Here is a 57,671-nt window from a genome sequence, read left to right on the forward strand (position 1 = left end):
ATTTTCAGAAGCTTTCGAAGATTTCTTCAACAACTTCAACCACTTGCGCCTAAGATCTCTCCGAAGCGGGAGGCGAATTCTACAGCGTTACACGCCGCTGTCAACACCTCTTTTTCAACTTCCTTTTGACTTCGATGAACTGAAGGAACTTGCTGCCGAAAACTGCATAACTCATTGTTTACCAAGGAGTTTTCCGTTTCGACTGCGCCGGAAGTGGGGCGAATTATAGACAGATATAATTCGCCGTCAACATCTATTTTCAGACTTATTCGGATTTGAGCGTAATTCGCGCGAACGCCTTCTTGCCCGCCTGACAAACGTGAGTGGCGTCCAGCTCATACATAAATGTGCGATCAACCACTTCACCATCTATACGTACACCACCCGACCCCAAGAGATCACGAGCGACCGCCGAGTTCTTCACCAAGCCCGCCTTATTAAGGACAGCCGCAATCGGCATAGCCTCGGCAGCGATCAGTTCAATCTCCGGCAGATCGTCCGGCAGCTCACCATCCTTCATACGGTTACCAGCTGCACGATGCGCACTGGCAGCAGCCTCTTCGCCATGGAAGCGCGCGACAATCTCCTCAGCCAGCTTGATCTTCACATCACGCGGATTGGCGCCTGCCTCTACGTCCGCACGCAACGCATTGATTTCGTCCATCGAGCGGAAACTCAACAGTTCGAAGTAACGCCACATCAACGCATCAGGAATGGAAACCAGCTTGCCGTACATTACGCCCGGCGCTTCCTGGATACCGACATAGTTACCCAGGGACTTGGACATTTTCTTGACGCCATCCAACCCTTCCAGCAACGGCATAGTCAGAATGCACTGAGCCTCCTGACCGTATGCGCGCTGCAACTCACGCCCCATCAGCAGGTTGAACTTCTGATCGGTACCGCCCAACTCAACATCCGCACGCAGCGCCACCGAGTCATACCCCTGGACCAATGGGTAGAGGAACTCATGAATCGCGATCGGCTGATTGGTGGAGTAGCGCTTGTCGAAATCATCGCGCTCGAGCATACGTGCCACGGTGTACTGGGAGGTCAGGCGAATAAAGTCTGCCGGCCCCATCTTGTCCATCCAGGTGGAGTTGAATGCCACCTCAGTCTTGGCCGGATCAAGGATCTTGAACACTTGGGTCTTGTAGGTCTCGGCATTATCGAGAACCTGCTCACGAGTCAGCGGCGGGCGCGTAGCACTCTTACCGCTGGGATCACCGATCATTCCCGTGAAGTCACCGATAAGAAAGATGACTTGATGGCCCAGCTCCTGGAACTGACGCAGCTTATTAATAAGCACGGTATGACCCAGGTGCAGATCCGGCGCAGTCGGATCAAAGCCAGCCTTGATACGCAGGGGCTGGCCACGCTTAAGCTTTTCGATCAGCTCAGCTTCAACCAACAGTTCTTCCGCACCACGTTTTATCAGCGCTAGCTGCTCTTCAACCGACTTCATAACAGACCCGCAAGGCTCAGATTCAAAAGGGAACCAACCATACAAGATCAGGGACTAATTACAAGTTTTGCCCTGCGCACGGACACCGTTCAGCGAGCCCAGCATTCGCGAGCTTGCGCCACAGATGATTTGGTTATATTTTATACAGTTATTTCATCTTCATCATGTCATTCATCTTTTCCATTTCATCTTCAAAGTCAAATTACCTATGACCACTGAACCGTCTAAAGCGCCGCCGCTTTACCCGAAGACCCACCTGCTTGCCGCAAGTGGTATCGCCGCCCTTCTCAGCCTGGCACTGCTGGTATTCCCTTCCAGTGACGTAGAAGCCAAACGAACATCCCTGAGCCTTGATCTGGAAAGCCCAGTTGAACAACTGACACAAGATCAAGACGCTTCCGACGCCCAACAAGCCACAAACACTGCAACTGAATCACCTTTCGCACAGATCGAAAGCGCTCCCGAAGACACCCAGCAAGCCGCCCAGGAAGCACCTGCGGCAGCTGCCGCAAAGAATCCCCAGCATCGCGAAGTCATCGTGGGCAAAGGCGACACGCTATCCACCCTGTTCGAAAAGGTTGGGCTGCCTGCCGCCGCTGTGACTGAAGTGCTGGCCAGTGATAAGCAAGCCAAGCAATTCACCCAGCTCAAACGCGGCCAGAAGCTTGAATTTGAACTGACGCCAGACGGCCAGTTGAACAACCTGCACACCAGCCTCAGCGACCTGGAAAGCATCAGCCTGAGCAAAGGTGCCAAAGGCTTCGCCTTCAACCGCATCACCACCAAGCCGGTTATGCGTTCCGCCTACGTACACGGGGTGATCAACAGCTCCTTGTCACAATCGGCTGCCCGCGCCGGCCTGTCCCACAGTATGACCATGGACATGGCCAGCGTATTTGGCTATGACATCGACTTCGCTCAGGACATCCGCCAGGGCGACGAATTCGATGTGATCTACGAACAGAAAGTGGCCAACGGCAAAGTGGTGGGCACTGGCAATATTCTTTCTGCGCGCTTCACCAACCGCGGCAAAACCTACACAGCCGTTCGCTACACAAACAAACAAGGCAATAGCAGCTATTACACGGCCGACGGCAATAGCATGCGCAAGGCCTTCATCCGTACGCCCGTGGACTTCGCCCGTATTAGCTCGCGTTTCTCCATGGGCCGCAAGCATCCAATTCTGAACAAAATTCGCGCACACAAGGGTGTGGACTATGCCGCTCCGCGTGGCACGCCCATCAAGGCGGCGGGCGACGGCAAGGTACTGCTGGCGGGGCGCCGGGGTGGTTACGGCAATACGGTGATCATCCAGCACGGCAACACTTACCGTACGCTATACGGCCACATGCAAGGGTTCGCCAAGGGCGTCAAAACCGGCGGCAACGTGAAGCAAGGTCAAGTGATCGGCTACATCGGCACCACCGGCCTGTCCACCGGACCGCACTTGCATTATGAGTTCCAGGTCAACGGCGTACACGTCGACCCCCTGGGTCAAAAACTGCCAATGGCCGATCCGATCGCCAAGGCCGAACGCGCACGCTTCATGCAACAGAGCCAGCCGTTGATGGCACGGATGGATCAAGAGCGCTCCACCTTGCTGGCTTCGGCGAAGCGTTAAGGTATGCCGCTCTATATCGGTGTGATGTCCGGAACCAGCCTTGATGGACTGGATATCGCCCTTATCGAACAAGGTGCGGCGATCAAGCTGATCGCCACGCACTACATCCCGATGCCAGACACCTTGCGGGCTGAACTGCTGAGCCTGTGCGCCAGCGGCCCGGATGAAATCGCCCGCTCGGCAATCGCCCAGCAACAGTGGGTAACACTCGCCGCGCAAGGCATCCGGGCCTTGCTGGAGCAAAACCGCTTCAAGCCTCAGGACATCCGCGCAATTGGCAGCCATGGGCAAACGATCCGCCATGAACCCGCTCGAAGCTTTACCGTGCAGATCGGCAACCCTGCCCTGCTCACCGAGCTGACAGGGATCAGCGTAGTCAGCGACTTCCGCAGCCGTGATGTTGCCGCCGGAGGCCAGGGAGCCCCTCTGGTTCCAGCGTTTCATGAAGCTCTGTTTGGCGAGCACACTGGCAATCGCGCAGTGTTGAATATCGGCGGGTTCAGCAACCTCAGCCTCATCGAGGCGAACAAGCCTGTAGCGGGTTTCGACTGCGGTCCCGGGAATGTTCTTCTGGATGCGTGGATTCACCACCAGCGCGGTGAACACTTCGACCGCGACGGGCAATGGGCCGCCAGCGGCAAGGTTCAGCCTCAACTACTCAACGCATTGCTCAGCGACCCGTTCTTCTTGACCAAAGGCCCCAAAAGCACAGGTCGCGAAGTGTTCAATCTGGCCTGGCTGCAACAGCACCTGAGCCCGTCGCCCGTCTTTGAGCCCGAAGACGTGCAGGCCACTCTGCTGGAGCTGACGGCCCTCACCATCGTCGAATCTCTGCAAAGCGCACAGACGAGCACTGAGACGTTGCTCATCTGCGGCGGCGGCGCGCACAACACGATGCTGATGAATCGGCTGACCGCGCTATTGCCTTCTACTCACGTCAGTAGCACAGCCACTTACGGGGTAGACCCGGACTGGGTCGAAGCCATGGCCTTCGCCTGGCTGGCGCACTGCTGCCTGGAAGGCATCGCCGCCAACCGCCCTAGCGTAACCGGCGCCCGTGGGTTACGGGTGCTCGGCGCCATCTACCCGGCCTAAACTGGCTTCAGACAGCAAAACGCCGCTTGGCCCATAAAAGCCAAGCGGCGTTTCTGTATCCGCTACCGATCAGATCGAGAACGAAGATCCGCAGCCACAGGTAGTGGTGGCATTAGGATTCTTGATCACGAAACGCGAACCTTCCAGACCTTCCTGATAATCCACCTCGGCACCAGCCAGGTATTGGAAGCTCATCGGATCCACGACCAGGCTGACGCCCTCGCGCTCGACGATGGTGTCGTCATCGGCCACATCTTCATCGAAGGTAAAACCGTACTGAAACCCTGAACAACCGCCGCCCGTAACAAATACGCGCAGCTTCAAGCGATCATTACCCTCTTCATCGACCAGGCTCTTCACCTTGTGCGCAGCACCGTGGGTGAATTGCAAAGCCGTGGGGGTGAAGGATTCAACGCTCATGCTGATAATCTCCCGGCGTAGCGCCGCCATATGCGTAATGACCGGCATTATCCGCTTCTCCTAGAAAAGCGGTCAACTATTGTTACGGTATATCAATCTGTGCAGCCGCCATAAAAACACGAAAGGCCCGATCACCGGGCCTTTTGCGTAACCACCAAACTGCGTTAAGGCAACATCCCCGCGTGGGCCAGGCCCAACTTCTCATCCAGGCCGAACAGGATGTTCATGTTCTGCACCGCCTGGCCCGACGCGCCTTTGACCAGGTTGTCGATCACCGACAGCACCACAACCAGGTCGCCATCCTGCGGACGATGCACGGCGATACGGCACACATTGGCACCACGCACACTACGAGTCTCCGGGTGGCTGCCCGCCGGCATCACGTCGACGAACGGCTCATTGGCATAACGCTTTTCAAACAGCGCCTGCAAGTCGACCGAGCGATCAGTGACGGTTGCATAAAGCGTGGAGTGAATCCCACGGATCATTGGCGTCAGGTGCGGCACAAAGGTCAGCCCCACATCCTTGCCCGCGGCGCGACGCAACCCCTGGCGGATTTCAGGCAAGTGGCGATGGCCTTTTACCGCATAGGCTTTCATGCTTTCCGACGTTTCGGAGTACAAAGACCCCACCGCCGCACCACGACCAGCGCCGCTGACGCCCGATTTGCAGTCGGCGATCAGGCGCGACGCATCCGCCAAGCCAGCTTCCAGCAATGGCAGGAACCCCAACTGTGTCGCCGTCGGATAGCAACCTGGTACCGCAATCAGGCGTGCTTGCTTGATCTGCTCACGATTGACTTCCGGCAAGCCGTACACCGCCTCCTCCAACAACTGCGGCGCTCCATGAGGCTGACCGTACCACTTGGCCCACTCATCGGCGTCCTGCAGGCGGAAGTCGGCCGACAAGTCGATAACCTTGGTGCCGGCCGCCAGCAACTCACCGGCCAGTGCATGGGCGACACCGTGAGGCGTGGCGAAGAACACCACGTCGCACGCGCCCAGGGTCTTGATGTCCGGCACGCTGAACGCCAGGCCGTCATAGTGGCCTCGCAGGTTCGGGTACATATCGGCCACGGCCAGCCCAGCTTCGGATCGGGAAGTGATGACCACCACCTCAGCTTGCGGATGCTGAGCCAACAGACGCAGCAATTCGACACCGGTGTAACCCGTGCCGCCGACGATACCGACCTTGACCATAAACCTGCCCTCAACGAACCCACTGGAAAGCCGTCGATAATAGGGGCCGTATCGTCCTGCGACAACCGTCAACGTGACGTACGGGCGCATGAGCCACTACTATCTTCGCTACCGTGAACCTGGGAATAACCAAAATGCTCTATCTATGGGTCAAAGCCTTCCACATCGTCAGCATCGTCTGCTGGTTTGCCGGGCTGTTCTACCTGCCGCGCCTGTTCGTCTACCACGCCCAAAGCGAAGACAGCGTCAGCAAGGAGCGCTTCAGCGTTATGGAGCGCAAACTGTACCGCGGCATCATGGGACCGGCGATGATTGCCACACTGGTCTTCGGTATCTGGATGCTGACGCTCAACCCCGGCATTTTCCAGTCAGGCGCGTGGATGCACGCCAAACTGACCCTGGTCGTTCTGCTGATCGGCTACCACCATATGTGTGGAGCGCAGGTAAAACGCTTCGCCCGTGGCGAAAACACCCGCAGCCATGTCTTTTATCGCTGGTTCAATGAAGTACCGGTTCTGATATTGCTGGCTATCGTAATTTTGGTCGTGGTCAAACCGTTCTAGTTTCAATTACTCGGGGGAACTTCCAATGTCGCTGCCCGCTTTACTGGAACAACATCTGCGCCTACCCGTCGTGGTGGCGCCGATGTTTCTGATTTCCAATCCGCAACTGGTCCTGGCCTGCTGTCGTAATGGCGTGGTTGGCAGCTTCCCGGCGCTCAACCAGCGTGAAAGCAGTGGTTTCAGGGCCTGGCTGGAAGAAATCGAAGCGGGCTCGGCCCAGTTGGACAACCCTGCTCCCTATGCTGTGAACCTGATCGTGCACAACAGCAACCCACGGTTGGAAGCAGACCTGGCAATCTGCGTAGAGCACAAGGTACCCATCGTCATCACCAGCCTCGGCGCGGTAAAGGAACTGGTCGATGCCGTCCACAGCTACGGCGGCCTGGTGTTTCATGACGTCACCACCCGGCGACATGCCGAGAAAGCCGCTGAGGCGGGCGTCGATGGCCTGATTGCCGTAGCCGCTGGTGCCGGCGGCCATGCTGGCACCTGGAGTCCCTTCTCGCTGATTGCCGAAATTCGCCAATTCTTCGACAAAACCCTGCTGCTGGCCGGTTGCCTCAACCACGGCCACGAAATTCTCGCCGCCCAGTTGCTGGGAGCCGACTTGGCGTATTTCGGCACGCGCTTTATCGGTACTACCGAAAGCCACGCGCCAGATGCTTATAAAGAGATGCTGCTCACATCGCGCGCCGCCGACATCGTGCACACTCCGGCAGTCTCCGGCGTACCTGCGAGCTTTATGCGCCAGAGCCTGGAAAATGCCGGTTTCGACCTCGCCGCGCTGCAAGGCAAAGGTGAAGTCAATTTCGGTTCCAAACTCAAACCATTGAGTGATGAGGCCAAAGCGTGGAAAACTGTATGGTCCGCCGGTCAGGGCGTCGGTGAAATCGATGATTTACCCAGCGTCGATGAACTCGTCGCCCGCCTGGATGCCGAATACCGCAAAGCACGCGAGCATGCCGCGCAACTGCGCTGGCCACGCTGACCCACTGCACGGCCCGCCGATTGGACGGGCCTGCACACCCTCCCTGATTAAGTGACAAGGATGCCCGCATGAGCGACAACCGTTTCAAGATTGTGTTTGACGGAGCCTTGCTTCCGGGTGTCGAAAGCACCACCGCCAAGCTGAACCTCGCCGAGCTGTTCAAGAGCGATGTCGAGGCGATCGAAAAACTCTTTACCGGCCGCCCGGTCGCGCTCAAACGCGATCTTTCCCGCCCCGATGCCGAAACCTACCTGACGGCATTGAAAAACGCCGGGGTCGACGCACGCATCGAAGCCGAACAGCCCGTGGCGTTCAGCCTCGCTGAAACCCACGAGACGAGCTCCCCTGGCTCCGACTTTTCCCGCTCCGAAGCTTCGCCTTATGCCCCGCCACGCGCAGCGGTTGGCGATGACTTGCCGGAGTTCGCCACACTCAAGGTCTTCACCATCCACGGGCGCATCGGGCGCCTGCGTTATCTGGCCTGGACACTGGCGCTGACCGTCGCGTTGCTGGTAGCCGCAGGCATCATCAGTACCGTCGGCTTCGCAGTGGCGACAGCCTCGCCAACCATAGCCATCATCCTCGGCTCGCTACTGGGTTTCGCACTGTTTGTTGCTCTGGTAGTCGTGAGCGTGCAAATAGGTGTGCAACGCTTGCACGATATGGGCTGGTCTGGCTGGCTGTACTTGCTGAACCTGGTTCCAGTGGTCAATAGCGTGTTCCCTATCCTGTTGCTGGTATTGCCGGGGAACGCGGGTGCCAACCAATACGGCGCACCGCCACCACCGAACTCTACTGCGGTGAAAATCCTGGCCTCGCTGTGGCTGGCGTTTATTCCATTGATGCTCATCATCGGCCTGACCCTGGGCATGAACGGCTACCTGGATCAACTTGAAGCCAACATGGACAGCAGCTACGAAAGCAGCTCAATGACCTCCGATGAAGGCGCCGATCAAAGCGTCATCACTGATGAGGCCGCAGAGCAAAGTGCTGACGACGCAGCCGAACCTGTAGACTCTACGCAACAGTGAAGAAACGCCCGCCTGCCTGTGACGCCACTGTCACAGGCAGGCGACGTTGCGATGGAGAAAGGCATGACCCGTTACGCTCTGATCACCGGCGCCTCCAGCGGCATCGGCCTGGCTTTGGCCGAAGCGCTGGCTCGACGCGGCCGCAGCCTGATTCTCGTGGCCCGTCAACGTGATCAGTTGGAAAGCATTGCCATCGAACTGACCCAACGCTTCGGTGTCGAGGTGTTGTTTCGTGCCTGCGACTTGGGCGAGCCGCTGCGTTTGTCCGGTTTTTTGCTGGAACTCGAAGAAGGCGAGCGGCAGATCGACCTGCTGGTCAACTGCGCAGGCATCGGCACCAGCGGGCCATTTTTGGCCCAGGACTGGATGACCGAGCAAGACCTGATCGAAGTCAACATCCTGGCGCTAACCCGTATGTGCCATGCCCTCGGCAACTCCATGGCGCTGCAAGGCGGCGGGCAGATACTCAATGTCGCTTCGATCGCCGCCTTTCAGCCAGGCCCGTGGATGAGCAGCTACTACGCCAGCAAAGCTTATGTATTGCACTTCTCTGAGGGCTTGCGCGAAGAACTGAAGACCTGCGGCATCAAGGTTTCAGTGCTGTGCCCCGGCCCTACGCGCACCGCGTTCTTCGGCACTGCGCAGATGGACACCGCAAAACTCGACCGCAGCCAGCAGCTAATGAGCCCGGAGGAAGTCGCGCTCTACACCGTACGCGCGCTGGAAAAGAACAAAGCCATCATCATTCCCGGGCGCCGCAACCGCTGGCTGGCATTCAGCCCACGTTTCAGTCCACGCTGGCTGACCCGCAAGATTGCCGGCGCCATCAATAAAGCCTATTGCCCACGCTAACCGCCTGATTACACTTACCTAGACTTTCACCCTGGAGAAACAGCTGTGGATACTCTGTTCACCAAGATCATCAACCGAGAAATACCCGCCAAGATTATCTATGAAGATGATCAAGTCCTCGCCTTCCACGATATCGCCCCACAGGCGCCGGTGCATTTTCTGGTTATTCCGAAAAAGCCGATTCGTACCCTCAATGACTTGACCGAGGAAGACAAAGCCCTGGCCGGCCATATTTTGTTCACCGCCCAGCGCCTGGCAGTGGAACAGGGCTGCGAAAAAGGCTTTCGTGTGGTGATGAACTGCAATGAAGACGGTGGGCAGACTGTCTACCACATCCATATGCACGTGCTGGGTCAACGTCAGATGAACTGGCCGCCGGGTTGAGTGCCCAGGGTCAAATTGACTCAGCGCAAACGCTTCGTCCTCTCTTGCGGTAAACTGGCCGCCGAGATTCTTCCCGGAGGTCAGCATGACTACCCAACGTCACTACTCGCCGATTGACCGTCTGCTGCTGCAAGCCGATATGGCCATGCGCACGCTGTTGCCATTCAGTGGCCAACCGTACCGCCCGTCACCGGCCATCGTACAGCCCGATGCCCAGATGAGCGAAACGGACACCCGCCATGTCGCCGGCCTGATGCGCATCAACCACACCGGCGAAGTGTGTGCCCAGGCGCTGTATCAAGGCCAGGCATTGACCGCCAAATTGCCGCAGGTACGTGCAGCGATGGAGCATGCGGCCGAGGAAGAGATCGACCACCTGGCCTGGTGCGAACAACGTATCCGCCAATTGGGCAGCCACCCCAGCGTGCTGAACCCACTGTTTTACGGTTTGTCATTTGGTATCGGTGCCGCCGCTGGTTTGATCAGCGACAAAGTCAGCCTCGGATTTGTCGCCGCGACAGAACATCAGGTGTGCAAGCATCTGGATGAGCATCTTGAGCAACTGCCGGCCGAAGATGAAAAATCCCGCGCCATCCTTGAGCAGATGCGCATCGATGAAGAACACCATGCAGATAGCGCGCTGGACGCAGGCGGTTTCCGCTTTCCAGCACCGGTGCGCTTCGGCATGAGCGTTTTAGCCAAGGTCATGACCAAAAGCACCTACAGGATCTAAACCCAAAAAAGGGCGCTCGAAGCGCCCTTTCTTTTGCCAATTACCGCAATCAGCCCAACTCGATGATTTCATAATCGTGAGTGATGGCCACACCCGCGGCCCCCAGCATGATCGACGCCGAGCAATACTTCTCGGCCGACAGCTCGATGGCACGCTTGACCTGGGCGTCCTTCAACGCCCGGCCCTTGACCACGAAATGCATATGGATCCTGGTAAATACCTTGGGGTCTTCAGTGGCGCGCTCGGCTTCCAGGAAGGCTTCGCAGCTTTCCACTGCCTGGCGGGACTTCTTCAAGATGCTGACCACATCAAAATTGCTGCAACCGCCAACACCCAGCAGCAACATTTCCATCGGGCGTACACCCAGGTTACGGCCACCGGCTTCCGGCGGACCGTCCATGACCACCACATGGCCACTGCCCGACTCACCGAGGAACATGGCTTCGCCCGCCCATTGGATGCGTGCCTTCATCGCCCAGACTCCACTGCTAAAAAAGGGTCGCCAGCTTAGCACAGGCCCTTGAAACAGCAGCGCCCCGGATAAAATCGATAAATGACTGCGTTTGCCGCTAAATTGGCTAATCGAGGCAGAATGTGTCTGGTAAGCTGGCGCCAAATCAATGGCGCATTGCCATGATTCTTACAACCGGCATCAATGCCAATGCCGCTGGATAAAAACAACGCCACTTACACCGTGCAGTCTTTTCGGGATACAACCATGGTTGCTCTTACTCCCACACCCAAGATCAAGAACCTCGACAAGCTATTGATGCATTGTCAGCGTCGGCGTCATCCGGCCAAACACAACATCATCTGCGCCGGCGAGCGCTCGGAAACCCTGTTCTTCATTATCAAGGGCTCAGTCACCATCCTGATCGAAGATGAAGACGGTCGCGAAATGATCATTGCCTACCTCAACACCGGCGATTTCTTCGGAGAGCTGGGGTTGTTTGAACAAGCAGGCAAAGAACAGGAGCGTAGCGCCTGGGTACGGACCAAAGTCGAGTGCGAGGTGGCCGAGATCAGCTATGCGAAATTTCGCGAATTGGCCCAACATGATCCGGATATCTTGTACGCCCTGAGCGGCCAGATCGCCCAGCGCCTGCGCGACACTACGCGCAAGGTCGGCGACCTGGCGTTCTTCGATGTGACCGGTCGTGTGGCGCGTTGCCTGTTGGAGTTGTGCAAGCAACCCGATGCCATGACCCATCCCGACGGCATGCAAATCAAGGTCACCCGCCAGGAGATCGGGCGCATTGTCGGTTGTTCGAGGGAGATGGTCGGCCGCGTGCTCAAGGACTTGGAAGAGCGCAACCTGGTACACGTCAAAGGCAAGACGATGGTGGTATTCGGCACCCGTTAAACCGGCAGGAAGCTGGCCAGCATCTGACGGTACAAGGTATCGAGCCGATTGATCGCATCCGGTGCGGGAAAGGCTTCGTGCAGCGCAATATGGCTCTCGGCGCGAACCCGCTGCTCCAAGCCACAGGCTTGATTGAAGCGGTTGACCGCCGCAATCAACTCCTCACGATCGTTCTCCAGCAACATCGCCCCATGCACCAACCCGACCGGGCGGCCACCGCTTTGTCGCCAACGCTGGGCCGTGCCCACCATTTTGCGGCCATTGAGATTGACGTTGTAACGACCGTCGCAAAAGGCACCGTCAATTTCGCCGACGGATGCATCGCCGCCCAATTCAATCAACAGCTCACAGATCGGCTGGCACAAGCGCTGATAACCCGCCTCGATGCGCCCTTGGTCGCCTTCGCTACGGGGCGGGGCATAGACCAGGGCGATATTGACCGTGGCGCCGGACTGCGGCACCGGCTCACCGCCGGTTTCACGCAGCAATACCGGCCAACCCGCATCGGCCGAGACTTGGCTCGCCACCGCGAAGGCAGGCAGCCGGCTCAAACGGCGCGGCATAACGAGCGCTTGGTCGCTGGGCTGCCAGAACAGCAGCCCGAATTCCTGCTCTTGCGCGCAAACGGCTGCCAATAGGGCTTGCTCGGCGGCAAGGCCTGCTTCGACAGTCATGATCACGGGCTGGAGCATCGAGCACCTACCTATCTGAATAAACACAAAACCCAATGTGGGAGCAGGCTTGCCTGCGATAGCGGTGTGTCAGCAACACAGAGGTTGGCTGACCCGCCGCTATCGCAGGCAAGCCAGCTCCCACAGTTTCGAGCGTATTTCACATCAATCCAATGTCGAACTGCTGATCGTCGTACCGCGCTCCGGAAAGAACAGGCGCTGCAGTTCTGCTCCCGGGTTCTCGGCGCGCATGAATGTCTCGCCCACCAGGAATGAATAAACGCCGCTGATTTCCATCAGTTCCACATCGGCACGGTTGACGATGCCACTCTCGGTAATCACCAGGCGGTCGCGAGGAATACGCGGCAACAGATCCAGGGTATTTTCCAGGCTGACTTCAAAGGTATGCAGGTTACGGTTATTGACCCCCACCAGCGGGGTGTCGAGGGTTTTCAATGCGCGCTCCAGCTCATCGCCGTCATGCACCTCAACCAACACATCCAGGCCGACACTTTTGGCCACGGCCGCCAACTCCGCCATCTTCACGTCATCCAGCGCCGAGACGATCAGCAATACGCAGTCGGCGCCCAGAGCACGGGCTTCGACGATCTGGTACGGGTCAACCATGAAATCCTTGCGGATCACCGGCAACTTGCACGCCGCGCGAGCTTGTTGCAGGAATAGGTCGCAACCCTGGAAGTAGTCGATATCGGTCAACACAGACAGACAAGTCGCCCCGCCCTTCTCATAGCTGACGGCGATTTCAGCTGGTACGAAGTTTTCGCGGATCACGCCTTTGCTCGGCGAGGCTTTCTTGACCTCGGCGATCACTGCCGGTTGCTTGAGCTTGGCCTGGGCGATCAGAGCATTGGCAAAGCCACGCGGCGCATCAGCGGTTTTAGCCTGCGCCTCAAGCTCAGCCAGGCTCACACGGGCGCGGCGTTCGGCCACTTCCTCGGCCTTGCGGGCCAGGATCTTTTCCAGAACGGTTGGCACACTCATCCCTCATTCTCCATCTTGAATACGGCAGTGAATGCACCCAGCTCTTCGAGCTTCTCTCGAGCCAGACCGGTGTGCAGCGCATCGTGGGCCAACGCGACACCTTCCTTAAGACTATAGGCATGGTCGGCTGCGTAAAGTGCCGCGCCAGCATTCAGAACGATCATTTCCGCAGCTTTCTGACCGTTTTCGGTTTTGCGACGCCCCAGGGCATCGCGAATCAGTTCCAGCGAAGCTGCCGGGCTCTCCACTGCCAGACCGTGCAAACTCTGGCTTTTCATGCCCAAGTCTTCAGGCTCGACCCAGTATTCGGTGACCTCGTCGTTTTTCAGCTCTGCAACAAAGGTCGGCGCCGCCAGGCTGAACTCGTCCAGGCCGTCTTTGGAATGCACTACCAGCACATGCTTGCTGCCCAAGCGCTGCAAGACTTCGGCCAGCGGCCGGCACAACGCCTGGCTGAACACTCCCACCACCTGATGCTTCACACCGGCCGGATTCGTAAGCGGGCCAAGCATGTTGAACAGGGTACGCAGGCCAAGGTCCTTGCGCGGGCCGGCCGCGTGTTTCATGGCGCCGTGATGAGATTGGGCAAACATGAAGCCGATGCCAACGCTGTCGATACAGCGCGCGACTTGCACAGGCGTGAGGTTCAGATAGATGCCGGCCGCTTCCAGCAAGTCGGCACTGCCGCTCTTGCCGGACACCGCGCGGTTACCGTGCTTGGCAACGGTGCAACCAGCGGCGGCCACCACGAAGGATGACGCTGTCGATACGTTGAAAATATTCGCACCGTCACCGCCGGTGCCGACCACATCGACGACGCCGTCGAGGGTCTTGAGCTCAACCTTGTCCGCCAGCTCGCGCATCACCGAGACCGCGCCGACGATTTCGTCGATGCTCTCGCTCTTCATGCGCATTGCCATCATAAAGGCGCCGATCTGCGCGTCGGTGCATTGACCGGTCATGATTTCGCGCATCACATCGCTCATTTCAGCGGTGCTCAGGTCCAGATGGCCGACGATACGGCTCAGGGCAGTCTTGATATCCATGAAAAGTCCTTAGCGCGTGCCGCCGCTCTGCTTGAGAAAGTTGGCGAACAGCTCGTAGCCCTGCTCGGTCAGGATTGATTCAGGGTGAAACTGCACCCCTTCGATGTTCAGTGTCTTGTGACGCAGGCCCATGATCTCGTCGACCGAACCGTCTTCCAACTGGGTCCAGGCGGTCAGTTCCAGGCATTCAGGCAAGGTGTCACGCTTGACCACCAGCGAGTGGTAACGGGTCACCGTCACCGGCATGTTCAGGCCTTGGAATACACCAAGGTCCTTATGAAACACCGGGCTGGTCTTGCCATGCATCACCTGACGCGCACGCACCACATCGCCGCCAAACGCCTGACCAATGGACTGGTGACCCAGGCACACGCCCAGGATCGGCAGCTTGCCGGCGAAATACTGGATGGCTTCCAGCGAGATACCCGCCTCGGTCGGCGTGCAAGGGCCAGGCGAAACCACAATGCGCTCAGGGTTCAGGGCGGCGATTTGCGCAACGGTGAGTTCATCATTGCGCACCACCTTGACATCCGCGCCCAGCTCGCCCAGGTACTGCACAACGTTGTAGGTAAAGGAATCGTAGTTATCAATCATCAGCAACATGTGGGTTCAAACCTCTTGAATTCACTGATTTCAAATGACCGCCTTCCAGAAGGGTAACCCGCTGCCAAACGCACGTTCCGGTTGCCGGGGTTGGCCGGCAAGGGGCGTCAGACACAGGGTGAAGAAGGCAAATCGGTACAGGTCCGGCCAGGCCGGCAGAGAAAAATGTCAGGCGCGCCAACGCCAACGGGCGTGTGCCTTGACTACTCGCATCAAGAGTTTGCTGATGATCAACACGGGGAGGGTCTCATTCATACATTCAGGCACAGTAACGTAGCCTCGCCAGCGGTGCAATATGGAGCAGCAAATACGGGGGCCTGCGTAGACGCATTCCGCATATCTCTAAAGAAAATGCCGGAAGTTTTGCTAGTGTTTCGTTTCCTGCATAAAAACAACCAAATGGAATTCTCATGCTCAAACCAGCGTTTTTCACACCCCTTGCCGGCTGCCTCTTGGCACTGGCCTGCACCCAAACCTTTGCCGCCCCGTCACCTTATTCAGCCATGGTGGTTTTCGGCGACAGCCTGGCCGATGCAGGCCAGTTCCCCGATGGTTCGAATGGCTCGACACTACGTTTTACCAACCGGACAGGTCCAAACTTCCAGGGTGAGTACGGCCTGGTTTCATCAACCCTGTTGGGCACCAAACTGGGTGTGGCCCCCAACGACTTGAATGCCTCCACCTCACCGGTTCGGGCGGCCCAAGGCTTGCCAGATGGAAGCAACTGGGCGGTCGGTGGCTACCGCACCGATAACATCCTGGACTCTATTACCTCGGTCTCCAACGCCGCGATCCCACCCGGAAATCCTGGCGGTGGCACAGTGTTGCGCAGTCGCCAGGGCTATCTACCGGCTAACGGCGGACGAGCCGACCCGAACGCGCTCTACTTCCTTTCCGGTGGTGGCAATGACTTCCTTCAGGGCCGCGTGCTCAGCCCCGCGCAAGCAGTCGCCGCCGGCGGGAGACTGGCCGACAGTGCCCAAGTGCTGCAGCAAGCCGGTGCGCGTTACATCATGGTGTGGATGCTGCCCGACCTGGGGCTGACGCCCGCCATCAACGGCACCCCACAGCAGGCCGCGACCTCTGCCCTGAGCAATATTTTCAACCAATCGCTGGTACAGCGCCTGTCGCAAATCGATGCCCAGGTTATTCCACTGAACATCCCGCTGCTATTGAACGAAGCCTTCGCCGATCCTGCGCGCTTCGGCCTCGCAACCGGGCAAAACCTGACCGCCACCTGCTTCAGCGGCAACAGCTGCACCGCCAACCCGGTCTATGGCATCGGCGGTACCAACCCGGACCCGACCAAGCTGGTCTATAACGACTCGGTCCACCCCACCGTAGCCGGGCAACAGCTGATCGCCGACTATGCTTACTCGCTGCTCGCAGCGCCCTGGGAGCTGACCTTGCTGCCGGAAATGGCCCAAGGCACGTTGCGCGCCCATCAGGACGAACTACGCAACCAATGGCAAGCAGACAACGGCCACTGGCAAGCCGTCGGCCAATGGCGCGCAATCGTGGCCGGCGGCGGTCAGCGCCTGGACTTCGATGATCAGAGCAGTTCAGCCAGTGGTGACGGCAGCGGCTATAACCTGAATATCGGTGGCAGCTACCGGCTTGATGACAATTGGCGTGTGGGCGTTGCAGCCGGCCTGTACCGGCAGACACTCGAAGCCGAGGCCAGCGACTCGGACTACAAGCTCAACAGCTACATGGGCACGGCATTCGCGCAATATCAGCACAATCAATGGTGGGCCGACGCCGCGTTAACGGGTGGCAAGCTGGACTTCGACAGCCTCAAACGCAAGTTCGCCCTGGGCGTCAACGAAGCGTCCGAGAAAGGCGACACCGACGGTTGGCTCTGGGCCTTGAGCGCTCGCTTGGGTTACGACCTTGCTGCACCGGGTAGCGATTGGCACCTGTCACCCTTCGTCAGCGCCGATTACGCACGCGTCGAAGTGAATGGCTACTCGGAGAAAAACAGTCGCTCCACCGCACTGACCTTTGATGACCAACAACGCGACTCCAGGCGCCTGGGCGTCGGCCTGCAAGGTAGCTACCGCATCACCCCGCAAACCCAGGTATTTGGCGAAGTGGCCCACGAGCATGAGTTCGAAAATGACACCCAGAAGGTGAACATTTCGCTCAACAGTGTTCAGGGGATCGACTTCAAGCTGGACGGCTACACGCCTCGCAGCAACTCTGACCGTTTGAGCCTTGGGGTCAGCCACAAACTGACTCAGGAGCTGGCGTTGCGGGCGGCATATAACGTGAGGAAGGATGACAACCTGACCCAGCAAGGGGTCAATGTGGGGGTGAGTCTGGATTTCTAAATACCACGCAAAACAAATGTGGGAGCTGGCTTGCCTGCGATGGCGGTGGATCAGTCACTGAATATCTCGACTGATACACCGCCATCGCGGGCAAGCCCGCTCCCACACTTTTTATTCCAGCTTTAGTCTTGTGGGGTTTGCTCTGCCAGCGCCACAGCACGAAACATCGCCCGGCGCTTGTTCAAGGTTTCTTCCCACTCAAGGGCCGGCACCGAGTCCGCCACAATCCCGCCACCGGCCTGTACATGCAGTTCGCCATCCTTGATCACCGCGGTGCGGATCGCGATCGCAGTGTCCATATTGCCGTTCCAGGCGAAGTAACCGACGGCACCGCCATACACGCCACGCTTGACCGGCTCCAGTTCGTCGATGATTTCCATCGCACGGATTTTCGGTGCGCCCGACAAGGTGCCCGCCGGCAAAATCGCGCGCAGTGCATCCATCGCCGTCAGCCCGGCCTTCAGTTCGCCAGTCACGTTGGACACGATGTGCATCACGTTGGAGTAGCGCTCAATGACCATCTTCTCGGTCAACTTCACCGAACCGATTTCTGAAACACGCCCGGTGTCATTGCGCCCCAGGTCGATCAGCATCAGGTGCTCGGCGATTTCCTTGTCATCGCTGAGCAGGTCTTCTTCCAGCGCCAGGTCTGCCTCTTCGGTTGCGCCACGTGGGCGTGTGCCGGCAATCGGGCGTACGGTGATCAGGTTATCTTCGACACGCACCAGCACTTCCGGCGAGCTGCCCACCACGTGGAAGTCGCCAAAGTTGAAGAAGTACATATACGGCGTCGGGTTGAAGCACCGCAGCGCACGGTACAGGTCGATCGGCGCGGCCTTGAAGTCGATGGACATGCGTTGTGACGGCACCACTTGCATGCAGTCACCGGCGAGGATGTATTGCTTGATGGTATCGACTGCGCGCTCGTAGTCATCCTGCGTAAAGCTGGAGCGAAACACCGGGTCGGCCGCGGGTGGGCGACTCAGGTCGAGGCCGCGACGCGGGGTGATCGGCTGGCGGAGTTTTTCCAGCAGCTCCTGCAGACTGGCCTGGCCTTGCTCGAAGGCATCCGCTTGAGCAGGGTCGGCAAGGACAATCGCATGCATCTTGCCGGCAAGGTTGTCGAACACCACTACTGCGTCGGAGACCATCAGCAAAATGTCCGGCACACCCAATGGGTCTGGGTTCGGACATTTCCCAAGACGCTTTTCGACATAGCGCACGCAGTCATAGCCGAAATACCCCACCAGGCCACCATTGAAACGCGGCAGGCCGGCAATGGTCGGTACGTTGTAGCGCGCCTTGAAAGCTTCGACGAAGGCCAGCGGGTCTTCAACGTCATGGCTTTCGATCTCTACGCCATCGTGGGTGATGCTGACATGATGGTCGTGCACGCGCAGCACTGTGCGGCATGGCAGGCCGATGATCGAGTAACGGCCCCATTTCTCGCCGCCCTGTACCGATTCGAGCAGGTAAGAGTTGGGCGCATCGGCAAGCTTCAGATAAATCGACAACGGCGTGTCGAAGTCGGCCAGGGTTTCGCAGGCCAGGGGAATACGGTTATAGCCGGCAGCGGCCAAACGCAGGAATTCTTCACGGATCATGGGGGAGCCTCGTGGCTTGAGGGTCAAACGGTCAGGTAGGCAAACGTGCCGCAGCGCGGCGAGAATCAGTCAGGCGCGCCAACGCCAGCGGGCCAGGGCCTTGATGACTTTCATCCAGAGTTTGCGAGTGACCACCACGATGGCGTTTCCAGAAGGGGACGGATCAATGTCGGGCAACGTTATCTCAGCGCCCGCTCCCAGGCAACCGGGGATTAGCAGGCGCAGATCATCAATCACCAGCGCCGGCGACTCTTCGGCAATCGGGCGCCCGTGGTTGTAGCCGTAGCTCAAGGCTACGCACTGTACGCCTGCAGCTTTTGCCGCCAGTACATCACTGCGCGAATCGCCGACAAACAATGACTGGGACGCCGGGATATTCGCCATTTTCATCACAAAGAACAGTGCGGCCGGGTCAGGCTTCTTCTGCGGCAAGGTATCACCACCGATGATCCAGCGAAAATAACGGCCGATTTTCATCTGGTCCAACAGCGGCGCGACAAAGCGCTCCGGCTTGTTGGTGATCAAGGCCATTTCCACACCCTGCTTGCTCAGCCATTTGAGAGTGTCACGCACGCCGGGGTAGACCACGGTGAGTTCGTGGCCGTTTTCGTACGCGACATTGAACAGCTCCAGAGCGTGCTCGGCTTCCACCTCATCGACACCCGAAGCGTCGATATTGTTGGCCAGGGCCCGGCGCACCAGCATCGGCGCGCCGTTGCCGACCCACTCACGCACCGACTCGATCCCCGCCGGCTTGCGCCCCAGTTTGAGCAGCATCTGGTCCACCGCCGCTGCCAGGTCAGGCACCGAGTCGATCAGCGTACCGTCCAGATCGAACATCACCAGCCGTGGCAGCTTGCCGGGGAACAGCTGCTCGAAGCCGCTCATGGACGCGTCAGCGCCAGTTCGGCACGCATCGTGTCGATGACGGCCTGGTAGTCCGGTGCGTTGAAGATCGCCGAGCCTGCCACGAAGGTATCGGCGCCGGCGGCAGCGATTTCACGAATATTGTTGACGTTGACCCCGCCGTCGATCTCCAGGCGGATATCGCGCCCTGAGGCGTCGATCAGCGCTCGCGCTTCACGCAGCTTGTTCAGGGTGCCCGGGATGAATTTCTGCCCGCCGAAACCTGGGTTGACGCTCATCAGCAGCACCATGTCGACCTTGTCCATCACGTACTCAAGTACGTTCAGCGCAGTGGCCGGGTTGAACACCAGGCCCGCCTTGCAGCCGCCTTCGCGGATCAGTTGCAGGGTGCGGTCGACGTGCAGCGTGGCTTCCGGGTGGAAGGTAATGTAGGTCGCGCCGGCCTCGATGAAGTCACCGATGATGCGGTCCACGGGGCTGACCATCAGGTGGGCGTCGATCGGCGCGGTGATGCCGTATTTGCGCAGCGCTGCGCAGACCATCGGGCCTATGGTCAGGTTGGGTACGTAGTGGTTGTCCATGACATCGAAGTGCACGAAGTCGGCACCCGCGGCCAACACCTTGTCCACTTCCTCACCCAGGCGGGCGAAGTCGGCGGAGAGAATCGATGGAGCAATGACGAAGGGCTGCATGACGCACCTTTTTTGAGCTAAATCACGATGGCGCGCATTGTATACCTCATGCTTTGCTGCGCGCACCGTGACCTACCTCAACGGTTAGTAAGCCGCCCGGTAGATTTTCTCGATATCGGCCGCGCTGAGCTGACGCGGGTTATTGCGCATCAGACGCTCAATGCCCGCAGCTTCCGTGGCCATGGCCGCAATGGCGTCTTCGGGCACCCCGAAACTGCGCAGCCCGGCGGGGATCTCGACGGCGGCGCATAGTCGCGTCATTGCCTCCACGGCCTGGTCGGCAGCCTCGTTGACACTCAGCCCCGTCACATTCACGCCCATGGCTTGGGCAATATCCTGCATACGTTCGACGCAGGCCAACTTGTTCCAATGCATGACGTACGGCAGCAACAGCGCATTGCTCACACCATGGGCAATATTGAAACGCCCGCCCAACGGGTAAGCCAGCGCATGCACGGCACCGACTCCGGCATTCCCGAATGCCATGCCGGCCATGAGGCTGGCAGTAGCCATGTCATCACGGGCCTGCAGGTTGGCCGGGTTGGCGTAAGCCTTGGGCAGCGCGTTGGCAATCAGCTTGATGGCGCCGATGGCCAGGGCGTCGGTGATCGGCGAGGCGTTCAGTGACAGATAGGACTCAATGGCATGCACCAAGGCGTCCACACCACTGGCCGCGGTGACACTGCGCGGGCAGGTCAGAGTCATTTGCGGGCTGATCAGCGCGACATCCGGCAGCAGGTAGTCGCTGACGATGCCTTTTTTCAGCTGTGCGGCCTTGTCGGAGAGGATCGCCACATTGGTCACCTCCGAACCGGTGCCCGCCGTGGTCGGGATGGCGATCAGCGGCGGGCCCTTGCGCGGCACCTGGTCGACCCCGAACAAATCCGCCAGCGCACCGTGGTAGCCGGCATACGCCGCCACGCTCTTGGCGATATCGATGGCGCTGCCGCCGCCCACACCAATGAGGCCGTCATGCCCGCCTTCGCGGTACGCACGCATGCAGTCTTCGACGATGGCGATTTCCGGGTCGGGCAGTACGCGATCGAAGATTTCGTAAGCACGATCGCCCAGCTGTTCGAGGGCCAGGGCCACGGTGCCAGACTTGACCAGGGCCGCATCAGTAACGATCAGCGGGTTATCCACGTCCAGCCGGGTCAGTTCCGCGGCCAATTGCTCGATGGCGCCCGCGCCGGTCAGCAGTTTATGGGCGATCTTGAATGAGGAAGTACTCATGTGCGCGGCCTCTTATGAATGATGGGCTGGCACAAGAATAGCTGCCCATCGCGTGTTGTCTGCCATTCACTGGTTGAATGGTCATCGCCGATAACCTGCTGGCAGAAAACCACGCCCCACATCACTGACAAATACTGACCAACCCATTAGGCTGCTCACATCACTTATGGCCGGAAATTAACGATGCTTTTTCTCCACCGTTCGGCACTGCCAACGTTGTGCCTGTCGCTACTATGTGCCAGCGCCCTGCCTGTTCACGCCTCCGACGCGCCCGCGCCCGCTGCCGAAAAACCTGCTGAGCGCCAACCTCTGCCCGAGCGCAGCCAGTCGCAAGCCAGCGCTCTGGAGCGCCAGATTCCGCAACCGGAACAACAACAGCTGCAAGCCGGTAGCGATTCGTTCCTGGCCCTGTGGAAACCCGCCAACGGCGCAGAGGCCGAAGGTGTGGTGATTATCGTACCGGGCGCCGGGGAGAACGCCGACTGGCCGCAAGCAATCGCCCCCTTGCGGCGCAAGTTACCGGATGCGGCCTGGGGCACCTTGAGCCTGTCACTGCCGGACGTAAATGTAGACACCTTGCCGCCACGGGTCATCGAACCGCCAAAAGCTGCGGTCGACACCAGCAGCAAGGACGGCAGCACGGCTGCCAAACCTGTCGAACAGGCCGCCAGCGCCGAGGCCGAAGGCACTGATCCGGCGGTGGTGCCGGATGCGGATGAACAGGACAAGACCGACGCCAAGCGCATCTTCGACCGCATCGACGCCGCCGTCGCCTTCGCCCAGACCCAAAGCGCCCGCAGTGTGGTGCTGCTCGGCCACGGCACCGGTGCCTGGTGGGCCGCACGTTACCTGAGCGAGAAACAGCCATCCCAGGTGCAGAAGCTGATCATGGTGGCCGGGAAGACGCCGGCGGCTCGCCAACCGGACCTGCAACAACTGGCGCCGAGCTTGAAGGTGCCCACGGCGGATGTGTTTTATCAAGACACACCCCAGGAACGCAAAAACGCGCAGGAGCGTATCCAGGCGGCCAAGCGCTCGAAGAATGACGGTTACAAGCAGGTATCGCTCACGGCGTTGCCCGGCAATAGCGCAGCAGAGCAGGAACAGTTGTATCGGCGGGTTCGCGGATGGCTCAGCCCGCAGGGCGGCGCAGACTGATCATGTCTTCGAACCTGTTGCAGAAACAATGTGGGAGGGGCCTCTCAGGCCGATAGCCTCAGCGAAAATCCCGACGCTCGCGAATCAACGCGTAAGCGTTATGCAGCTCCCGGGTGCGTTCGGTGGCTTCACGCACTTGTGCAGGGCTGGCGCCCGTGCCGGCGATCTTGTCCGGGTGGTGGCGGCTGAGGAGGCGACGGTAGGCGCGTTTGATCACCGAGGGCTCAGTGGTCGCCGTCACACCCAGAACCCGCAACGCCTCCTGATAGGCTCCACCACGATTGGCCAGCGGCTTGCGCTGCGGCGCGTAATCGGTTGCCAGTGCCTGGAGTTGTTGCGGCGTCCAGCCCAGCCATTTGCCCCACAGGTCGATCAGGTCGCGCTCGGCGTCATCCGCCCGCCCGTCCGCCCAGGCCATGCGCCAACAGGCACGTAGCACGCCTTCCGCCGCATGGGGTTGCGCCTTGAGCACACGCAGGTAGCTGCGCACACGGTCGCTGCCAGACTTGCCCCGGTTGAAGGCGCTGATAGCGCGACGCTGGGCCGGCTCGGACATATCCAAGGCGCGCATCTCCTGACGCGCCTGCTGGATATGCCCATCCACAACCCGGCCGTTACTCTTGGCCAACCGCCCCAACAGCACAAACAACAGTTCGTCGTTGCGCAACGCCGGGCGCCCGCCCAGGCGTTCGCGCAACTGCGCCCAACTGTGCAGTTGCAGGCGACGATCCAGCGCCTGCCCCAGCAATGCACCCAACAAGGCCCCCGGAATACTGGCAATGGCAAAGCCAGCCCCGGCGCCGATCAGCGTCCCTGGCCACAACATCCTACTGCTCCGCTGTCAGCAAGGTTTCGACTTGCGCCAGACGCTTCAGCGTCCCGACATCCACCCAGCGTCCCGTCATGTGCTCCCCCGTTACCAGACCTTTAGCCATGGCCGCACGCAACAGCGGCGCCAACTTGAAGGCACCGGCGCTGCAACCCGCGAACAATTTGGGGTCGAGCACTGAAATGCCACTGAAGGTCAGGTTATCGGCACCGGGCGCGGCATCATGAAGCAGACCTTTATCCAGGTAGAAATCCCCGCCTGACGGGTGGTGCTCAGGGTTGTCGACCATCACCAAGTGCGCCAGGCCCTGGATCGGCTGCCCGAGGCGGGTAAAATCGTAGTCAGTCCAGATATCGCCATTGACCACCAGGAAGGGGTCATCCCCCAGCAGCGGCAACGCCTGGAATATCCCGCCCCCCGTTTCCAGCGGCTCCCCCTCCGGCGAGTAGCGGATGCGCAGCCCGAACTGGGCGCCGTCACCCAAGTACTTCTCAATTTGCTGGCCTAGCCAGGCATGATTGATCACGATCTCGGTAAAGCCGGCCTTCGCCAAAGCTTCAAGGTGATACTCGATCAACCGCTTGCCGCCGGCTTGCACCAGCGGCTTGGGCGTATGCAGGGTGAGCGGACGCATGCGCTCGCCCTTGCCCGCCGCAAGGATCATCGCCTTCATACAATGGCCTCGGCGGGCTGGCGCAGGCTGGCGAGCAGTTCGCCCAGTTCGCTCAACTCGGGTCGGTCGGCGAGCACCGCGTCTATATAAGCAAAGAAACGCGGCACGTCGGCCAGGTAGCGCGGTTTGCCGTCACGGTGGCAAATACGCGAAAAAATACCGATGACCTTGAGATGACGCTGCACGCCCATCAGGTCGCTGGCGCGCAGAAAGTCTTCGAAGTCGTCCTGCACCGGGATCCCCAACTGCCCGGCGCGCTGCCAGTAGCCGTGCTGCCATTCACGCACACGCGCCTGGGGCCAACTGAGGAAGGCGTCCTTGAACAGGCAGGTAATGTCATAAGTCACCGGGCCGTAGACTGCATCTTGAAAATCCAGTACGCCGGGGTTCGGCTCACTGATCATCAGGTTGCGCGGCATATAGTCGCGATGCACCAGCACCTTGGGCTGCGCCAGGGCACTGTCGATCAATTTTTCGCTGACGCGTTGCCAGAGGGCTTGTTGCTCAGCGTCGAAGTCGATCCCCAGGTGACGGCGCACATACCATTCCGGGAATAATTCAAGCTCGCGACGCAACAAGGCCACGTCGTAGCTGGGCAATGGTGCGTCCATCGGCAATTGCTGGAAAGCCAGCAGCGCATCGATGGCATCGGCAAATAATTGATCGGCATTTTCAGCGTCAATCACATCCAGATAGGTTTTTCTGCCCAGGTCATTGAGCAAAAGAAAGCCACGAGGCAAGTCTTCTGCATAAATTTTTGGCACATTTATTCCTGATTTCGCCAGCAAATGCGCGATATCGACGAAAGGTTTGCAGTTTTCCTGGGGGGGTGGCGCGTCCATTACGACGAACGTATGGGCACCGCCCTCCCACCGGAAGTAACGCCTGAAACTCGCGTCGCTGCTGGCCGCGGTCAATGTGGCCGGGGGTACGGGGCCCCAGTCCTGAGCGTTGAAGAGGATCGGCAACTGCTCATCCAGCCAGACTTCCAGCTGTTGTAAACGTAGATCTTGCTCGGGCATTACAAGGGTCTCCGACGGCGCTAGCCGTCAAGCGGGGCATGCTTTATTATCACGCATCTTTTTCAGACCATCGAGAGGCGTGCGGCCCAAACCGCGGGCAGATGGCACGCAGGAAGCCCGGACTAATAAGATGGCATTGAAATCCCCCGCGTTTCGTAGAAAATTTCCGTTGCTGGTAACCGGCAGTCTGCTGGCCTTGCAACCTTTCGCCACCTCATTCGTGGTCGCCGCGGAACAGTATGACTGCTCAGTCTCTGCTTCGGGTGCCTGGGATTGCGCGCCGAAGACCGCCGCAGCCCCATTGCCACCGCGCCCGGTGCATGACGGTTCTGCCGTCAGCTCGGCCAACGGCACGCCGCAAGGCAAGGCTGGCGGCAGCGTCGACGCCGAGCCCAAGACCGTGCTGGTCACCGAATCCAAGGGCCGTGGCCTGCGCTCGCGCAGCGCCGACTACAGCCACCTGGACTGGGTGCCTCGCGACAAGCTGACTGCAGCGCAGCTGGCCGAGACCGGCCCTTACTGCGGCGGCGCCTACATCGAGCCGACTCGTCCTGGCATGAACGACAAGACGGACAAGAGCGATGCGCCGACCTTCATCGGTGCCAAGGCCTCGCGTTACGAGCAGGAACAGCAGGTCGCCACCCTGGCCGGTGACGTGGTCATGCGCCAGGGCAGCATGCAGCTTGAAGCGGACGAAGCCAGCCTGTACCAGGCCGAGAACCGTGGCGAGCTGAACGGCAAGGTGCGACTGCGCGACAACGGCGCGCTGATCGTGGGCGACCATGCCCAGGTCCAGCTCGACACCGGCGCCGCCCAGATCGACAACGCCGAATACGTGATGCACAAGTCGCGCATTCGCGGTAACGCCCTGTACGCCAAGCGTGCCGAGAACGCGATCATCCGTCTCAAGGACGGTACGTACACCACCTGCGAGCCGGACAGCAACGCCTGGCAGCTCAAGGGCAACAACATCACGTTGAACCCGGCCACCGGTTTCGGTACGGCCACCAACGCGACGTTGCGGGTCAAGAACATCCCGATCCTGTACACCCCGTACATCTACTTCCCGATCGACGACCGTCGTCAATCCGGCTTCCTGCCGCCGAGCTTCAGCACCGGCAGCGAGACTGGCTTTACGCTGGTAACGCCGTACTACTTCAACCTGGCACCGAACTACGATGCCACGTTGTACCCGCAATACATGACCAAGCGCGGCTTGTTGATGGAGGGCGAATTCCGCTACCTGACCAAGTCGAGTGAAGGGCAGTTTGGTGGGGCGTATCTCAATGATGATAGCGACGAGCGGAAGAAGCAGACCGATTACGAAAAAACCCGTTATATGCTCAATTGGCAGCATAAGGGTGGGTTGGATTCGCGCCTGACGACTCAGGTCGATTACACCAAGATCAGTGATCCTTTCTACTTCCAGGACTTGAAGTCGTATCAGGAAGGCGTTGAGAGCCAGGACTACCTGAATCAGCAAGGCTCGGTGACCTACCGTGGTGACAGCTATCAAGCTCGCGTGAATCTGCAGTCGTATCAATTGGCGACGATTTCGCAGATCACTCCGTATGACCGTTTGCCGCAGATCACCTTCAATGGTCAACTGCCGTATCACCCGGGTGGGCTCAACTTCTCCTACGAGACTGAAGCCGTAAGATTTGACCGAGACCTTCGAAAGGGTAATGTGGTCAATGAAGACGGCGGGCCGTTCAACGAAGATGGCACCATCGGTGAACGACGCCTGGATACCTACGTAAACGGCCTGACCCGTGCAAACGGAACACGCTTGAACGTAGCTCCCGCTGTCGAGTACCCAATGAACTGGAGCTATGGCTTCATTACGCCGAAACTCAAGTACGTCTATACCAAATATGATCTTGACCTCGATAGCATAGGCAAGGGTGACATTGTCCGCGCGCAACAGGCTGCTGCTCAGCCTGGCGCAGCCCCTTATGCCGGCGGCGTGTTCAAAAGTTCACAAGATCGTGCAGTCCCGATCGCCAGCATCGACAGCGGCCTCTACTTTGACCGCACCACCAATTGGTTCGGCAAGGACTACAACCAGACCCTTGAGCCTCGCGCCTTCTATCTTTACGTACCAAACAAAGATCAAAGCGATATTCCGGTCTTCGATACGGGTGAGTACTCGTTCAGCTACTCCTCCCTGTTCCGCGATAATCGTTTCAGCGGGTCAGACAGGATCGGTGATGAGAATAAGCTTTCCCTGGGCGTAACCAGCCGCTGGATCGAAGAAAACGGCTTTGAACGCCAGCGTGTTTCCGTCGGTCAGGCTGTGTACTTCAAGGATCGCGAAGTCCAACTGCCGGGTGTATTGGCCGCTGATCGCGACGATGCACGCTCAAACGTCTCGCCTATCGCTCTGGAATACGCGTTCCGCTTCAACCGCGATTGGCGTGCAACAGCCGACTACAACTGGGACCCGGAAAGCCACGCCCCTCGTTCGGGCAGCGCGATGTTCCACTACCAGCCGGAAGACAACCCGAACAAGGTCGTCAACCTCGGCTATCGCTATCGCAACGACCAGGTGGTCTACAACCAGCTGACCGGCAAATGGCAGTTTGGTGGTGATTACGGCCAACCAAGTGATCCGAACTATGTGAAGGATTACTACAAAATCCAGCAACACGACTTCTCGATGATGTGGCCGATCATTCCTCAGTGGAACCTGATCACCCGCTGGCAGTATGACTATGCCCGCAACCGCACCCTGGAAGCCTTCGGTGGTTTCGAGTACGACAACTGCTGCTGGAAACTGCGCGTCATCAATCGCTATTGGGTTTCCAACGACGAATACAGCCAGATCGCCCCGCTTAACGAAAAGGGTGACCACGGGCTCTTCTTCCAGATCGTCCTTAAAGGACTCGGCGGCCTGACCGGCGCCAAGGTAGAGAGCTTCCTCGACAAAGGCATTGAAGGTTATCGTGAACGTGAAGACAAAGCTTTCTGAGTGTTTGCGCCCGCTAGTGCTGGGCGCGCTGTTCCTGGGTACTGTTTCGGCACACGCCGCGGTTCAACAGCTGGATAAAGTAGCGGCCATTGTCGACAACGACGTGATCATGCAGAGCCAGCTGGACCAACGGGTCAAGGAAGTTCAGCAAACCATCGCCAAGCGTGGCGGTGGTGTGCCGCCGACCAGCGTCCTGGAACCCCAGGTGCTGGAACGCCTGATCGTTGAAAACCTGCAACTGCAGATCGGCGAACGTTCCGGCATCCGGATTTCGGACGAAGAACTGAACCAGGCCGTCGGCACCATCGCTCAACGCAACAACATGAGCATTGATCAGTTCCGCGCCGCGCTGGCTCACGATGGCTTGTCCTATGAGGACGCCCGCGACCAGATCAAGCGCGAGATGATCATCAGCCGTGTGCGCCAGCGCCGTGTGGCCGAACGGGTCCAGGTATCGGAGCAGGAAGTGAAGAACTTCCTGGCCTCGGACCTTGGCAAGATGCAGCTCTCCGAAGAACTGCACCTGGCCAATATTCTTATTCCTACCCCTGACGCCGCCAACTCCGAGCAACTGAATGCCGCTGCGGCCAAGACCCAAGCGGTGTACGACCGCCTGAAAGCCGGTGCTGACTTTGCCCAGACCGCCATTGCCGTCTCCGGCAGCGATAACGCACTGGACGGCGGTGACATGGGCTGGCGTAAAGCCGCACAGCTGCCGCCTCCGTTCGATCGCGAGCTGAGCTCCATGGAAGTCGGCGGCATCACCCAACCGGCACGTACCCCAGGTGGCTTCATTATCCTCAAGCTGCTGGGCAAGCGCGGCGGCGAGACCTCGCTGAAAGACGAAGTACACGTTCGTCACATCCTGGTCAAACCAAGCGAAATCCGTACCGAGGCACAAACCAAGGAACTGGCGCAGAAGATCTACGACCGCATCGAAAGCGGTGAAGACTTCGCCACCCTGGCCAAAAGTTTCTCGGAAGACCCTGGTTCTGCCCTTAACGGCGGCGACTTGAACTGGATCGACCCGAAAGCCCTGGTGCCCGAGTTCCAACAGGTCATGGCCGACACACCGCAAGGCGTATTGTCCAAGCCGTTCAAGACTCAATACGGCTGGCATGTCCTGGAAGTCCTTGGCCGTCGCGCCACCGACAACACCAACCAGGCCCGCGAGCAGCAAGCCCTGACCGTGCTGCGTAACCGCAAATACGACGAAGAGCTGCAAACCTGGTTGCGTCAGATCCGTGACGAAGCCTACGTAGAGAACAAGCTGCCAGGCGCCGAGCAAACAGGCACCGACCAGGCAACCCAGTGAAACCCCAGCGTTTCGCGGTGACACCCGGCGAGCCGGCCGGCATTGGTCCAGACCTGTGCCTGCTGCTCGCCTCGCAACCTCAGCCACACCCCCTGATTGCCATTACCAGCCGCGACCTGCTCCTTGAGCGGGCCGCGCAGTTGGGCGTGGCTGTCAACTTGCTGGAAGTGGCACCGGGCAATTGGCCGGACCTGCCCGCCCCGGCCGGCAGCCTGTATGTATGGGACACCCCTTTACAGGCCAAGGTGGTCGCCGGGCAACTGAACAAGGCCAATGCAGCCTTTGTGCTGGAAACCCTGACACGCGCCGGGCAAGGCTGCATCGACGGCGACTTTGCCGGCATGATCACCGCGCCCGTGCATAAAGGCGTGATCAACGAATCCGGCATCGCGTTTTCCGGCCATACCGAATTCCTCGCCGAGCTGACCCATACCGAACAGGTCGTGATGATGCTGGCGACCCGTGGCCTGCGTGTTGCGCTGGTGACCACGCATCTGCCACTGCGCGATATTGCCGACGCCATCACCGCCGAGCGCATAGAGCGCGTCACGCGCATCCTGCATGACGACCTGCAACACAAATTCGGCATTGCCCGACCGCGTATCCTGGTCTGCGGGCTAAACCCCCATGCCGGTGAAGGCGGCCACTTGGGCCATGAAGAAATCGACATCATTGAACCGACCTTAGAGCGCCTGCGCCAAGAAGGCATGGACCTGCGCGGCCCATTGCCTGCAGACACTCTGTTTACCCCCAAATATCTGGAGCACTGCGACGCAGTGCTGGCGATGTACCACGACCAGGGGCTGCCCGTGCTGAAGTACAAAGGCTTCGGCGCTGCAGTCAACGTGACACTGGGCCTGCCGATCATCCGCACCTCCGTCGACCATGGCACAGCCCTGGACCTGGCGGGCAGCGGCAAGATCGATACCGGCAGCCTGCACGTAGCCCTGGAAACCGCCTATCAGATGGCCGAGACCCGTATATGACTGAGCATTACCAACACCGGGCGCGCAAGCGCTTCGGGCAAAACTTCCTGCACGACGCGGGTGTCATCGATCGCATCCTGCGCTCCATCCACGCCAAGCCAGAAGACCGCCTGCTGGAAATCGGCCCGGGCCAGGGCGCGCTGACCCAAGGCCTGCTGGCGAGCGGCGGGCAGCTGGACGTGGTGGAACTGGACAAGGACCTGATCCCGATCCTGAACCAGCAGTTCGCCGGCAAGCCCAACTTCAACCTGCACCAGGGCGATGCGCTGAAGTTCGACTTCAATAGCCTGAATGCCGCCCCCAATAGTCTGCGGGTGGTGGGCAACCTGCCGTACAACATCTCCACACCGCTGATTTTCCACCTGCTGAACAACGCCGGGATCATCCGCGACATGCACTTCATGCTGCAGAAGGAAGTGGTAGAGCGCCTGGCCGCAGGTCCTGGCGGTGGTGATTGGGGCCGTTTGTCGATCATGGTCCAGTATCATTGCCGCGTGGAGCACCTGTTCAACGTCGGCCCGGGCGCGTTCAACCCGCCGCCGAAGGTTGATTCAGCCATCGTACGCCTGGTGCCGCATGCCGTGCTGCCCCACCCAGCCAAGGATCACAAGCTGCTGGAGCGCGTTGTGCGTGAAGCGTTCAACCAACGCCGCAAGACGCTGCGCAACACGCTCAAGGCCCTGCTGAGCAACGCTGAAATCGAAGCTGCCGGTGTCGATGGCAGCCTGCGCCCCGAACAGCTGGACTTGGCCGCGTTCGTACGCCTGGCTGACCAACTGGCGATTCAGCCTGCTCCGACAGAAGGATAAGGCTCAACGCGATCCAATGTGGGAGGGGGCTTGCTCCCGATAGGGGAGTATCAGTGGATACATTTTCAACTGACACATCGCTATCGGGAGCAAGCCCCCTCCCACATTTGGATCACGTATCTGGCCTAGTGCCCACCTCATGGCCTAGACTGACCCGCATCTGCTGTCCCCTGCTTTTAAGGCCTCTTGCATGTCCGATCCTCGCTATCAGATCGACGTCAGCGTCGTCACCCGCTTCCTGGCGGACCAATCGCAACCCGAACAGAACCGCTTTGCCTTTGCCTACACCGTCACCGTAAAAAACAACGGGTTGGTCCCGGCCAAGCTGCTGTCGCGCCACTGGGTCATTACCGATGGCGACGGCCAGGTCGAGGAAGTGCGTGGAGCAGGCGTTGTCGGCCAGCAACCCTTGATCAACAGCGGCGCCAGCCACACCTACAGCAGCGGCACGGTGATGACCTCCAAGGTCGGCACCATGCAGGGCTCGTATCAGATGAAAGCTACCGACGGTCATTTGTTCGACGCAACGATCAAGCCCTTCCGCCTCGCGGTGCCCGGAGCCCTGCACTGATGGCGACGTACGCGGTCGGCGACCTGCAAGGTTGCCTGGAACCTCTCAAGTGCCTGCTCGAGCGCGTAGCCTTTGACCCCGCAAGCGATCGCCTGTGGCTGGTGGGCGACCTCGTCAACCGCGGCCCCCACTCCCTGGAGACCCTGCGCTATCTCTATAGCCTGCGTGACTCGCTGGTATGCGTACTCGGCAACCACGACCTGCACCTGCTCGCGGCCGGCAATAACATCGAGCGCCTGAAAAAGGGCGACACCCTGCGCGAAATCCTCGAAGCGCCGGACCGCGCCGAGTTGTTCGACTGGCTGCGCCGGCAGAAACTCATGCACTACGATGAGGGCCGCAACATGGCCTTGGTGCATGCAGGCATCCCACCCCAGTGGACGCTGAAAAAAGCCCTCAAATGCGCTGCTGAAGTCCAAAGTGCACTGGCCGATGACACCCTGTACACCACCTACCTGGACGGCATGTACGGCAACGAACCGGTGAAGTGGGACAACGACCTCACGGGCGTAACCCGCCTGCGCGTGATCACCAACTACTTTACGCGGATGCGCTTCTGCACCGCTGAAGGCAAGCTGGACCTCAAGAGCAAGGAAGGCGCCGACACCGCGCTACCCGGCTACAAGCCATGGTTCGCCCATAAGGAGCGCAAGACCCGTGATACGAAGATCATCTTTGGTCACTGGGCCGCCCTGGAAGGCAAATGCGACGAACCCGGCGTGTTCGCCCTCGACACCGGCTGCGTATGGGGCGGCGCCATGACCCTGATGAACATCGACACCGGCGAGCGCTTCGGCTGCCAGTGTGAACCCCCTCTTTCCATTACCCAGCCGGCCGCCGCCAAACCATAGGAGCCCGCCATGACCGAATTCAAACGTATCCCTCCCCAAGAAGCCCAAGCGCTGCGCGAGCAAGGCGCGGTGGTCGTCGATATCCGCGACCAGCCTACCTATGCGGCAGCTCATATCCCCGGCGCCAAGCATCTGGACAACGTCAACATCGCCGACTTCATCCGCGCCGCCGACCTCGATGCGCCGCTGATCGTAGCCTGCTACCACGGCAATTCCAGCCAGAGCGCGGCCGCTTACCTGGTCAGCCAGGGCTTCTCCGACGTCTATAGCCTGGACGGCGGCTTTGAGCTGTGGCGTGGGACCTACCCTTCGGAAATTTCCGAAGGCGATTCGCAATAATTTTTTTCACACCCCGCTACCCCGCGTGACGCTTGGGCTTGCGCCGTTTCTGACGAACGGCGCAGCCAAACTAATTGCGCATCGCGCCTTGACCTCCCGGATTCCGAACTATCCTTAAGCGCAGGCCATCCGAATCAGGGGAGAGCCGGTACACCGGCGTACGGGTCATCGGTAGCGTTTCAGGGTGTTCTGGGGGGAAAACAGCCATTGGCGCGTGTCAATGACTGCCAGCATCCGCTGATTGATCCGGCGTCGGCTCCACGTATCGAGCGAGGTGACGACGTCATGAGTATCTTTAGCCACTTCCAACAACGCTTCGCGTCCACGCAGCAGGAAGAACTCACGCTTCAAGAGTATCTCGAGCTGTGCAAGCAGGACCGCAGCACCTATGCCTCTGCCGCCGAACGCCTGCTATTGGCGATCGGCGAGCCGGAGCTGGTGGAAACCGCCAACAATTCGCGCCTGTCGCGAATATTCTCCAACAAGGTGATCCGCCGCTATCCGGCCTTTGAAGACTTCCATGGCATGGAAGAATGCATCGACCAGATCGTCTCCTACTTCCGCCATGCCGCCCAAGGCCTGGAAGAGAAGAAACAGATCCTTTACCTGCTCGGGCCAGTCGGCGGCGGCAAGTCGTCCCTGGCGGAAAAGCTCAAGCAGTTGATCGAGAAGGTGCCCTTCTACGCGATCAAGGGCTCGCCGGTCTTCGAGTCGCCCCTGGGCCTGTTCAACGCCACGGAAGATGGCGCGATTCTCGAAGAAGACTTCGGTATACCGCGGCGCTACCTCAACACCATCATGTCGCCTTGGGCCACCAAGCGCCTGGCCGAGTTCGGCGGTGATATCAGCCAATTCCGCGTAGTGAAACTCTACCCGTCGATCCTCAACCAGATCGGCGTGGCCAAGACCGAACCGGGCGACGAAAACAACCAGGATATTTCGGCACTGGTGGGCAAGGTCGATATCCGCAAACTCGAAGAATTCCCACAGAACGACGCTGACGCCTACAGCTACTCCGGCGCGCTGTGCCGGGCCAACCAAGGCTTGATGGAGTTCGTGGAGATGTTCAAGGCGCCGATAAAGGTGCTCCACCCACTGCTCACCGCTACCCAGGAAGGCAACTACAACAGCACCGAAGGCCTGGGCGCGATTCCGTTCACCGGGATCCTGCTGGCCCACTCCAACGAATCGGAATGGCACACCTTCCGCAACAACAAGAACAACGAAGCCTTCATCGACCGGATCTATATCGTCAAGGTGCCGTACTGCCTGCGGGTCAGCGATGAGATCAAGATTTACGACAAGCTGCTGTTCAACAGCTCCCTGGCCAAGGCCCACTGCGCACCCGACACGTTGAAGATGCTCGCCCAGTTCACCGTACTGTCGCGCCTCAAGGAGCCGGAGAATTCGAATATCTATTCGAAAATGCGGGTGTATGACGGCGAGAACCTCAAGGACACCGACCCCAAGGCCAAGTCGATCCAGGAGTATCGCGATACAGCGGGCGTCGATGAGGGCATGAATGGCCTGTCGACACGCTTTGCGTTCAAGATCCTGTCCAAAGTCTTCAACTTCGACCCCCACGAGATCGCCGCCAACCCGGTGCATCTGCTGTATGTACTGGAGCAGCAGATCGAACAGGAGCAATTCCAGGCGGAAACCCGCGAACGCTACCTGCGCTTCCTCAAGGAATACCTGGCACCGCGCTACATCGAGTTTATCGGCAAGGAAATCCAGACCGCGTACCTGGAGTCCTACAGCGAGTACGGTCAGAACATCTTCGACCGCTATGTGCTGTACGCCGACTTCTGGATTCAGGACCAGGAGTACCGCGATCCGGAAACCGGCGAAATCCTCAATCGCGTGGCGCTCAACGAAGAGCTTGAGAAGATCGAGAAACCGGCCGGCATCAGCAACCCAAAGGATTTCCGCAACGAAATCGTCAACTTCGTACTGCGCGCCCGTGCCAACAACAATGGCAAGAATCCCACCTGGCTCAGCTACGAGAAGCTGCGGGTGGTCATCGAAAAGAAAATGTTCTCCAACACCGAGGATCTGCTGCCGGTCATCAGCTTCAATGCCAAGGCCAGCAAGGAGGATCAGCAAAAACACAACGACTTCGTCACACGAATGGTCGAGCGCGGCTACACCGACAAACAGGTACGACTGCTCTCCGAGTGGTACTTGCGGGTGCGTAAATCGCAGTAAGGCAGCGACAAGCCAACGCTGCCAGGCATCCGGCCTGGCGGCTGACCGCTTGTCTCTAAGCTTCCAGCTCGCGGCTTGAAGCTTGTAACGTGAAGCTGCCCGGAGGGCTCCCCATGAGCTATGTGATCGACCGACGCCTTAATGGCAAGAACAAGAGCACGGTAAACCGCCAGCGTTTCCTGCGGCGTTACCGTGACCACATCAAAAAGGCCGTAGAAGAAGCCGTCAGCCGCCGCTCCATTACCGACATGGAGCATGGCGAGCAAATCAGCATTCCCGGCCGGGACATCGACGAGCCCGTGCTTCACCACGGGCGCGGCGGCAAACAGACCGTCGTGCACCCCGGCAACAAGGAATTCACCACCGGCGAACACATCCAGCGCCCACAAGGCGGCGGTGGCGGCAAAGGTCCGGGCAAGGCCGGTAATTCCGGCGAAGGCATGGACGAATTCGTGTTCCAGATCACCCAGGAGGAATTTCTCGAATTCATGTTCGAAGACCTGGAGTTGCCCAACCTGGTCAAGCGCAACCTGACCGGCACCGACACGTTCAAGACTGTACGCGCCGGGATCAGCAACGAAGGCAACCCCTCGCGCATCAACATCATCCGCACTTTGCGTTCAGCCCATGCACGACGCATCGCCCTCTCGGGCAGCAGCCGCGCAAAACTGAAGGCGGCCAAGGAAGAGCTGGCGCGTTTGAAGCGTGAAGAACCAGACAACTTCGGCGATATCCAGGAAATCGAGGTAGAAATCGAGAAGCTCAGCGCACGCATTCACCGCGTGCCGTTCCTCGACACCTTTGATTTGAAATACAACCTGCTGGTCAAGCAACCCAACCCCAGCTCCAAGGCCGTAATGTTCTGCCTGATGGATGTCTCCGGCTCCATGACCCAGGCCACCAAGGACATCGCCAAGCGTTTCTTCATCCTGCTGTACCTGTTCCTGAAACGGAACTACGACAAGATTGACGTAGTTTTCATTCGCCATCACACCAGCGCACGGGAAGTGGATGAAGAAGAGTTTTTTTATTCGCGGGAAACCGGCGGCACCATCGTATCCAGCGCCTTGAAGCTGATGCAGGAAATCATGGCCGAGCGCTACCCTGCCAACGAATGGAACATCTACGCTGCACAAGCTTCGGATGGCGACAATTGGAACGACGATTCGCCGATCTGCCGCGACATTCTGATCAACCAGATCATGCCGTTCGTGCAGTACTACACCTATGTTGAAATCACCCCCCGTGAGCATCAGGCCCTGTGGTTCGAATACGAGCGCATCGGCGAAGCCTTTGCCGACACGTTCGCCCAACAGCAACTGGTCTCGGCCGGCGATATCTATCCGGTCTTCCGTGAACTCTTCCAGCGCAGGTTAGTGACATGACCGCCAAAAAAGAGAACAAGCGCCAACCCCTATCCACTGGCTCCGAGTGGACCTTTGAACTGATCCAGGCCTATGACCGGGAAATCAGCCGTATTGCGGCAGGTTATGCCCTGGACACTTACCCCAACCAGATTGAAGTGATCACCGCTGAGCAAATGATGGATGCCTATGCCTCGGTGGGCATGCCGCTGGGTTATCACCACTGGTCCTATGGCAAACACTTCCTCAGCACCGAGAAGTCCTATACGCGAGGCCAGATGGGCCTGGCCTACGAGATCGTGATCAACTCCGACCCGTGCATCGCCTATCTGATGGAAGAAAACACCATCTGCATGCAGGCGCTGGTGGTGGCTCATGCCTGCTATGGACATAACAGTTTCTTCAAAGGCAACTACCTGTTTCGAACCTGGACCGACGCCAGCTCAATCATCGATTACCTGGTGTTTGCCAAGCAGTACATCATGCAATGCGAAGAACGACACGGCATTGATGCGGTGGAAGACCTGTTGGACTCCTGCCATGCACTGATGAATTACGGGGTCGACCGCTACAAGCGTCCCTATCCGATTTCAGCCGAGGAAGAGCGCCTGCGCCAGAAGGAACGCGAGGAGCACCTGCAGAAACAGATCAACGACCTGTGGCGCACCATTCCCAAGCGCGCCGGCAAAAACAACGACAAGGACAATGCACGCTTTCCCGCCGAACCCCAGGAAAACATCCTGTATTTTCTGGAAAAACACGCCCCGCTGCTGGAGCCTTGGCAACGTGAGATTGTGCGTATCGTGCGCAAGATCGCCCAGTATTTTTATCCGCAGCGTCAAACACAGGTGATGAACGAAGGCTGGGCAACATTCTGGCACTACACGCTGATGAACGACCTGTACGACGAGGGCCTGGTCACGGACGGCTTCATGATGGAGTTCCTCACGTCCCACACCAGCGTAGTCTTCCAACCCGGCTTCGACAGCCCGTATTACAACGGCATCAACCCCTATGCCCTGGGGTTTGCCATGTACCGCGATATCCGTCGCATGTGCGAACACCCCACCGAGGAGGATCGTCGCTGGTTCCCGGAGATCGCTGGCAGCGACTGGTTGTCGACCATCAAGTTCGCCATGAGCAGCTTCAAGGACGAGAGTTTCATCCTGCAGTACCTGTCACCTCAGGTGATTCGTGACCTCAAGCTGTTCAGCATTCTGGATGACGACCTGAAAGACGACCTTGTGGTCCCGGCTATCCATGATGAACCCGGCTACCGCATCATTCGCGAAACCCTGGCCGCCCAATACAACCTGGGCAACCGCGAGCCCAACGTGCAGATCTACAGCATCGATGTGCGCGGCGACCGTTCGCTCACCCTGCGTCATCAGCAACACGACCGTAAGCCGTTGGGCGATTCCACCGAGGAAGTGCTCAAGCACCTGCACCGACTGTGGGGGTTTGACATCCACCTGGAGACCCTGCAAGGCGATCAGGTGATGAAAACCCATCATGTGCCCCCGCGCAGCGATCATAACGACAACGACTACGGCCGCTTGGACATGGCCGTCGTTCATCTCTGAAACAGCAAAGCCTCCATTGCTCAGGCACAGGCGTTATCCTGTGCCGCTAATGGAGGCTTTTTCATGAAAATCTACAAAGTCGGCGGTGCGGTGCGTGATCGCCTGCTGGGCATCAAGGTCACCGATATCGACCGTGTCGTCGTAGGTGCAACCACCGAAGAGATGCTCGCCAAAGGCTATAAGCCCGTAGGGGCCGATTTCCCGGTATTTCTCGACCCGAAAAACGGCGATGAGTACGCCCTCGCCCGCACCGAACGCAAGAGTGGCCGAGGCTACGGTGGCTTTGTGTTTCACGCGAGCCCCGATGTCACGCTGGAGGAAGACCTGATTCGTCGCGACCTGACCATCAATGCCATGGCAGAAGACGATGACGGCACCCTGACCGACCCTTATCACGGCCAACGCGATCTTGAAGCGCGCATTTTGCGTCATGTTTCCCCCGCGTTCGCCGAAGATCCTCTGCGAGTGCTCCGCGTCGCCCGCTTTGCCGCACGTTATGCACACCTGGGTTTCAAGGTCGCACCCGAGACGCTGGAATTGATGCGCCAGCTCAGTGAGTCCGGCGAACTGGAGGCCCTTACCCCCGAGCGCAGCTGGAAGGAAATCTCCCGCGCACTGATGGAGGATCAGCCACAGGTTTTCATCCAGGTGCTACGCGACTGCGATGCGCTGAAAACCCTGATACCGGAGGTAGATGCCCTGTTCGGCGTACCGCAACCCGAAGCCCATCACCCGGAAATAGATACTGGCGTACACACCTTGAGCGTGCTGGAACAAGCTGCATTGTACAAACAGCCGCTGACCGTACGCTGGGCCTGCCTGCTGCACGATTTGGGCAAGGGCCTGACGCCTGTGGATAAGTTGCCGCAGCATATTGCCCATGAGCACCGTGGCTTGAAGCTGATCAAGGCGGTGAACGAACGCTTCAAGGTACCGAGGGATTGCCAGGAATTGGCCTTGCTGGTGGGGCAATATCATACCCATGGGCATCGAGCGCTGGAGCTGAAAGCCTCGACTTTGCTGGAGTTGCTGCAAAGCTTTGACGTGTACCGCCGGCCGCAACGCTTCGAAGAATTTGTGATGGCCTGCGAAATGGATGCCCGGGGCCGCAAGGGTCTTGAGCAGCGCAGTTATTCACAGGCGGATTATTTGCGCGGCGCGGCGAAGGCTGCAAGCGAAGTACCGGTCGCACCACTGCTGGAAAAAGGTTTCAAAGGCCCCGAGCTGGGAGAAGCGCTCAAGCGCGAACGGCTGAACGCGCTGAAAGCCTACAAGGAACAGCCTTCACCGAAATAACGGCCTTTGTGGCGAAGGAGCTTGCTCCCGCTGGAGTGCGAAGCGCTCCCAAAATAGTGGGGCTGCTGCGCAGCCCAACGGGAGCAAGCTCCCTCGCCACGGCAAGCTCGGCTTCTACAGGAGGGTGTCCGGTGTAAGTTGCTGGCCTTGCCACTCGAAGCGGACAGGCGCCAGCACCTGATCGATCTGCGCATCGCGCCACAGCTCGGCCATTGTCTTGCCCGCCTCAGGGTGAACACGGTCCGGCGCCATCATCGACAGCGGCCACAATACAAAGGCGTTTTTCAGAATTTCGGCTCGCGGCAGGATCAATCCGTCAAAATCCCCCACCAAGTCGCCATACAACAGCACATCGATATCCAGCGGCAACCCTTTGCGACCAGGTGCATACCGGCCATTATCGGCCTCGATGAGCTTGAGTCGACGGTCCAGCTCCATTAACGGCAGGTCGGTATAGGCCGACACCACCAGGTTGAAAAACGGCCCGCTCTTGATACCCACCGGCTGGCTCTCGAACACCGCCGAGCAGCGCATCTGCGTCAGGAACCCTGCCAGCGCATCCAGGCCGGCACATAGACGGCTCTCGCGCTCGATGTTGCTGCCAAGCCCGAGGTAAACCTGAGTCAACGACATCCGCGCTCGATCTCCACGCCCACGCCCTTGGCAGCGGGCACCGCGCCTGGCTTGGTCAACTTGAGGTGCAACCAGGGAATCTGGAATTCGCTCATCAGCACTTCGGCCAAGCGCTCGGCAAAGGTTTCCACCAACTGATACTGGGACTGCTCGGCAAAGGCCTGGATACGCGCGGATACACTGGCGTAGTCCAGCGCCAGGGTCAGGTCATCACCCGCGGCGGCCGGGCGATTATCCCAAGCAAAGCTCAGGTCCAGGCGCAGGCATTGACGGATGCCGCGCTCCCAGTCGTAGGCACCGATCACGGTGTCCACTTCCAGGCCTTCGATAAACACTCTGTCCAAGCACTCTTCTCCGCAGCACGACAAGGGCGCGATGCCCCGTTAGAATCAGGGCGTCCTCGCCCGGAATAGTTAGCATGTTTTGGTCACTGGCGATTTTCGCCTACCTGCTCGGCTCGCTGTCCTTCGCCATTTTGCTCAGCCGCCTGACGGGAAATCCCGATCCGCGAATGAGTGGTTCAGGCAATGCCGGCGCCACCAATATGTTGCGCCTGGCCGGCAAGAAACTTGCCGTCCTGACCCTGCTGGGCGACGTTTGCAAGGGCCTTCTGCCCGTGCTGATCGCCAGTCTCGCCGGCCTTACTTTGCAACAGCAGGCCTGGGTGGGCATATGCGCCGTCCTCGGTCACCTGTTCCCATTGTACTTCCGCTTTCGCGGTGGCAAGGGTGTCGCCACCGCGGCCGGGATGCTGCTGGGCATCTACCCACCGGCAGCATTGCTGGCCATGCTCGCCTGGCTGCTGACGTTCTACCTGACCCGTACCAGCTCGTTGGCCGCGCTGATTGCCACGCCGCTTACCCTGCCGCTGTTGGCCTGGCAGGCACCGCAGGCGTTACTGCCGATGAGCGTGCTGACACTGCTGATCGTCTGGCGCCACCGCGGCAATCTACGCGACCTGTTTGCCGGGCGCGAACGGCATTTTTAAATACGCCGGGCGAAACCGGTTCACGTAAGCCCTACAGCGGCGGCAACTGCTCCATCGGCCAGCGCGCCTGCACGCTGATCGCCAGGCTTTCATGCTGCCCGGCCTGCAAGCGCTGGCAGCCGGCGTAGGCAATCATCGCGCCGTTGTCAGTGCAGAATTCCGGGCGGGCGTAGAACACATGGCCTTGCATGTCGCCGAGCATTTTTTCAAGCGAACTGCGCAACGCCTTATTGGCGCTGACGCCGCCTGCGATCACCAGCCGCTTCATACCTGCCTGCTTGAGGGCGCGCTTGCACTTGATGGTCAAAGTCTCTACCACGGCCTGCTGGAACGCCAGTGCGATGTCGCAACGGGCTTGCTGACCGTCGTCCCCGGCGCTGACGCTCTGCTGCCAGGTATTCAGCGCGGACGTTTTCAAACCGCTGAAACTGAACATCAGCCCCGGCCGATCACACATCGGACGCGGGAAAACGTAGCGCCCGGCGACGCCTTTCTCGGCCAGACGGGCGATTTCCGGACCACCAGGATAGTTAAGCCCCATCATCTTCGCGGTTTTGTCGAACGCTTCACCGGCGGCATCATCCAGGGACTCGCCCAACAGCGTGTATTGGCCGATTCCATCGACCTGAACCAACTGCGTATGACCACCCGACACCAACAAAGCGACGAACGGGAACTCTGGAGGTGTTTTTTCCAACATCGGCGCCAGCAAATGGCCTTCCATGTGGTGCACGCCAAGGGCGGGAATACCCCAGGCAAAGGCCAGCGCCTGGGCGCAAGAAGCCCCAACCAGAAGGGCTCCGACCAATCCGGGGCCTGCCGTGTAGGCGATGGCGTCGATCTCGGTCGGCACACAGCCGGCCTCATCCAGCACCTGGCGAATCAACGGCAGCATGCGTTTGACATGATCACGGCTGGCCAGCTCCGGAACCACGCCGCCATAGGCGCGGTGCAGGTCGATCTGACTGAACAGTGCATCGGCCAAAAGCCCGCGTTCACTGTCGTATAGTGCGACTCCGGTTTCGTCGCAGGAGGTTTCAAGTCCCAGTACTAGCATGGGTTTGCGCCTTGTAGAGGCTGAATTCGAAGGCGCGCATAATAGTCGCCACTCCCCCTCCCGACTAGCGGTTTTCGATCAGAGGCTTTGCATTCCGGCCAATGAGGGGTTAACATCCGCAACCCTTAAAAACCGACGACCTCAGCCGCGAATTTTTTGCGACGAGAACGTTGATTCCCGGTAATGAAAGAAGGTAGCTCTGGATGCCAGCCGTCAAAGTAAAAGAGAACGAACCCTTCGACGTAGCTCTGCGTCGTTTCAAGCGCTCCTGCGAAAAAGCCGGTGTTCTGGCTGAAGTTCGTAGCCGCGAATTTTATGAGAAGCCAACTTCTGAGCGTAAGCGTAAAGCAGCAGCCGCTGTTAAGCGTCACGCCAAGAAAGTTCAGCGCGAACAGCGCCGCGCCGTTCGTCTGTACTAATACACAGACGTTCGTAGCAAGCTTCTGCCAAGCCCGGCCCTCAGCCGGGCTGTTGGCATTTGCGGATATCGCTTGATGCTTCACCGTCGACGCCGCACATGCGACCGAGACACTGCTTCACACGTCAGGGCTGGCTCTTTTGCCAGCGGTGCACGTCTCTTCTGACGAGCCTAACAAGGCTACTGACGAGCACACCTATTCTTCAAGCAGACGATCAACTGTATCGGCTGTGCCCATCGATGCGTTTCCGAGGCCCACCATTGGCCAAGACCGGACGCCCGGGCAACATTTCCATGCCGAACACTGATCAGAAACTACCCTCAGTGAATATTCGGCAGATACACTTCCTGAAGACCCATGCAGACGATGATGATCAAGCACTCCATACGTGCGCTTGAACACTTCACGGGCCCTCATTTACACGCAGTGATGACGAGAACGCCATGGCCGGGCTGATTCCCCAGAGCTTTATTGACGACCTTCTGAACCGCACCGACATCGTCGATGTTGTCAGCTCACGCGTACAGCTGAAAAAAGCCGGCAAAAACTACACCGCCTGCTGCCCGTTCCATAAAGAAAAAACGCCGTCATTCAGTGTCAGCCCCGACAAGCAGTTCTATTATTGCTTCGGTTGCGGCGCTGGCGGCAACGCCCTCGGCTTCCTGATGGACCACGACAACCTGGACTTTCCCCAGGCCGTCGAGGATCTGGCAAAAGCCGCGGGCATGGAAATCCCCCGGGAAGAAAGTGGCCGCCCGCACAAACCCCGGCAACCCACCGATTCGCCGCTGTATCCGCTGCTGACCGCGGCCGCCGACTTCTATCGCCAGGCGCTTAAAAGCCATCCGCAGCGCAAGGCCGCCGTTGACTACCTCAAGGGCCGCGGCCTCACCGGTGAAATCGCCCGCGACTTCGGCCTCGGCTTCGCCCCGCCCGGCTGGGACAACCTGTACAAACACCTGAGCAGCGACACCCTGCAGCAAAAGGCCATGATCGATGCCGGCCTGCTGATAGAAAACGCCGAGACCGGCAAGCGTTATGACCGTTTCCGCGACCGCGTGATGTTTCCGATCCGCGACAGCCGTGGCCGCATCATCGCCTTCGGTGGCCGCGTACTCGGGGACGACAAGCCCAAGTACCTGAACTCCCCGGAAACCCCGGTGTTCCACAAGGGCCAGGAACTCTACGGCCTGTTCGAAGCGCGCAAGAACAACCGCAACCTCGACGAAATCATCGTGGTTGAAGGCTATATGGACGTGATCGCCCTGGCCCAGCAAGGTCTGCGCAACGCCGTGGCAACCCTGGGCACCGCCACCAGCGAAGAGCATTTGAAGCGCCTGTTCCGCGTTGTGCCCAGCGTGCTGTTCTGCTTTGACGGCGACCAGGCCGGCCGTAACGCCGCCTGGCGTGCGCTTGAGGCCACACTGTCAAGCCTGCAGGACGGGCGCCGCGCACGCTTCCTGTTCCTGCCCGAAGGCGAAGACCCGGATACCCTGGTCCGTTCGGAGGGTACCGACGCGTTCCGTGCGCGCATCAATCAACATGCGCAGCCGCTGGCGGATTATTTTTTCCAGCAATTGACCGAAGAAGCCGACCCGCGCTCGCTCGAAGGCAAGGCTCATATGGCCACCCTCGCTGCGCCATTGATCGACAAGGTGCCAGGCGCCAATTTGCGCACGCTGATGCGCCAGCGCCTGCTGGAAATTACCGGTTTGAGTGGCGAAGCCGTGAGCCAGCTGGTGCATAGCGCACCGCAAGATGCGCCGCCAGCCTACGATCCAGGCATGGATTACGACGCCATGCCGGACTATGCCGACTTTCACCAGCCTCAGGAGGCCTTTGCCCCCCAACAGGAGTGGACGCCGAAAAAGCCCGGGGCCGGCGGCAAGAAATGGGACAAGAAACCCTGGAGCAAAAACGGCAAGCGCGGTGATCGCGATGAAGCCTACGCTCCACGCACACCCGTAGCAGTGGAAGCCCCGACGCTTATTGCGCTGCGTACGCTGATTCATCACCCACAACTGGCCGGCAAGGTTGAAAGCGCCGACCACTTTGCCAACGAAAGCAACACCTACGCCCAGGTGCTGATTGCCCTGATCGAGGCGGTGCAGAAAAATCCCAAGCTAAACTCAATCCAGCTGATGGCTCGCTGGCACGGCACGGAACAAGGCCGTTTATTGAAAGCATTGGCGGAAAAGGAGTGGCTAATTGACGGCGACAACCTTGAACAACAGTTTTTAGACACCATTAATAGGTTATCTGCGGGTCAACACACTCAGACCCTCGATGAGCTCATTAAGAGAGCAAGGCAGCCGGGATTGTCGGCTGAAGAGCAGATTCAGATAGCAAAACAGATGCGCGACCTCTTAAAACAGAATGTTTACGCATCAAACCCGACCTCAGCTGGCGTGTGAGGTCATAGCTCGGGTATAATCCTCGGCTTGTTTTTTGCCCGCCAAGACCTTCAGTGGATAGGGTGTTATGTCCGGAAAAGCGCAACAGCAGTCTCGTATCAAAGAGTTGATCACACTTGGTCGTGAGCAGGGTTACCTGACTTACGCGGAGGTCAACGACCACCTGCCTGAGGATATTTCAGATCCAGAGCAGGTGGAAGACATCATCCGCATGATTAACGACATGGGGATCAACGTATTCGAAGTCGCGCCAGATAAGGATTCCCTTATGCTGGCCGACGCTGATACCGACGAGGCCGCCGCTGAGGAAGCTGCTGCCGCGCTGGCTGCAGTAGAGACCGATATCGGCCGCACGACGGACCCGGTGCGCATGTATATGCGTGAAATGGGTACTGTCGAGCTGCTGACACGCGAAGGCGAAATCGAAATCGCCAAGCGTATCGAAGAGGGCATCCGTGAAGTGATGGGCGCAATTGCGCACTTCCCAGGCACGGTTGACCACATTCTCTCCGAGTACACCCGCGTCACCACCGAAGGTGGCCGCCTGTCCGACGTCCTGAGCGGTTACATCGACCCGGACGACGGCATTGCGCCGCCTGCCGCCGAAGTACCGCCGCCTGTCGACGCCAAAGCCGCGAAAGCGGATGACGACGCCGAAGACGACGACGCCGAAGCCAGCAGCGACGACGAAGATGAAGTCGAAAGCGGCCCGGACCCAATCGTCGCGGCCCAGCGTTTCGGTGCGGTTTCCGATCAAATGGAAATCACCCGCAAGGCCCTGAAGAAGCATGGTCGCTCCAACAAGCAGGCAATTGCCGAGCTGGTGGCGCTGGCTGAGCTGTTCATGCCGATCAAGCTGGTGCCCAAGCAATTCGAAGGTTTGGTCGAGCGCGTTCGTAGCGCCCTTGAGCGTCTGCGTGCACAAGAGCGTGCAATCATGCAGCTGTGCGTGCGTGATGCCCGTATGCCGCGTACCGACTTCCTGCGCCAGTTCCCGGGCAACGAAGTTGACGAAAGCTGGACCGACGCACTGGCCAAGGGCAAGGCGAAATACGCCGAAGCCATCGGCCGCCTGCAGCCCGATATCATCCGCTGCCAGCAGAAGCTGACTGCGCTTGAGACCGAAACCGGTCTGACGATTGCTGAAATCAAGGACATCAACCGTCGCATGTCGATCGGTGAGGCCAAGGCCCGCCGCGCGAAAAAAGAGATGGTTGAAGCGAACTTGCGTCTGGTGATCTCGATCGCCAAGAAGTACACCAACCGTGGCCTGCAGTTCCTGGACCTGATCCAGGAAGGCAACATCGGCTTGATGAAAGCGGTAGACAAGTTCGAATACCGTCGCGGCTACAAGTTCTCGACTTATGCAACCTGGTGGATTCGTCAGGCGATCACTCGCTCGATCGCCGACCAGGCCCGCACCATCCGTATTCCGGTGCACATGATCGAGACCATCAACAAGCTCAACCGTATTTCCCGGCAGATGTTGCAGGAAATGGGTCGCGAACCGACCCCGGAAGAGCTGGGCGAACGCATGGAAATGCCTGAGGATAAAATCCGCAAGGTATTGAAGATCGCTAAAGAGCCGATCTCCATGGAAACGCCGATTGGTGATGACGAAGACTCCCATCTGGGTGACTTCATCGAAGACTCGACCATGCAGTCGCCAATCGATGTCGCCACCGTTGAGAGCCTGAAAGAAGCGACTCGTGACGTACTGTCCGGCCTCACCGCCCGTGAAGCCAAGGTACTGCGCATGCGTTTCGGCATCGACATGAATACCGACCACACCCTTGAGGAAGTCGGTAAGCAATTTGACGTGACCCGCGAGCGGATCCGTCAGATCGAAGCCAAGGCACTGCGCAAGTTGCGCCACCCGACGCGAAGCGAGCATCTGCGCTCCTTCCTCGACGAGTGATACCAGAACCCCCGGCCCAGGCCGGGGGTTTTGTTTTGCACAGATAAAATTCCCCGCAACACCCCTCCCCTGAAATGCCCGTCTACACTCGAACTATTCCCCGTGCCATAACGAGACCGTTATGCCCAGATTGCCGACCGTGTTGCTACTGTCGCTGCTGACCTGGACCGCAACGGCTGGCGCGTTGACTCTCACGGAGGATGAGCGTAGCTGGTTGGCGGACCATCAGGAGCTTCGCCTTGGGGTGGACGCGTCCTGGCCCCCCTTTGAATACCGTGATGAGAATGGTCGTTACCAGGGCCTGGCTGCCGACTATGTGCGCCTGATCCAGGACCGACTGGGTGTCAGGATCAAGCTGATCGAACCGGCAAACTGGACCGCTGTACTTGAACAAGCCCGGAGCAACCAGCTCGACTTACTACCCGGCATCATGTCCACTCCGGAGCGCCAAAGCTACCTGGCCTTTACACGCCCCTACCTCGACTTTCCCATCGTCATCCTTGCCCATGAAGGCGGCGCGAAACCACGCAACCTAAAGGGTTTGTACGGGCTGAAAATTGCCGTGGTGGAAAACTATGCGCCCCATGAATTGCTGCGCACTCACCACCCGGACCTGAATCTGGTGGCGATGCCCAACGTCAGTTCTACGCTGCAAGCCCTGGCCACCGATGAAGTGGATGCCGTCGTCGGCGACTTGGCGTCCAGCGTCTGGAGCCTGCGCCAACTCAAGCTCGATGGCTTGTACGTCAGTGGCGAAACGCCCTATCGCTACCAATTGGCAATGGGCGTCCCGCAGGAACAGAAAATGCTGGTGGGCATCCTGGACAAAGTCCTCGCCGACCTTAGCTCAGCCGAAACCGATGCGATCCAGCAACATTGGGTCGGCAGCTTCACCGATCACCGCACCTTCTGGGTCGACCTGCTGACGTACGGCCTGCCCGCTGTATTGTTGCTCAGTACCGTGCTGGCGGTGGTCATTCGGATCAATCGCCGGCTCAGTTCGGAAATCTCCCGCAGGGTCGCCCTCGAACAAGAACTGCGCAGCAGCGAATACCACTATCGCGGCCTGGTAGAGAGCTTGTCCGCCATCGCCTGGGAAGCGAGCATCAGCGATTTCACCTACAGCTATGTATCGCCCCATGCCGAAGATTTGCTCGGCTATCCGCGCGCCCACTGGCTGATTCCGGGCTTCTGGCGCAACATCATTCACCCGGCCGACCTCACGCGCACCGAAGCGTATTGCTACCGGGAAACCCGTGCCAATCGTGATCACAGCGTCGATTACCGGGTCATCACGGCGGACGGCCGTTGCTTGTGGGTGCGCGATATTGTCAGCCTGATTGAACACGGACATGAGCCAGTGCTGCGCGGCCTGATGATCGATATCAGCGAAGCCAAGCGCACGGAGGAAGCCCTGCAACTGTCCGAGCAGAAGTTTGCGTCGGTGTTCCAGCAATGCCCCGACATTCTGGTGATCGCCAGGCTATCCGATGGCTGCCTGCTGGAGGTCAACAAGGCATTCGAGGACCAGATTGGCCTGACCGCCGACGAGGTTGTGGGCAAAGCCGCCTCAGATCTGAATATATGGCGCATTCAGGGCGTCGGGCCGGATTTGCTGCAGCGGGTACAGACCACCAGTATCCGCAACCTGGAAATGTCCTTTCTGCGCAGCAACGGCCAAGCGTTTACGGGGCTGATCTCAGCTGAGCCTTTCCAACTCGACACCACCGAAGCTCTGGTGGTGGTGGTGCGCGATATCACCCAGCTCAAGGAAACCCAACAGCAGCTGCAAACCTCCGAAGAGAAATTCGCCAAGGCGTTCCATGCGTCCCCCGACGGCTTGCTGCTGAGTCGCCAAAGGGATGGCCTATTGATTGAGGTGAACGAAGGTTTCAGCCATCTGACCGGCTTCACCAGCGCCTCTTCGCTCGACCAATCAACCCTGGACCTGGGTATCTGGGTCGATCTCAACGAACGCAAGCACATGCTGGAATTGATGCAGCGCGACGGCTTCGTGCGTGATTTCATCTGCCATATCCGTCGCGCCGACGGCCAGCTTCGCCTCTGCGAAGTCTCCAGTCGCCCGCTGCCCATCGGTGACGAAGACTGCATGCTGACCATCGCTCGGGACATCACCGAACGCCAGCAGATGCAGGAAAAACTGCAACAGGCCGCCACGGTATTCGAGAGCACCGCTGAAGGCGTTTTGATCACCGACACACGACAGAACATCAGTGCCGTCAATCGCGCCTTCAGTGAGATCACCGGCTACAGCGAAATCGAAGCACTCGGCCATACCCCGCGCCTGCTCGCCTCGGGCCTGCATGACAGCGCATTCTATGCGGCGATGTGGCACCAATTGACGGCCCATGGACACTGGCAGGGAGAGATTTCCAACCGCCGCAAGAACGGCGAGGTGTACCCAAGCTGGCTGACCATCAGCGCCGTGCGTAACCGCGACCAATTGATCACGCACTTCGTTGCCGTGTTTGCCGACATCTCCAGCCTCAAGCTGGCCCAGGCACGCCTGGACTATCAGGCCCACCACGACCCGCTGACCGGTCTGCCCAACCGCACCCTGTTTGAAAATCGACTGCAGGCCGCCCTTAACGGCCAGCAGGAAAGCGGCAGGCAAGGCGCGGTGTTGTTTCTTGACCTGGACCGTTTCAAACACATCAACGACAGCCTCGGCCACCCGGTCGGCGACCTGCTGCTCAAAGACATCGCCGTACGCCTCAAGCAGCAACTGCGCGACGTCGACACCGTTGCCCGCCTGGGCGGGGATGAATTCATCATCTTGCTGCCCGGCTTGCAGCAGGCCGGCGATGCCCAGTATCTGGCGAACAAACTGCTCGACTGCTTTACACCCCCATTCCAGGCCGGTGACCATGAGTTTTTTATCAGCGCCAGTATTGGCACCAGCCTTTACCCACAGGATGGCACCGACGTCGCCACTCTGGTCAAGAACGCCGATGCTGCGATGTATCGCTCCAAGGCCAAGGGCCGCAACCGTGTCGAAAGCTATACCCGCGACTTGACGGCCCAAGCCAATGAACGCGTAGCGCTGGAGCACGAGCTGCGCCGTGCCATCGAACGTGAAGAGCTGAGCCTCTATTACCAACCCAAGCGCAGCCTGTTGACCCAGGAGCTGATCGGCGCCGAAGCCCTGATCCGCTGGCATCACCCGACCTTGGGCGACGTCCCGCCCGAACACTTCATCGCCCTGGCCGAAGAGAACGGCACGATCCTGCAGATTGGCGACTGGGTGCTGGAACAAGCCTGTCGGCAGTTGCACGCCTGGCAAGAGGCTTTCGACGATTTCGGGCCACTGTCGGTCAACCTCGCAGGCGCGCAACTGCGTCACCCCAACCTGTTGTCACGCATCGAACAACTGCTGCGCGATTACCGCCTTGAACCTGGCTGCCTGCAATTGGAGATCACCGAGAACTTCATCATGAGCCAGGCCGAAGAAGCCCTGGGGGTTCTGCATCAACTCAAACGCTTGGGCGTCCAGCTGGCGATCGATGATTTTGGCACCGGCTACTCGTCCCTCAGCTACCTCAAGCGCCTGCCCCTGGACTTCCTCAAGATCGACCAATCCTTCGTTCGAGGCCTGCCCGACGATCCCCACGACGTCGCCATCGTGCGCGCCATCATCGCGCTGGGCCACAGCATGCAATTCACCATCATTGCCGAAGGCGTGGAGACCCCCGCACAGCAAACATTCCTCGCCGCCGAAGGCTGTGAACAGATGCAAGGCTACATCGTCAGCCTGCCCCTGCCGCCGGAGCTTTTTGCCGCGAGCTTCCTTCGTACGAAGCTGGAGGATTTTTCGGATGGCACAGTGAACAAACCATCGTTATAATCCGCGACCTACTGAGGGCCTATAGCTCAGTTGGTTAGAGCAGGGGACTCATAATCCCTTGGTCGCAGGTTCGAGTCCTGCTGGGCCCACCAACTTGAAAGCCGCGCATTGCGCGGCTTTTGCGTGTCTGGTGTAACGGTTCTTTCGGCCGGACCCAGCCTGTACCATGCGTACTCATTGTCGTCCGCACCGGAGTCCCCCCCTTGCCCGCCCTAGACGAAATCGACCGCCAACTGATCGCCGCCCTGCAGCTCAACGCCCGCGAAAGCGTGGCCATGCTTGCCCGGCAACTGGGGATTGCACGCACCACAGTCACTTCACGCCTGGCACGCCTGGAGAAAACCCAGGTGATCACCGGTTACGGCGTGCGCTTGGGCCAGCGCGTCGCGGATGGGGGTTTGCAGGCTTATGTGGGGATTACCGTGCAACCACGCTCAGGCAAAGAGGTGCTGCGCAGGCTGAGTGCCATGGCGCAGGTGCAGCAGTTGTGTGCGGTCAGCGGCGAATTCGATTACGTGGCCTGGCTGCGCACCGATTCGCCGGAGCAACTGGACCAACTGCTCGACCAGATCGGCAGTGTCGACGGTGTGGAGAAAACCACCACCTCGATCATCCTCAGCAACAAATTGGATCGCGGACAGCCAATCTGATCGATAACTTCGTCATATTGACAAAAATCAGTGCAATCCGACGACACATTGCGTCTTATTAACGAGCGCTACGCTCCCTAAACTGGCTGCCATCTTTTCCTATACTCAACGGGCCATATCCCGCCGAGCCGTCAGTAAGGTCAGCCATGAGCATTCCGTCCAGCACTATCAGCAAGACCAATCGTCACCCAGCAGACGGCAAGAAACCCATCACCATTTTCGGCCCGGATTTCCCGTTCGCATTTGATGACTGGATCGAGCACCCCGCCGGGCTGGGCAGTATTCCCGCCGCCAACCATGGGGCCGAAGTGGCGATCGTGGGTGCCGGTATCGCTGGTTTGGTCGCGGCCTACGAGCTGATGAAGCTGGGGCTCAAGCCAGTGGTGTATGAAGCCTCGAAGATGGGTGGCCGCTTGCGCTCCCAGGCCTTCGAAGGCGCCGAAGGCATCATCGCCGAGCTGGGCGGGATGCGTTTCCCGGTGTCGTCGACGGCGTTCTACCATTACGTAGACAAGTTGGGGCTGGAAACCAAACCCTTTCCCAACCCGCTGACCCCGGCGTCCGGCAGCACTGTGATTGATCTGGAAGGCCAGACCCACTACGCACAAAAACTCTCCGACTTGCCTGCGCTGTTTCAGGAAGTGGCCGATGCCTGGGCCGATGCACTGGAAGCCGGCTCGCAGTTCGGCGATATCCAGCAGGCGATCCGCGACCGTGATGTACCGCGGCTCAAAGAACTGTGGAACAAGCTCGTGCCGCTGTGGGATGACCGTACCTTCTACGACTTCGTCGCGACCTCCAAGGCCTTTGCCAAGTTGTCGTTCCATCATCGCGAGGTGTTTGGCCAGGTCGGCTTCGGCACCGGCGGCTGGGACTCGGACTTCCCCAACTCCATGCTGGAAATCTTCCGCGTGGTGATGACCAACTGCGACGACCATCAACACCTGGTCGTTGGCGGCGTAGCGCAAGTGCCCATGGGCATCTGGCGTCATGTGCCGGAGCGCTGCGCCCATTGGCCGGCCGGCACCAGCCTCAGCTCGCTGCATAGAGGCGCACCACGGGCAGGGGTCAAACGCATTGCTCATGCGGCCGATGGCCGTTTCGCCGTCACTGACAACTACGGTGATACCCGCGAGTACGCCGCGGTGCTGACCACCTGCCAAAGCTGGCTGCTGACCACCCAGATTGAATGCGACGAAACCTTGTTCTCGCAAAAAATGTGGATGGCCCTGGACCGCACGCGCTACATGCAGTCGTCGAAAACCTTCGTGATGGTTGACCGCCCATTCTGGAAAGACAAAGACCCGCAAACCGGTCGCGACCTGATGAGCATGACCCTCACCGACCGCCTGACCCGCGGCACCTATCTGTTCGATAATGGCGACGACAAGCCCGGGGTGATTTGCCTTTCCTACTCGTGGATGAGCGACGCCCTGAAAATGCTACCCCAGCCTATCGACAAGCGGGTAAAGCTGGCCCTGGACGCGTTGAACAAGATCTACCCCAACGTCGATATCAAGGCACGCATCATCGGCGACCCGATCACGGTTTCCTGGGAAGCCGACCCGCACTTCCTCGGGGCCTTCAAAGGCGCACTGCCCGGCCACTATCGCTACAACCAGCGGATGTACGCGCACTTCATGCAGAAAGACATGCCCGCCGAACAACGCGGGATTTTCATCGCCGGTGACGACGTATCGTGGACGCCCGCCTGGGTCGAAGGCGCCGTACAAACCTCGCTCAACGCGGTGTGGGGCATCATGACCCACTTCGGTGGCAGCACCCACCCAGAGAACCCGGGCCCCGGCGATGTGTTCGATGAAATCGGGCCAATCGCCCTGGCCGAGTAAGGAGCTGAACATGCGTGTCGCCCTGTACCAATGCCCGCCGCTGCCGCTGGATGTGGCCGGTAATATCCAGCGCCTGCGCCAACTGGCGCAAGAGGCATCCGACGCCGATGTGCTGGTGCTGCCAGAGATGTTTCTCTCGGGCTATAACATCGGCGCCGAAGCCGTTGGCGCGTTGGCCGAGGCGCGGGATGGGGAGTCTGCCCAAGCCATTGCCGAGATCGCGCAAAACGCCGGGCTGGCCATTCTTTACGGCTATCCGGAGCGGGCTGACGATGGGCAGATCTACAACGCCGTCCAGTTGATCGACGCCGAGGGTCAGCACCTGTGTAACTATCGCAAGACCCACCTGTTTGGCGATCTGGATCACGCCATGTTCAGCGCAGGCGACGATGATTTTCCCGTGGTAGAACTCAACGGCTGGAAGCTGGGGTTTCTGATTTGCTACGACCTGGAGTTTCCGGAAAATACCCGGCGTCTGGCCCTGGCCGGCGCCGAATTGATTCTGGTGCCCACCGCCAACATGGTGCCGTTCGATTTTGTCGCCGATGTCACCGTGCGTTCGCGGGCCTTTGAAAACCAGTGCTTTGTGGCCTATGCCAATTACTGCGGGCACGAAGGCGAGATTCATTACTGTGGACAAAGCAGCATTGCCGCACCGGATGGCCAACGTATCGCCCAGGCCGGCCTGGACGAAGCCTTGATCGTCGGCACCCTGGATCGCCAGTCAATCCTCAGCGCCCGCGCCGCCAACCACTACCTGCAAGACCGCCGCCCCGAACTCTACGGCGCGCTGCACAAGCCCTGACCCCACGGGTTTGCTAGCATAGGCACTTCTCACGCCTCGGAAGTGCCCATGCCTGCGCCGGTTCACCCTCACCCCGTTCATCTGACCCTGGCCAATGGCCTGCGAGTATCCCTGCGCCATGCGCCGCGCTTGAAGCGCTGCGCCGCCGTTCTGCGCGTGGCTGCCGGCAGTCACGATGTGCCATTGGCCTGGCCGGGGCTGGCACACTTTCTTGAGCATTTGCTGTTTCTCGGTACCGAGCGTTTTCCGGCCGGGGAAGGATTGATGGCCTACGTGCAGCGCCTCGGTGGGCAGGTCAATGCCAGTACCCGCGAGCGAACCACCGAGTATTTCTTTGAGCTGCCGGTATCGGCCTTCGCTGACGGGCTGGCGCGGTTGGCAGACATGGTGACTCATCCACGCCTGACGCTCGACGATCAACGACGTGAACGCGAAGTGCTGCACGCGGAATTCGTGGCCTGGTCCGAGGACGCCAGGGCACAACACCAAGTTGCGTTGTTGCAAGGTTTAGCGGCCGATCACCCGCTGCGAGGATTCCATGCCGGCAACCGCGACAGCCTGACGGTGGAAAGCGACGATTTTCAGCAAGCCTTGCGCGAATTCCATAGGCATTTCTATCAAAACGGGCAGATGACCTTGAGCCTCGCCGGTCCGCAATCGCTGGCAGATTTGCAAACCCTTGCCCAGCAGTTCGGTGACGAACTGATTGCCGGCCCCCTGCACCCGCAAACCGCGCCACCACCCCTGATGCACGGCCAGGCACGCAGCTATCAACACACCGCCAGCCAGCACCTGCATCAGGTCATCATCTGTAACGCCCCCCGCCAAGCACTGGAGTTTCTCTGCACCTGGCTCAACGCTTCGGCGTCGGGCGGGTTGTTGGCCGAACTGAAAGCTAGCCAACTGGCCAGCGCGCTGCATGCGTCTGTGCTGTACCACTACGCGGACCAGGCGGTGCTGGATATCGACGTTACCCTCGATAGCGACCACCAACCGGCGACGCAGATCGAAGCCTTGTTGTATGACTGGCTGAGCTTTTTCGCACACAGCGACTGGAATCCATTACGTGAAGAGCTTGCCTTGCTCAATGCGCGTCAACAGCAGGTTCAAGGCGCCCTGACATTGGCTCGCGACGACAGCAAAGACCTGTCGGATCAAGGCATTGCATCCCTCAAGGCCATGCTTGCATCGCTGCATCTGCCCGCGTCTGAACACAGTTGGCAACTCCCACCGGGCAACCCCTTTCTTCGTCCGCCGGCCAAGGAAGAACGCGCCGGTTTGATCCGCGGCCAAACCAGCGCCCATCGGGGCTTGCGTACCTTTGCCCAGGATCGCTTACGGGGCCGGAGGGAGTTATCGGCGCTGACCTTCAGCAACGCACTGGCAGGTGACACCGACGAAGGCGCGCTGTACCTGCATTGGCGGTTTGACGCTGCCGTACCCGCCGGATTGGAAAGCCTGTTGCAGCCGTTGCGCGAGCAAGCCCGTCAAGCGGGTGTCGAGTTGTCTTGCGAAACCATTGGCAACGATTGGCGGGTGAACATGCACGGCCTTCACGAACCGATGCCGGCCGTGCTCGAAGCGTTGGCGCGCTGCCTGAGCAGCTCGGATGCACATCTGTCATCATCGACGCCCCCGCCGATGATCGCCATTCGCGAACTCATCAAGGCGTTGCCGACTTGCTGCGTCGGTGTTTCAGCCGACTCCTCGGAGACACCAGCGTCGTGGTCCACCGCTCACTGGCAGGGGCTGGGTGCGGGTTTGCCGGCAGCCTGTGAAGCGGCGATCAAAATCGCCGCCGCCCGCTTGCCAGGGCAGCCGGCCAACATTCAATGCACACCTGAAGTTCTCAACGGGCAGCGGATCTGGCACCCGGTGAACACCGCATCCAGCGACGCTGCGCTGCTGCTTTTTTGTCCAGTGCCGAGCCAATCTCTCGTCGATGAGGCCAACTGGCGGCTGCTCGGGCATATGCTCCAGGGCCCGTTCTACCAACGTTTGAGAGTTGAGCTGCAAATCGGCTACGCCGTGTTCAGCGGCATCCGACAAGTCAACGGGCAAACCGGCCTGTTGTTTGGCGTGCAATCGCCCAGCCTGTCACTGGGCAGGATCGCCGAACACCTGCAAGCCTTCCTGCAACAACTGCCGTCTTTGATCGAACGCAGCGCAGACGTGGGCAATCAGCCTCTTGCGCAGCAATTCACGGCGCAGGCACTCCCCGTCAGCCAAGCCGCCGATTTGCTTTGGCACGCGCAGTTGGCGGGTCATTCGTCGAGTTACCTGGATCAACTTCAACACCTGATCCAAAGCCGCACACGCGAGGACTTGCAGCACGCAGCCCAACAACTCCTTGAAGCAGCAGGCGGCTGGCGTTGCGTGGCTAACGGCCCGCGTATCAGCGATGACTGGCAAGCGGCACAATGATCGTTGCCAACCCTGCAACAGGCTTTTTCCATCGAGACAGCGCTAACTTGAAAAGAATTGCGTAACATTGCGCAGCAATATCTGAACATCTCCAGTGGGAGGTGGACTATATGTATTACTTGGTAGTGAACGTCCCATCCCTTGATAGGAGTAAGAATATGACCTGGTCCAAACCTGCTTACACTGATCTGCGTATTGGTTTCGAAGTCACCATGTACTTCGCCAGCCGTTGATTGGCTGAGTAATACAACGCCTCGGTTCGCCCGGGGCGTTTTTGTTTTGAGCTGCGCTTGATGGAGAGATCATGTTTGTCCAGATTCTAGGTTCCGCCGCCGGCGGTGGCTTCCCGCAGTGGAACTGCAACTGCGTGAACTGCGCAGGCTTTCGCGATGGCAGCCTGCGGGCCCAGGCGCGCACCCAGTCGTCCATCGCGATCTCCGACGACGGTGTGAATTGGGTACTGTGCAACGCGTCGCCGGATATCCGCGCGCAACTCCAGGGCTTTGCGCCCATGCAACCCGGGCGCGCCCTGCGCGATACCGGTATCAGCGCAATCATCCTGATGGACAGCCAGATCGACCACACCACTGGCCTGTTGAGCCTGCGGGAAGGCTGCCCGCATCAGGTATGGTGCACCGACATGGTCCATGAAGACCTGAGCACCGGGTTCCCGTTGTTCACCATGCTGACCCACTGGAACGGCGGCCTGGCCTGGAACCGCATCGAACTGGACGCCAGCTTCACCATCCCGGCCTGCCCCAACCTGCGTTTCACCCCACTGCCGTTGCGCAGCGCAGCGCCGCCCTACTCGCCGCACCGCTTCGACCCGCACCCCGGTGACAACATCGGCCTGATCGTCGAAGACCTGCGCACCGGCGGTAAACTGTTCTACGCACCGGGCCTGGGCA

52 protein-coding genes and 1 tRNA gene (1 of these 53 running past the window's edge) are annotated in these 57,671 nt (G+C 59.4%); 35 read left to right on the forward strand and 18 right to left on the reverse strand.

From position 1 onward, the window contains the following. The coding region (locus tag FW800_RS24075; RefSeq protein ID WP_446438607.1) for a hypothetical protein at positions 1 to 229 on the forward strand (229 nt) is incomplete at its 5' end. Positions 230 to 265: 36 nt separating this feature from the next. On the opposite strand, the gene tyrS is transcribed toward FW800_RS24075, so the two are convergent. Continuing rightward, on the reverse strand, positions 266 to 1,465 hold the full coding sequence (gene tyrS / locus FW800_RS24080) for a tyrosine--tRNA ligase (RefSeq protein WP_446438608.1): 1,200 nt from the start codon (positions 1,463 to 1,465) through the stop codon (positions 266 to 268). A gap of 208 nt (positions 1,466 to 1,673) precedes the next feature. Between tyrS and FW800_RS24085 the strand changes: the two genes are divergently transcribed. Beyond that, positions 1,674 to 3,086, forward strand: a complete 1,413-nt coding sequence (locus FW800_RS24085; RefSeq protein WP_446438609.1) for a peptidoglycan DD-metalloendopeptidase family protein — start codon at positions 1,674 to 1,676, stop codon at positions 3,084 to 3,086. Positions 3,087 to 3,089: 3 nt separating this feature from the next. Further along, positions 3,090 to 4,181: an anhydro-N-acetylmuramic acid kinase gene (locus tag FW800_RS24090; RefSeq protein WP_446438610.1), complete on the forward strand. Its 1,092-nt coding sequence runs from the start codon at positions 3,090 to 3,092 to the stop codon at positions 4,179 to 4,181. A gap of 69 nt (positions 4,182 to 4,250) precedes the next feature. Here the strand turns inward: FW800_RS24090 and erpA are convergent, their stop codons facing one another. Together erpA and argC are read right to left on the reverse strand one after the other, a co-directional pair. Continuing rightward, positions 4,251 to 4,601, reverse strand: coding sequence for an iron-sulfur cluster insertion protein ErpA (gene erpA, locus FW800_RS24095; protein ID WP_003176443.1), 351 nt, complete (start codon positions 4,599 to 4,601; stop codon positions 4,251 to 4,253). Between the two features lie 164 nt (positions 4,602 to 4,765). Continuing rightward, positions 4,766 to 5,800, reverse strand: coding sequence for an N-acetyl-gamma-glutamyl-phosphate reductase (argC, locus tag FW800_RS24100; RefSeq protein ID WP_122736018.1), 1,035 nt, complete (start codon positions 5,798 to 5,800; stop codon positions 4,766 to 4,768). Positions 5,801 to 5,934: 134 nt separating this feature from the next. Between argC and hemJ the strand changes: the two genes are divergently transcribed. From hemJ to coq7, 6 genes are all read left to right on the forward strand, one after another. Further along, positions 5,935 to 6,363: a protoporphyrinogen oxidase HemJ gene (gene hemJ / locus FW800_RS24105; RefSeq protein ID WP_032879206.1), complete on the forward strand. Its 429-nt coding sequence runs from the start codon at positions 5,935 to 5,937 to the stop codon at positions 6,361 to 6,363. A gap of 25 nt (positions 6,364 to 6,388) precedes the next feature. Further along, complete coding sequence (locus tag FW800_RS24110) at positions 6,389 to 7,351, forward strand: NAD(P)H-dependent flavin oxidoreductase (protein WP_446438611.1); 963 nt, start codon at positions 6,389 to 6,391, stop codon at positions 7,349 to 7,351. A 68-nt stretch (positions 7,352 to 7,419) separates the two neighbouring features. Next, positions 7,420 to 8,382: a DUF805 domain-containing protein gene (locus FW800_RS24115; RefSeq protein ID WP_032879205.1), complete on the forward strand. Its 963-nt coding sequence runs from the start codon at positions 7,420 to 7,422 to the stop codon at positions 8,380 to 8,382. 63 nt (positions 8,383 to 8,445) lie between these two features. Continuing rightward, the gene (locus FW800_RS24120; RefSeq protein ID WP_032879204.1) at positions 8,446 to 9,234 is read left to right on the forward strand and encodes an SDR family NAD(P)-dependent oxidoreductase; all 789 of its coding nucleotides are present in this window, start codon (positions 8,446 to 8,448) and stop codon (positions 9,232 to 9,234) included. 45 nt (positions 9,235 to 9,279) lie between these two features. Beyond that, positions 9,280 to 9,618: a histidine triad nucleotide-binding protein gene (locus FW800_RS24125; RefSeq protein ID WP_005792015.1), complete on the forward strand. Its 339-nt coding sequence runs from the start codon at positions 9,280 to 9,282 to the stop codon at positions 9,616 to 9,618. 85 nt (positions 9,619 to 9,703) lie between these two features. Next, entirely contained in the window at positions 9,704 to 10,351 is a 648-nt protein-coding gene (gene coq7 / locus FW800_RS24130) for a 2-polyprenyl-3-methyl-6-methoxy-1,4-benzoquinone monooxygenase (protein ID WP_005792017.1), read from the forward strand. Positions 10,352 to 10,400: 49 nt separating this feature from the next. On the opposite strand, the gene FW800_RS24135 is transcribed toward coq7, so the two are convergent. After that, a complete protein-coding gene (locus tag FW800_RS24135; RefSeq protein WP_446438612.1) occupies positions 10,401 to 10,823 on the reverse strand; it encodes an OsmC family protein in 423 nt (140 codons plus the stop codon). Between the two features lie 246 nt (positions 10,824 to 11,069). On the opposite strand from FW800_RS24135, the gene crp reads away from it, so the two are divergent. Beyond that, positions 11,070 to 11,714, forward strand: coding sequence for a cAMP-activated global transcriptional regulator CRP (crp, locus tag FW800_RS24140; RefSeq protein WP_005792020.1), 645 nt, complete (start codon positions 11,070 to 11,072; stop codon positions 11,712 to 11,714). Here the strand turns inward: crp and FW800_RS24145 are convergent. The 4 genes from FW800_RS24145 to FW800_RS24160 form a co-directional block, all read right to left on the reverse strand. Continuing rightward, a complete protein-coding gene (locus FW800_RS24145; RefSeq protein WP_446438613.1) occupies positions 11,711 to 12,406 on the reverse strand; it encodes a lipoate--protein ligase family protein in 696 nt (231 codons plus the stop codon). The genes crp and FW800_RS24145 overlap by 4 nt on opposite strands. A 144-nt stretch (positions 12,407 to 12,550) precedes the next feature. Further along, on the reverse strand, positions 12,551 to 13,387 hold the full coding sequence (gene trpC, locus FW800_RS24150) for an indole-3-glycerol phosphate synthase TrpC (RefSeq protein ID WP_032879200.1): 837 nt from the start codon (positions 13,385 to 13,387) through the stop codon (positions 12,551 to 12,553). Next, positions 13,384 to 14,433, reverse strand: a complete 1,050-nt coding sequence (gene trpD / locus FW800_RS24155) for an anthranilate phosphoribosyltransferase (protein WP_003194694.1) — start codon at positions 14,431 to 14,433, stop codon at positions 13,384 to 13,386. The genes trpC and trpD overlap by 4 nt, the downstream gene beginning before the upstream one ends. Positions 14,434 to 14,442: 9 nt before the next feature. Further along, a complete protein-coding gene (locus FW800_RS24160; protein ID WP_032879198.1) occupies positions 14,443 to 15,036 on the reverse strand; it encodes an aminodeoxychorismate/anthranilate synthase component II in 594 nt (197 codons plus the stop codon). Positions 15,037 to 15,446: 410 nt separating this feature from the next. On the opposite strand from FW800_RS24160, the gene estP reads away from it, so the two are divergent. Beyond that, positions 15,447 to 17,369: an esterase EstP gene (gene estP / locus FW800_RS24165; RefSeq protein WP_446438614.1), complete on the forward strand. Its 1,923-nt coding sequence runs from the start codon at positions 15,447 to 15,449 to the stop codon at positions 17,367 to 17,369. Positions 17,370 to 17,491: 122 nt separating this feature from the next. Here the strand turns inward: estP and trpE are convergent, their stop codons facing one another. From trpE to FW800_RS24185, 4 genes are all read right to left on the reverse strand, one after another. Next, positions 17,492 to 18,973 carry an anthranilate synthase component I gene (trpE, locus tag FW800_RS24170; protein ID WP_446438615.1) on the reverse strand — a complete coding sequence of 494 codons (1,482 nt, stop codon included), beginning with the start codon at positions 18,971 to 18,973 and terminating at the stop codon, positions 17,492 to 17,494. Between the two features lie 69 nt (positions 18,974 to 19,042). Next, a complete protein-coding gene (locus tag FW800_RS24175; protein WP_005792030.1) occupies positions 19,043 to 19,861 on the reverse strand; it encodes a phosphoglycolate phosphatase in 819 nt (272 codons plus the stop codon). Further along, positions 19,858 to 20,532, reverse strand: coding sequence for a ribulose-phosphate 3-epimerase (gene rpe, locus FW800_RS24180; protein WP_446438616.1), 675 nt, complete (start codon positions 20,530 to 20,532; stop codon positions 19,858 to 19,860). The genes FW800_RS24175 and rpe overlap by 4 nt, the downstream gene beginning before the upstream one ends. 84 nt (positions 20,533 to 20,616) lie before the next feature. Further along, on the reverse strand, positions 20,617 to 21,765 hold the full coding sequence (locus tag FW800_RS24185; protein ID WP_103735234.1) for an iron-containing alcohol dehydrogenase: 1,149 nt from the start codon (positions 21,763 to 21,765) through the stop codon (positions 20,617 to 20,619). A gap of 183 nt (positions 21,766 to 21,948) precedes the next feature. Here FW800_RS24185 and FW800_RS24190 point away from each other — a divergent pair, with 183 nt between their 5' ends. Beyond that, positions 21,949 to 22,923 carry an alpha/beta hydrolase family protein gene (locus FW800_RS24190; protein WP_446438617.1) on the forward strand — a complete coding sequence of 325 codons (975 nt, stop codon included), beginning with the start codon at positions 21,949 to 21,951 and terminating at the stop codon, positions 22,921 to 22,923. A gap of 58 nt (positions 22,924 to 22,981) precedes the next feature. Here the strand turns inward: FW800_RS24190 and FW800_RS24195 are convergent, their stop codons facing one another. The 3 genes from FW800_RS24195 to FW800_RS24205 are packed head-to-tail and all read right to left on the reverse strand — an operon-like array spanning position 22,982 to position 25,447. Then, positions 22,982 to 23,749, reverse strand: a complete 768-nt coding sequence (locus tag FW800_RS24195; protein ID WP_078822474.1) for a TerB family tellurite resistance protein — start codon at positions 23,747 to 23,749, stop codon at positions 22,982 to 22,984. Between the two features lies 1 nt (position 23,750). Continuing rightward, entirely contained in the window at positions 23,751 to 24,425 is a 675-nt protein-coding gene (murU, locus tag FW800_RS24200; protein ID WP_103735236.1) for an N-acetylmuramate alpha-1-phosphate uridylyltransferase MurU, read from the reverse strand. Continuing rightward, entirely contained in the window at positions 24,422 to 25,447 is a 1,026-nt protein-coding gene (locus FW800_RS24205; protein ID WP_223019018.1) for an aminoglycoside phosphotransferase family protein, read from the reverse strand. Before FW800_RS24205 ends, murU begins: the two co-directional genes overlap by 4 nt. A 130-nt stretch (positions 25,448 to 25,577) precedes the next feature. On the opposite strand from FW800_RS24205, the gene FW800_RS24210 reads away from it, so the two are divergent. From FW800_RS24210 to FW800_RS24260, 11 genes are all read left to right on the forward strand, one after another. Beyond that, on the forward strand, positions 25,578 to 28,418 hold the full coding sequence (locus FW800_RS24210) for an LPS-assembly protein LptD (RefSeq protein ID WP_228309042.1): 2,841 nt from the start codon (positions 25,578 to 25,580) through the stop codon (positions 28,416 to 28,418). Continuing rightward, positions 28,399 to 29,733, forward strand: coding sequence for a peptidylprolyl isomerase (locus FW800_RS24215; RefSeq protein ID WP_143508490.1), 1,335 nt, complete (start codon positions 28,399 to 28,401; stop codon positions 29,731 to 29,733). Before FW800_RS24210 ends, FW800_RS24215 begins: the two co-directional genes overlap by 20 nt. After that, a complete protein-coding gene (gene pdxA / locus FW800_RS24220; protein ID WP_078822479.1) occupies positions 29,730 to 30,719 on the forward strand; it encodes a 4-hydroxythreonine-4-phosphate dehydrogenase PdxA in 990 nt (329 codons plus the stop codon). The genes FW800_RS24215 and pdxA overlap by 4 nt, the downstream gene beginning before the upstream one ends. Then, positions 30,716 to 31,528, forward strand: a complete 813-nt coding sequence (rsmA, locus tag FW800_RS24225) for a 16S rRNA (adenine(1518)-N(6)/adenine(1519)-N(6))-dimethyltransferase RsmA (protein WP_005792048.1) — start codon at positions 30,716 to 30,718, stop codon at positions 31,526 to 31,528. Before pdxA ends, rsmA begins: the two co-directional genes overlap by 4 nt. Before the next feature lie 190 nt (positions 31,529 to 31,718). Further along, positions 31,719 to 32,099 carry a Co2+/Mg2+ efflux protein ApaG gene (gene apaG / locus FW800_RS24230; protein ID WP_032879182.1) on the forward strand — a complete coding sequence of 127 codons (381 nt, stop codon included), beginning with the start codon at positions 31,719 to 31,721 and terminating at the stop codon, positions 32,097 to 32,099. Beyond that, positions 32,099 to 32,950, forward strand: a complete 852-nt coding sequence (locus FW800_RS24235) for a symmetrical bis(5'-nucleosyl)-tetraphosphatase (protein ID WP_446438618.1) — start codon at positions 32,099 to 32,101, stop codon at positions 32,948 to 32,950. Before apaG ends, FW800_RS24235 begins: the two co-directional genes overlap by 1 nt. Positions 32,951 to 32,959: 9 nt before the next feature. Then, positions 32,960 to 33,289 (forward strand): thiosulfate sulfurtransferase GlpE, encoded by a 330-nt coding sequence (gene glpE, locus FW800_RS24240; RefSeq protein WP_032879179.1) that lies wholly within the window; start codon positions 32,960 to 32,962, stop codon positions 33,287 to 33,289. Between the two features lie 285 nt (positions 33,290 to 33,574). Continuing rightward, positions 33,575 to 35,497, forward strand: a complete 1,923-nt coding sequence (locus tag FW800_RS24245; protein WP_003194732.1) for a PrkA family serine protein kinase — start codon at positions 33,575 to 33,577, stop codon at positions 35,495 to 35,497. A 113-nt stretch (positions 35,498 to 35,610) separates the two neighbouring features. Beyond that, positions 35,611 to 36,882: a YeaH/YhbH family protein gene (locus FW800_RS24250; protein ID WP_005792055.1), complete on the forward strand. Its 1,272-nt coding sequence runs from the start codon at positions 35,611 to 35,613 to the stop codon at positions 36,880 to 36,882. Beyond that, positions 36,879 to 38,444 (forward strand): SpoVR family protein, encoded by a 1,566-nt coding sequence (locus FW800_RS24255; protein ID WP_005792056.1) that lies wholly within the window; start codon positions 36,879 to 36,881, stop codon positions 38,442 to 38,444. The genes FW800_RS24250 and FW800_RS24255 overlap by 4 nt, the downstream gene beginning before the upstream one ends. A gap of 63 nt (positions 38,445 to 38,507) precedes the next feature. Next, the gene (locus FW800_RS24260; protein ID WP_446438619.1) at positions 38,508 to 39,740 is read left to right on the forward strand and encodes a multifunctional CCA addition/repair protein; all 1,233 of its coding nucleotides are present in this window, start codon (positions 38,508 to 38,510) and stop codon (positions 39,738 to 39,740) included. A gap of 114 nt (positions 39,741 to 39,854) precedes the next feature. On the opposite strand, the gene folK is transcribed toward FW800_RS24260, so the two are convergent. Continuing rightward, positions 39,855 to 40,373, reverse strand: a complete 519-nt coding sequence (gene folK / locus FW800_RS24265; RefSeq protein ID WP_446438620.1) for a 2-amino-4-hydroxy-6-hydroxymethyldihydropteridine diphosphokinase — start codon at positions 40,371 to 40,373, stop codon at positions 39,855 to 39,857. Next, a complete protein-coding gene (gene folB, locus FW800_RS24270; protein WP_015886183.1) occupies positions 40,364 to 40,717 on the reverse strand; it encodes a dihydroneopterin aldolase in 354 nt (117 codons plus the stop codon). Before folB ends, folK begins: the two co-directional genes overlap by 10 nt. 74 nt (positions 40,718 to 40,791) lie before the next feature. Here folB and plsY point away from each other — a divergent pair, with 74 nt between their 5' ends. Beyond that, positions 40,792 to 41,361, forward strand: coding sequence for a glycerol-3-phosphate 1-O-acyltransferase PlsY (plsY, locus tag FW800_RS24275; RefSeq protein ID WP_005792062.1), 570 nt, complete (start codon positions 40,792 to 40,794; stop codon positions 41,359 to 41,361). A gap of 31 nt (positions 41,362 to 41,392) precedes the next feature. On the opposite strand, the gene tsaD is transcribed toward plsY, so the two are convergent. After that, positions 41,393 to 42,418, reverse strand: a complete 1,026-nt coding sequence (tsaD, locus tag FW800_RS24280; RefSeq protein WP_005792063.1) for a tRNA (adenosine(37)-N6)-threonylcarbamoyltransferase complex transferase subunit TsaD — start codon at positions 42,416 to 42,418, stop codon at positions 41,393 to 41,395. Positions 42,419 to 42,621: 203 nt separating this feature from the next. Here tsaD and rpsU point away from each other — a divergent pair, with 203 nt between their 5' ends. The 11 genes from rpsU to pqqB all read left to right on the forward strand — a co-directional run. After that, positions 42,622 to 42,837, forward strand: a complete 216-nt coding sequence (gene rpsU, locus FW800_RS24285; protein WP_002551877.1) for a 30S ribosomal protein S21 — start codon at positions 42,622 to 42,624, stop codon at positions 42,835 to 42,837. Between the two features lie 443 nt (positions 42,838 to 43,280). Continuing rightward, the gene (dnaG, locus tag FW800_RS24290; RefSeq protein ID WP_005792066.1) at positions 43,281 to 45,251 is read left to right on the forward strand and encodes a DNA primase; all 1,971 of its coding nucleotides are present in this window, start codon (positions 43,281 to 43,283) and stop codon (positions 45,249 to 45,251) included. A gap of 67 nt (positions 45,252 to 45,318) precedes the next feature. Continuing rightward, positions 45,319 to 47,169: an RNA polymerase sigma factor RpoD gene (rpoD, locus tag FW800_RS24295; protein WP_005792068.1), complete on the forward strand. Its 1,851-nt coding sequence runs from the start codon at positions 45,319 to 45,321 to the stop codon at positions 47,167 to 47,169. A 121-nt stretch (positions 47,170 to 47,290) separates the two neighbouring features. After that, a complete protein-coding gene (locus FW800_RS24300) occupies positions 47,291 to 51,034 on the forward strand; it encodes a bifunctional diguanylate cyclase/phosphodiesterase (protein WP_032879171.1) in 3,744 nt (1,247 codons plus the stop codon). Positions 51,035 to 51,049: 15 nt separating this feature from the next. Continuing rightward, positions 51,050 to 51,126 (forward strand) — tRNA-Ile (locus FW800_RS24305). A 111-nt stretch (positions 51,127 to 51,237) separates the two neighbouring features. Next, positions 51,238 to 51,684, forward strand: a complete 447-nt coding sequence (locus FW800_RS24310) for an Lrp/AsnC family transcriptional regulator (RefSeq protein ID WP_003194755.1) — start codon at positions 51,238 to 51,240, stop codon at positions 51,682 to 51,684. A 167-nt stretch (positions 51,685 to 51,851) separates the two neighbouring features. Then, positions 51,852 to 53,534, forward strand: coding sequence for a flavin monoamine oxidase family protein (locus FW800_RS24315; protein ID WP_032803990.1), 1,683 nt, complete (start codon positions 51,852 to 51,854; stop codon positions 53,532 to 53,534). A 10-nt stretch (positions 53,535 to 53,544) separates the two neighbouring features. Beyond that, positions 53,545 to 54,339 (forward strand): carbon-nitrogen hydrolase family protein, encoded by a 795-nt coding sequence (locus FW800_RS24320; protein ID WP_122735994.1) that lies wholly within the window; start codon positions 53,545 to 53,547, stop codon positions 54,337 to 54,339. A 48-nt stretch (positions 54,340 to 54,387) separates the two neighbouring features. Continuing rightward, positions 54,388 to 56,763, forward strand: coding sequence for a pyrroloquinoline quinone biosynthesis protein PqqF (gene pqqF / locus FW800_RS24325; RefSeq protein ID WP_446438621.1), 2,376 nt, complete (start codon positions 54,388 to 54,390; stop codon positions 56,761 to 56,763). 158 nt (positions 56,764 to 56,921) lie between these two features. Then, positions 56,922 to 56,996 (forward strand): pyrroloquinoline quinone precursor peptide PqqA, encoded by a 75-nt coding sequence (pqqA, locus tag FW800_RS24330; protein WP_003194766.1) that lies wholly within the window; start codon positions 56,922 to 56,924, stop codon positions 56,994 to 56,996. 71 nt (positions 56,997 to 57,067) lie between these two features. After that, a protein-coding gene (pqqB, locus tag FW800_RS24335; RefSeq protein ID WP_005792074.1) for a pyrroloquinoline quinone biosynthesis protein PqqB crosses the window boundary here: on the forward strand, positions 57,068 to 57,671 show its 5' portion. Its footprint extends 308 nt past the window's final position; 604 of the gene's 912 nt are visible here — the first part of the coding sequence; the start codon lies at positions 57,068 to 57,070; its stop codon lies off the right edge, out of view.

Source organism: Pseudomonas sp. 910_23, from assembly GCF_052850795.1.

Coding starts and splice junctions, on each gene's coding strand:
- tyrS (WP_446438608.1), bottom strand. CDS start 1,465: ATGAAGTCGGTTGAAGAGCAGCTAGCGCTGATAAAACGTGGTGCGGAA.
- FW800_RS24085 (WP_446438609.1), top strand. CDS start 1,674: ATGACCACTGAACCGTCTAAAGCGCCGCCGCTTTACCCGAAGACCCAC.
- FW800_RS24090 (WP_446438610.1), top strand. CDS start 3,090: ATGCCGCTCTATATCGGTGTGATGTCCGGAACCAGCCTTGATGGACTG.
- erpA (WP_003176443.1), bottom strand. CDS start 4,601: ATGAGCGTTGAATCCTTCACCCCCACGGCTTTGCAATTCACCCACGGT.
- argC (WP_122736018.1), bottom strand. CDS start 5,800: ATGGTCAAGGTCGGTATCGTCGGCGGCACGGGTTACACCGGTGTCGAA.
- hemJ (WP_032879206.1), top strand. CDS start 5,935: ATGCTCTATCTATGGGTCAAAGCCTTCCACATCGTCAGCATCGTCTGC.
- FW800_RS24110 (WP_446438611.1), top strand. CDS start 6,389: ATGTCGCTGCCCGCTTTACTGGAACAACATCTGCGCCTACCCGTCGTG.
- FW800_RS24115 (WP_032879205.1), top strand. CDS start 7,420: ATGAGCGACAACCGTTTCAAGATTGTGTTTGACGGAGCCTTGCTTCCG.
- FW800_RS24120 (WP_032879204.1), top strand. CDS start 8,446: ATGACCCGTTACGCTCTGATCACCGGCGCCTCCAGCGGCATCGGCCTG.
- coq7 (WP_005792017.1), top strand. CDS start 9,704: ATGACTACCCAACGTCACTACTCGCCGATTGACCGTCTGCTGCTGCAA.
- FW800_RS24135 (WP_446438612.1), bottom strand. CDS start 10,823: ATGAAGGCACGCATCCAATGGGCGGGCGAAGCCATGTTCCTCGGTGAG.
- crp (WP_005792020.1), top strand. CDS start 11,070: ATGGTTGCTCTTACTCCCACACCCAAGATCAAGAACCTCGACAAGCTA.
- FW800_RS24145 (WP_446438613.1), bottom strand. CDS start 12,406: ATGCTCCAGCCCGTGATCATGACTGTCGAAGCAGGCCTTGCCGCCGAG.
- trpC (WP_032879200.1), bottom strand. CDS start 13,387: ATGAGTGTGCCAACCGTTCTGGAAAAGATCCTGGCCCGCAAGGCCGAG.
- trpD (WP_003194694.1), bottom strand. CDS start 14,433: ATGGATATCAAGACTGCCCTGAGCCGTATCGTCGGCCATCTGGACCTG.
- FW800_RS24160 (WP_032879198.1), bottom strand. CDS start 15,036: ATGTTGCTGATGATTGATAACTACGATTCCTTTACCTACAACGTTGTG.
- estP (WP_446438614.1), top strand. CDS start 15,447: ATGCTCAAACCAGCGTTTTTCACACCCCTTGCCGGCTGCCTCTTGGCA.
- trpE (WP_446438615.1), bottom strand. CDS start 18,973: ATGATCCGTGAAGAATTCCTGCGTTTGGCCGCTGCCGGCTATAACCGT.
- FW800_RS24175 (WP_005792030.1), bottom strand. CDS start 19,861: ATGAGCGGCTTCGAGCAGCTGTTCCCCGGCAAGCTGCCACGGCTGGTG.
- rpe (WP_446438616.1), bottom strand. CDS start 20,532: ATGCAGCCCTTCGTCATTGCTCCATCGATTCTCTCCGCCGACTTCGCC.
- FW800_RS24185 (WP_103735234.1), bottom strand. CDS start 21,765: ATGAGTACTTCCTCATTCAAGATCGCCCATAAACTGCTGACCGGCGCG.
- FW800_RS24190 (WP_446438617.1), top strand. CDS start 21,949: ATGCTTTTTCTCCACCGTTCGGCACTGCCAACGTTGTGCCTGTCGCTA.
- FW800_RS24195 (WP_078822474.1), bottom strand. CDS start 23,749: ATGTTGTGGCCAGGGACGCTGATCGGCGCCGGGGCTGGCTTTGCCATT.
- murU (WP_103735236.1), bottom strand. CDS start 24,425: ATGAAGGCGATGATCCTTGCGGCGGGCAAGGGCGAGCGCATGCGTCCG.
- FW800_RS24205 (WP_223019018.1), bottom strand. CDS start 25,447: ATGCCCGAGCAAGATCTACGTTTACAACAGCTGGAAGTCTGGCTGGAT.
- FW800_RS24210 (WP_228309042.1), top strand. CDS start 25,578: ATGGCATTGAAATCCCCCGCGTTTCGTAGAAAATTTCCGTTGCTGGTA.
- rsmA (WP_005792048.1), top strand. CDS start 30,716: ATGACTGAGCATTACCAACACCGGGCGCGCAAGCGCTTCGGGCAAAAC.
- apaG (WP_032879182.1), top strand. CDS start 31,719: ATGTCCGATCCTCGCTATCAGATCGACGTCAGCGTCGTCACCCGCTTC.
- FW800_RS24235 (WP_446438618.1), top strand. CDS start 32,099: ATGGCGACGTACGCGGTCGGCGACCTGCAAGGTTGCCTGGAACCTCTC.
- glpE (WP_032879179.1), top strand. CDS start 32,960: ATGACCGAATTCAAACGTATCCCTCCCCAAGAAGCCCAAGCGCTGCGC.
- FW800_RS24245 (WP_003194732.1), top strand. CDS start 33,575: ATGAGTATCTTTAGCCACTTCCAACAACGCTTCGCGTCCACGCAGCAG.
- FW800_RS24250 (WP_005792055.1), top strand. CDS start 35,611: ATGAGCTATGTGATCGACCGACGCCTTAATGGCAAGAACAAGAGCACG.
- FW800_RS24255 (WP_005792056.1), top strand. CDS start 36,879: ATGACCGCCAAAAAAGAGAACAAGCGCCAACCCCTATCCACTGGCTCC.
- FW800_RS24260 (WP_446438619.1), top strand. CDS start 38,508: ATGAAAATCTACAAAGTCGGCGGTGCGGTGCGTGATCGCCTGCTGGGC.
- folK (WP_446438620.1), bottom strand. CDS start 40,373: ATGTCGTTGACTCAGGTTTACCTCGGGCTTGGCAGCAACATCGAGCGC.
- plsY (WP_005792062.1), top strand. CDS start 40,792: ATGTTTTGGTCACTGGCGATTTTCGCCTACCTGCTCGGCTCGCTGTCC.
- tsaD (WP_005792063.1), bottom strand. CDS start 42,418: ATGCTAGTACTGGGACTTGAAACCTCCTGCGACGAAACCGGAGTCGCA.
- rpsU (WP_002551877.1), top strand. CDS start 42,622: ATGCCAGCCGTCAAAGTAAAAGAGAACGAACCCTTCGACGTAGCTCTG.
- dnaG (WP_005792066.1), top strand. CDS start 43,281: ATGGCCGGGCTGATTCCCCAGAGCTTTATTGACGACCTTCTGAACCGC.
- rpoD (WP_005792068.1), top strand. CDS start 45,319: ATGTCCGGAAAAGCGCAACAGCAGTCTCGTATCAAAGAGTTGATCACA.
- FW800_RS24300 (WP_032879171.1), top strand. CDS start 47,291: ATGCCCAGATTGCCGACCGTGTTGCTACTGTCGCTGCTGACCTGGACC.
- FW800_RS24320 (WP_122735994.1), top strand. CDS start 53,545: ATGCGTGTCGCCCTGTACCAATGCCCGCCGCTGCCGCTGGATGTGGCC.
- pqqF (WP_446438621.1), top strand. CDS start 54,388: ATGCCTGCGCCGGTTCACCCTCACCCCGTTCATCTGACCCTGGCCAAT.